20 protein-coding genes, 2 pseudogenes and 1 CRISPR repeat array are annotated in these 41,945 nt (G+C 49.2%); of the genes and pseudogenes, 1 reads left to right on the forward strand and 21 read right to left on the reverse strand.

All coding sequences use genetic code 11. The features are described 5' to 3' along the window. Positions 1 to 793 precede the first annotated feature (793 nt). From PPOP_RS18950 to PPOP_RS19025, 17 genes and pseudogenes are all read right to left on the reverse strand, one after another. Positions 794 to 973 carry a hypothetical protein gene (locus PPOP_RS18950; RefSeq protein ID WP_006288331.1) on the reverse strand — a complete coding sequence of 60 codons (180 nt, stop codon included), beginning with the start codon at positions 971 to 973 and terminating at the stop codon, positions 794 to 796. A 6-nt stretch (positions 974 to 979) separates the two neighbouring features. Further along, positions 980 to 1,267, reverse strand: a complete 288-nt coding sequence (locus PPOP_RS23635; protein ID WP_006288333.1) for a hypothetical protein — start codon at positions 1,265 to 1,267, stop codon at positions 980 to 982. Between the two features lie 276 nt (positions 1,268 to 1,543). After that, positions 1,544 to 1,660: pseudogene (locus tag PPOP_RS22410) on the reverse strand (RNA polymerase subunit sigma-70); the annotation flags it as partial. A 445-nt stretch (positions 1,661 to 2,105) separates the two neighbouring features. After that, positions 2,106 to 3,062: direct repeats of the CRISPR family, unit length 32 nt; unit sequence ATTTCAATCCACGCATCCACATAGGATGCGAC. Positions 3,063 to 3,505: 443 nt separating this feature from the next. Next, positions 3,506 to 4,132 carry a FusB/FusC family EF-G-binding protein gene (locus tag PPOP_RS18960; protein ID WP_042230288.1) on the reverse strand — a complete coding sequence of 209 codons (627 nt, stop codon included), beginning with the start codon at positions 4,130 to 4,132 and terminating at the stop codon, positions 3,506 to 3,508. Between the two features lie 147 nt (positions 4,133 to 4,279). Next, positions 4,280 to 5,392, reverse strand: a complete 1,113-nt coding sequence (blsG, locus tag PPOP_RS18965; RefSeq protein ID WP_052516664.1) for an arginine 2,3-aminomutase — start codon at positions 5,390 to 5,392, stop codon at positions 4,280 to 4,282. 22 nt (positions 5,393 to 5,414) lie between these two features. Then, positions 5,415 to 6,728, reverse strand: coding sequence for an MFS transporter (locus PPOP_RS18970; protein ID WP_234399910.1), 1,314 nt, complete (start codon positions 6,726 to 6,728; stop codon positions 5,415 to 5,417). Then, entirely contained in the window at positions 6,694 to 7,872 is a 1,179-nt protein-coding gene (locus PPOP_RS18975) for an ATP-grasp domain-containing protein (RefSeq protein WP_006288337.1), read from the reverse strand. Before PPOP_RS18975 ends, PPOP_RS18970 begins: the two co-directional genes overlap by 35 nt. Before the next feature lie 37 nt (positions 7,873 to 7,909). Next, entirely contained in the window at positions 7,910 to 8,944 is a 1,035-nt protein-coding gene (locus PPOP_RS18980; RefSeq protein WP_093471128.1) for a PLP-dependent cysteine synthase family protein, read from the reverse strand. 51 nt (positions 8,945 to 8,995) lie between these two features. Next, entirely contained in the window at positions 8,996 to 14,041 is a 5,046-nt protein-coding gene (locus tag PPOP_RS18985; RefSeq protein WP_006288339.1) for a non-ribosomal peptide synthetase, read from the reverse strand. Between the two features lie 21 nt (positions 14,042 to 14,062). Next, positions 14,063 to 15,112, reverse strand: a complete 1,050-nt coding sequence (gene ltaE / locus PPOP_RS18990; protein ID WP_006288340.1) for a low-specificity L-threonine aldolase — start codon at positions 15,110 to 15,112, stop codon at positions 14,063 to 14,065. 45 nt (positions 15,113 to 15,157) lie between these two features. Beyond that, complete coding sequence (locus tag PPOP_RS18995; protein ID WP_006288341.1) at positions 15,158 to 15,919, reverse strand: thioesterase II family protein; 762 nt, start codon at positions 15,917 to 15,919, stop codon at positions 15,158 to 15,160. Between the two features lie 7 nt (positions 15,920 to 15,926). Next, a complete protein-coding gene (locus PPOP_RS19000) occupies positions 15,927 to 17,168 on the reverse strand; it encodes a cytochrome P450 (RefSeq protein WP_006288342.1) in 1,242 nt (413 codons plus the stop codon). Between the two features lie 18 nt (positions 17,169 to 17,186). Continuing rightward, on the reverse strand, positions 17,187 to 19,253 hold the full coding sequence (locus PPOP_RS19005) for an amino acid adenylation domain-containing protein (RefSeq protein ID WP_006288343.1): 2,067 nt from the start codon (positions 19,251 to 19,253) through the stop codon (positions 17,187 to 17,189). Next, positions 19,253 to 26,398 (reverse strand): non-ribosomal peptide synthetase, encoded by a 7,146-nt coding sequence (locus PPOP_RS19010; protein ID WP_148278021.1) that lies wholly within the window; start codon positions 26,396 to 26,398, stop codon positions 19,253 to 19,255. The genes PPOP_RS19005 and PPOP_RS19010 overlap by 1 nt, the downstream gene beginning before the upstream one ends. A gap of 43 nt (positions 26,399 to 26,441) precedes the next feature. Further along, a complete protein-coding gene (locus PPOP_RS19015) occupies positions 26,442 to 32,945 on the reverse strand; it encodes a non-ribosomal peptide synthetase (protein WP_052516665.1) in 6,504 nt (2,167 codons plus the stop codon). Between the two features lie 41 nt (positions 32,946 to 32,986). Further along, positions 32,987 to 33,889, reverse strand: coding sequence for a GHMP family kinase ATP-binding protein (locus PPOP_RS19020; RefSeq protein WP_006288346.1), 903 nt, complete (start codon positions 33,887 to 33,889; stop codon positions 32,987 to 32,989). Positions 33,890 to 33,907: 18 nt separating this feature from the next. Next, a complete protein-coding gene (locus PPOP_RS19025) occupies positions 33,908 to 35,389 on the reverse strand; it encodes an argininosuccinate lyase (RefSeq protein ID WP_006288347.1) in 1,482 nt (493 codons plus the stop codon). A 1,514-nt stretch (positions 35,390 to 36,903) separates the two neighbouring features. Between PPOP_RS19025 and PPOP_RS24960 the strand changes: the two are divergent. Next, positions 36,904 to 37,044, forward strand: a pseudogene (locus PPOP_RS24960) (IS256 family transposase); the annotation flags it as partial. Between the two features lie 965 nt (positions 37,045 to 38,009). On the opposite strand, the gene PPOP_RS19030 reads toward PPOP_RS24960, so the two are convergent. The 4 genes from PPOP_RS19030 to PPOP_RS23145 form a co-directional block, all read right to left on the reverse strand. Beyond that, on the reverse strand, positions 38,010 to 39,386 hold the full coding sequence (locus PPOP_RS19030) for an MATE family efflux transporter (protein WP_006288348.1): 1,377 nt from the start codon (positions 39,384 to 39,386) through the stop codon (positions 38,010 to 38,012). Next, entirely contained in the window at positions 39,383 to 39,769 is a 387-nt protein-coding gene (locus PPOP_RS19035; RefSeq protein WP_006288349.1) for a nitroreductase family protein, read from the reverse strand. The genes PPOP_RS19030 and PPOP_RS19035 overlap by 4 nt, the downstream gene beginning before the upstream one ends. 391 nt (positions 39,770 to 40,160) lie before the next feature. Then, positions 40,161 to 41,615, reverse strand: a complete 1,455-nt coding sequence (locus tag PPOP_RS19700) for a S8 family serine peptidase (protein ID WP_052516666.1) — start codon at positions 41,613 to 41,615, stop codon at positions 40,161 to 40,163. 1 nt (position 41,616) lies between these two features. Next, on the reverse strand, positions 41,617 to 41,823 hold the full coding sequence (locus tag PPOP_RS23145) for a hypothetical protein (protein ID WP_042230294.1): 207 nt from the start codon (positions 41,821 to 41,823) through the stop codon (positions 41,617 to 41,619). Positions 41,824 to 41,945 lie beyond the last annotated feature (122 nt).

A 41,945-nucleotide genomic window follows, 5' to 3' on the forward strand; every position in this document is an offset into this window, starting at 1 on the left:
CCTATGTTCTTCTCAAATGGCTGTATGATGTTACGAGCACCGGCTTGCCTCGGCATGCCGTTCTTTCGTTTGCCCGGTTTGCCCGGTTTGCCCGGTTTGCCCGGTTTGCCCGATTACTTGTTTTCTGTTCGCTTCCCGTTGAGTGGCAGTTACGGATTCATTGTATTCTATTAGGAGAATCCCGATTATTTTGATATGGGGTAATTTGGTTAATCAACAGGCCTGAAACAGTAACGCTCTTTTATTCTTTATACACAAAAGAAAAGTCAACAAGTTCATTGATTTAACGAAGCATATTATCCTTAGAAATGATCATGTTATAAAGTTCGATATATGGACTCACGATCAGTGTCTGTTGTTGTATCATTGGATTCAGCCGCTCACATGTTATGCTTCTATTATACAGAAAAAGGTACAATCTCCTCGTTTTTCATGAGTGATTGTACCTTTCCCTAATGAACGGGACTTTTTCAGTGGCCTCGGATTGCTCCGGGGTTTGTCCGTCTGTAAATTTACAATATCATTGATTAGCATGAGTCGAATTACATTTCCTCCAGTCAAAGTTGTTTCGACCGAGAAGTCTCGCTCATGAACGATGCATTCTCGCGCAAGTTGAATCTCCTCTTTGCCGGCTGAAACTTTGCGACGATCCGGGGCGGTGGGATTAATATCTTACGAGCCAAAGAATCGGGATCAATATTGACGCTAATGCCAAGCTTGTCCACGATCAAATTACGGATGGTACTTTTGCCACTGCCATTATGCCTGAAACACAACCATCATGGCAGCAGCTCTATTCATGCTGAGCCTCTGAATTTTCGAGCGGTTCGATTACACCATTTACATATTCCTTGACTATCTGTCCCTTTCCCAGTTGATAAACAATATAGGTTCCATTCGCTTTGGCATCAAGCTTGGCCCGTTCACCTGTGAGCTTAATAAGCTTTTGCAAATCTTGAATACGATTCGTCATCGGTCGTCACCATCCATCTTCATCTCTTGGTTTTCCCTGCACAATTTTGAGTCTGGCATTAATCCCAGACAGGCCTACAATGGAAGTGGATTTTCTGCCTGCCATCATCTTTATTTTCTCACCTGGAAACAAGACAGCAACAATCAAAACGTCATTATCAAGCTGCTCGAAGTAGATCCTAATCCTCTTAATAACGATGCGGGACATGCCTGCATAAGGACCAGCTTTCTCCGTATAAGCTTTACTTAGGATCGGATTGGAGAGAAGGGACTCTGTTTCAAGAATGAAAATCAAATGTTTCCTCAAGGGAGTAGTGCTCGCTCCGAAACTGGGCAAGTTTGTTTCTTACCGCCGGACACCATTAAATGATACGATTCATTATCGAAAGCCTCGGAAGAAAAGGACTTCAGCATGTCCGAGGTGCTCATGGCTTGACCTAGCTTGTACCCTTTCCGGCTTTGTTCAATCAAAGCCTTCAGTTCCGGATTCGCCTCAACAAACCTTTTCCACAGATACCACTCCCATCAAAAGCGTTTCTCTAACCGGTACGAAACTAAATCCTATCCGCTACAAATGCTTCATCTCATCCTCTTCCGCCAACGGTTGCGGAAACGCATTGTTCTTCACGTAGGATACAAGGAGCGTCAATTGCTTGATAAAAACAGCGATTGCAACAAATAAACCCATTAAGCTAGCCACCACCAGGAGTCTAACAACGTTCTATTCCTACATCTTGCGCCTAGTGGTATCTCTCCGCGGCGAGCCGAATCCTGGCAGTGATACATTGTATGTAGGCGATGGCCCAGAAGTGCATGTACGGGGAAAGCTGTTATTGTATTTTTGGCTGGAGGGAGTTTCCGAAGGTGATCGTTGGATATGTGGATAGAGTGATAACCTGTTGTTGTTTCGTAGTTGAAAGGAAGGAAAGGCCATTTTACGGGTGTAGCATTGGGGAGCCGCTGACATTGTGAGTAACTTCTCCTGCAAGCATAGCCGTTTTTTACTTCGTGCTTCCCTTCCGTGCAGGGTGCGACAGCCATCCCTGCTGGGGCAATAAAGGCATCCCCATTTCAATACGCATCCATATAGGATGCGACTTCACTATCTAAAAAAACTGGGATGCGAAATCGTTATTTCAATACACGCATCCATATAGGATGCGACAATGTAAATTAGCACAGCAGCAACATTGCGGAGATTTCAATCCACGCATCCACATAGGATGCGACCCTATATGCGTTGGTAATTGCCTCGTCAATGGAATATTTCAATCCACGCATCCACATAGGATGCGACGACGTGGGGGGCAAATACGACCACGGTTACGGTGATTTCAATCCACGCATCCACATAGGATGCGACAGGAACCACGGTAGAGACTCAAATTCTTATCGTACATTTCAATCCACGCATCCACATAGGATGCGACGCAAGCGTGACCGCGAATTTATCGCGGATGCGGCATTTCAATCCACGCATCCACATAGGATGCGACTGTCTCCGGAGGCATCTGCGGAGCCGGGTCCCTGATTTCAATCCACGCATCCACATAGGATGCGACACATACCCCAAATTAACGCTAGATGGCGGCGCTATTTCAATCCACGCATCCACATAGGATGCGACATAAGAGAAATCAATTGTGGGTTTGGGTACAGGTATTTCAATCCACGCATCCACATAGGATGCGACCCTAATTGATGTTGGACTCCCAAAGACTAAGATCATTTCAATCCACGCATCCACATAGGATGCGACCCGCCATTGTCGAGGCAATTGACGGGGAGAAAATATTTCAATCCACGCATCCACATAGGATGCGACATCCATACGAGCCTTTAATTCGCGTTTGCGTTGTTATTTCAATCCACGCATCCACATAGGATGCGACACCGTAGCGACATTTTGCGATATTTTTCCCCATTATTTCAATCCACGCATCCACATAGGATGCGACCAGCATGGCGGAGCAGATGGCAGAGCTCGTGTAAATTTCAATCCACGCATCCACATAGGATGCGACGTTGGCGTCGATACCCATATAAGCTTCCTATTCGATTTCAATCCACGCATCCACATAGGATGCGACGGCGAAAAATGATTGTAATAATCCACATTTCGTTATTGATAGGATTCAATTCACCAAAATAGCTAGAAAATGAATCTCGAAAAGTACCACCACAGAATATATTTTACCATAAAATGTAAAAATCATGGTGCGAATCCCCCGGGGATTTTATGTGCACTATACATTCGCACTAGATTATACTCTTACACACCAATACGATCAACTTTGTTTTTAAAGCTATAATCCAGGCAAAAAAGGATAGATCTGTAGCACCGAGCAGGTTGCTGATATCGAACCTGTCTACCATCACATTTCGGATCGTACTTTTGCCACTGCTGTTGTTCCCAGCAAATATCTACATCACGTGAGAAACACGTAGTTGATCATATTGGTTTTTAGCATTTCCATGACGATGTTGAGCTCATATTCACAGTTTGCGTGTCGTTCATTTTGAAATTCGCTGACTATACAACCAAAAACTCTTTAAGTTTATGAATATCCGTTATATCATTATTGCATTGTTGACTATTAAGGCACATATAGTTTCCGGTTACCAACTCCTTTCTTCGCTTGGTGGTGACCAGCCCTATCTGGCTGCCTGTACGGCTTTGATTGCACAAGCAGCAAAAGCACGTTTTCCTTCCTGAGAGCGGTGTATATCGGCATTCAACAGTGTATAGCTTCCCATCCTCATGGTAAATAAGGTACAGCGAATTCGTTGAAATATCCTTCCACCCCAAATACGCCAAAGTTACATCTGCAAGCTTTTCAAAGTCCGGAATACAAAATGATTTAACCCGTGGAAAAAGCTGTCGCACCTGTTTGGTTGTCATGTTCGGGAATTTCTCGACATAGGGTGACAATGATTCAAGTAGATGAATGACTTCATCCTGGCCACGAAATCGCCTAATGTTTGTAAACAGATTTCTTATCTCGGGATCCAAATGACGAATGACCTCCCCGATCTTGTATTCAACCTCTTCCTCTGTGGCCCGTAACGTTCTGTAGTCTCCAACGAAATAAACCGTTTGAATTAAATAATTTAGCTGCTTACGGATAAAATTCAGTTCATGCGGTTTTATGAACAACACCAAACAACCCTCCCGGACAAAGTTGGTAATTTACATACAGCACATAAAACCTTTTTGAAGACAGGACCTAACAGCTTGGTTTTCTCCAAAACTCATCAATAAGCTGCCGCTCAAATCCTCACGGGTATTGAGCGGCTTGAACGCTGCTTACATTTTTGAATGGACGGCTTCCTGAAGCCGGAGATAGGGAATGAAGGTTGCCTTGCCTTCATAGCTCTGGAGGGTTAATCCTTGCTCCGAGTAATCTACAATCGTATCGATAGAGATCGGGATTTTTCCATTGATTGTTGTAAGCACATACGTTGGTATGGCAAATCCGGTCGTATGACCCACAAGGCCGCGCAAAATTTCAATTCCTTTTTCCAATGAGGTCATAAAATGAGAAACCCCCGTCACGTTGTCGCAATGATAGAGATAATACGGCCGTACCCGGATTTTCAACAGACCATGAAGCAGCTCCTTCATGGTCTCCAGATCATCATTGATGCCTTTAAGCAGAACGGATTGATTTTGCACCGGAACGCCATGCTTTAACAGGAGGTTGCATGCGCTTGCCGACTCCTCCGTAATTTCTTTAGGATGATTAAAATGCGTATTCAACCAGATTGGATGATACTTCTCCAGCATTTCGCAAAATGGTTTGGTAATGCGCTGAGGCAGAAGCACCGGATACCTTGTCCCGATTCTTATCATCTCGACGTGAGGAATGCTTCGTAGCCGCGCAATGATGTGCTCCAGACGCTCATCAGAGTAGGTCAGCGGATCGCCGCCAGTCAATAGAACATCGCGTATTTCGGGATGTTGTTCAATATATTTAAATTCTTCCTCAAAGGACTCCGCTTCTTGCCTTGCAAAATATGTTCCGTTTACATCGGTCGTGTGATATTTGCGTGTACAATGCCTGCAATATACAGAGCACTGCTCTGTAACCAGCATAACGATTCGATCCGGATATTTATGAATGATGCGGTTGGTGACCCGATATTTCATATCTCCTACCGGATCTACGTCAGAGTACCGATTGGGCATCAGTTCTTCGGTGGTAGGCAGCGCTTGCAAGCGGATGGGACAATTGGGGTCCGTTGGGTCCATCAACGAAGCATAATACGGAGTAACTGCCCAACGATAAAGTCCCTCACTATTTTTAATCGCCTTTTCCTCTTCAGGACTTACTTGGATAAATTCTTTTAAAGCCTCAACCGTCTGAATTCGATTGCGGAATTGTGCTTTCCAGTTATTCCAGTCCCAATTTCCACGCATACTCATTCCTCCTTTAGAATATTTATTTACCTTCTGCCGCTGTGGGCTGTGATATCGTCCGTACGGAAGAGAAAATAATAAAAATGGAAGAGCTCATCAAGCCGATGGCACCAACAATCAAAGTTGGCGTTGTGCCCATGATGTCTCCCAGCCATCCACCAAGTATCGCACCGATCGGGACAACCCCCATCCCGAACATGCGGATACAGGCATTCATTCTTCCCTGCAGATGTTGTGGGGTAATGGCTTGTCTCAAGCTGCGCTGATTAATGTTGTACACAATGACCATCGCCGCATCAATCATGTACATTGCCATAATTAGCATGACAGCCGGCAGGGTAGGCAATAGGGTAGCAACAGGAATAATCAAGGATACGAAGCCCGCCAAAAACAAAGAAAACACAAGTGTTTTACCGATCCCCAGTCTCCTCACCATAGGCCCTGCCATAATGGCTCCCAGCAACGCCCCTACGCCGGACATCGAAAAAATCAAGCCGATATATATGGGGGCCAGTGCCAAGGTTCGTGTAATATATAGAATAAAAATGGGTTCGATCACATAGGTAAACAGGTTGAAAATGACGGTTCCGAACAGAATGGGACGAAGAACATGATTCTGAAAAACGAATGTAGTTCCTTCGCGAATATCCGCCCACATATTTTGCTTCGTTCCCTCGGGAACCTCGATCGGCTCTTCCTGCTTCTTGATGAAGGCCAGGTACAATGCGGACAATAAATAGGTACCGACATTAAACAAAATGGATAAGGGAGCTGAAAACACCTGAATCAGCGCCCCACCGATACTCTGTCCCACGACCGTAGCGCTCGAGCTGCTGAATTCCAGTTTACTGTTGCCTTCAACCAGCTCATCATTTTTGACAACCGTAGGCAAATAAGAAACATGTGCAATTTCAAAAATAACCGTATTTATGCCTACCAATGCCGCGATGACGTAAAGGATAGGCATCGTTAATACATCCAGCAATAGGCCGATGGGGATGGCGATCAATACGACTGCGCGCATGATATCGGATCCGATCATCATCGGACGCTTCGGCTTGCGGTCGACCCATACCCCAACAAACAAGCTGATCAGCAAAAACGGCAAAAATTCAACCGCGGTCAAAATTCCCATTTCAAGCGCAGAAGCTTCCAATGTCAGGGCTGCAATTAACGGAATCGCTACGGTCGTAATCTGAACGCCAAATGATGAAACCGTGTGACCCAGCCAGAAATTCCTGAAATCGGGCTGTTTTAATAATCCAAGCGAAATTGTACGCACGAGGTCCTCCTGGCTTTCATTACTTTGCGATAATTTGAATTTGTTGAACAGCATGATCAAGAGATTGAACCGTTTCTTCGCATGTGCCTCCATGCGCAATCACATAGCCTAGACGCTGATACGCGTTTTGCGGAGGAGATACATGACACCCTGGAAGAACGTTAACCTTCACGTCCTTCACATTGTGCATTTGAACGGCCTGGTCCATGCCGGTAATGTGAGTGACCTGCCCAACGGTATCTGATATCAGAAATCGGATTCCCGCTGTACCCTTGTACGTTACATGTTGAACCGTAGGCCCGCGAAAAGCGCATAATAGTTGCTGCTCCAGCAGATCCACTCCTGTAGTCAGACGAATCAGCTCAGGAATCATCCCGCCCGCCAGACGACCGTTAATCTCAATGATCGAGCAGCCTTGTGCGGTCCATTTGACCTCCGTATGGGCAGCCCCATTGCGGAAGCCGACGGCCTCAAGGGCATGCAGGACGGCTTGGATAATGGCATGGGACTGCTCCTTGCTCAACAGCGCCGGAAACAGATGTCCGGCTTCCACGAAAAAAGGAAGGCCCGCAAGTGATTTTTGGGTAATGCCAATAACCTCTGCCTTGCCTTGCCAGCTTATCGTCTCGACGCTAAATTCCGGTGCCTGCACGTATTCCTCGACAAGAACGGCTCCCGACGTGGCTTGCCCGCGCACATTGACTTGATGTCGAAGGATATTCGTCATTTGCTGTGCCGCCATTTCCGGGCTTGAGCAGAGACGGACTTCATTCGAACCGCTATCATCGGTCGGCTTGACGACACAAGGAAGACCAACGCTTCGGATCGCCGCATCCAGCTCCGATTCATGGCGAACCACCCCAAATTGGGGCTGAAGAATGCCAGCTTGGGCGAGTACCCGGCGTGTCTCAGCTTTATTGCGTACCTTGCGGACCACCTCAATGGGATTGCCGGGGAGCTGGTACTGTGCTGTTAATGCGGCTACCTGCTCCAGGTAAAATTCGCTTGTTGTCGCAATGCCCTGGATGTCCTGCGCATCGATCGTGTCCCTGATGTGCTGCTGTAGGTGATACGGATCGTTCGTATCACAAACGTGAACCTGACACCCCGTGTCCGCTAAGCCGGAGTACCTGCCGGGATGATTCGTATAAAATATCGGGTTGAGTCCCCAAGCAGCCGCGCGGGCCAATGCGATCATGCCCGTACCTGTTGTATTCGCCTCAATAAAAAGCAGTCTAGACAGAATGCATCACTCCTGAAAGCCTAGCGTAGGACCACGAGGTTACGACCGTCTGATAGGGTACCCATTGCGGCTCCTCGGGCAAGCGAAGGCCGTCGATTTCCTTGTCCACTCGATAGTGCTTGTTATAGATGGTATTGACATAGCGATCCCCCCGATCAGGGAAAATGGCTAAAATCGTAGTTCCCTGAGGGACGCAGGACTTGACCCATTTGGCTACGGCATAGACCGAGCCTGAGGAATTGCCGGCGAAAATCTGCTGCTCTTTGGCCAATGCAAGCGTTGCGGCAAAGGCTTCCTCATCGTTGAGCCAGTGAACCTCATCCACAAGCGCATGGTCCACATTGGGGGCAATAAGAGAATTACCGAGTCCACCTTGCAATCGTTCAGGTCTGTCGGGCTGACCAAAAATAACACTTCCTATGCAATCTACCGCGATCACCTTCAGATTCGGATAATATCGTTTCAGAGCGCGGGCCGTGCCTGTCATTGATCCTCCGCTCCCGACAGAGGCTACAAGGAAGTCTACACGTCCAAGCTCATTCATGACCTCATGGGCAAGCGCATCGTAAGCAGCCGGATTATCCGGGTTGTCATATTGTCTGGGCCAATACACGCCCGGAAGTTCATCTATCAACTCGTAGAGGCGCTTCAGGCGCGCGCTTTGCCAACCATGGGCGCCCATTCGATCCACGATGTACATGTTGCAGCCTAACGCGGTCAGCTTAGCTAGTGTAATCGGGTCGATCCGAGGATCGGTAACAATATGAACTTCGTGCCCCAGACAGGTTCCAACTAGAGCCACGCCGCAAGCCATCGTTCCGGATGAGCTTTCAATAATGGAATCTCCATCCTTCAATTGGCCGGTACGTTTTGCTTCCACAATCATATGCTTGGCCACGCGATCCTTCATGCCAAACGGATTTTGCATTTCAAGCTTGGCATATACCTTTCCGCCTCCACCACGATTTAGGTTTAATTGCACCAATGGCGTATTCCCTATGGCCTCCATCATATTTTTGCAAATCAAGTGGCTGCCCCCTTCAAGCATCCGTATTCTGGTCATGCCATGGACGGCTGGTTACGATTTCAGCAAAGCCTCGACTTCCTCATCGCTCATCTGCTCCATTTTTTCATACAAAAGCTCCTCCACCTTGGAAGCCAACTGCTGAATGGTCGGATAAAGCAGCACGTCGCGCAAAGGAACCTCAAGCTCCAATTGGCGGCGAATCCGGGATACGATTTGCGTAGCAAGCAAGGAATGTCCCCCCAGATCAAAGAAATGATCCTGGATACCGATGTGCTCCATGTTCAGCAGCTCCCGCCATATCCCGGCAAGGTACTCCTCCATCTGCGTCTGAGGCTGGACGAAGCTGGCAGCGGTATCATGCTGGATTCGCTCCGGCTTGACAAGCTGGCTCCGGTCCACCTTTCCGTGCGCAGTCAAAGGCATCCGCTCAAGCAGCAGGATAAACGAAGGCACCATATACTCCGGCAGCATGTCCTTCGCCAGTTGGCGCAGCTCCTCGCTCAACTTGGTGCCGGATTTCAGTGGCACTACATAAGCGACAAGCCGTTTGACGCTTGGCGTATCCTCATCAACGATAACGACCGCTTCTTTTACATTTCCATGCTGGAGTAGAATCGCTTCAATCTCGCCCAATTCCACCCGCATTCCCCGGATTTTCACCTGATGATCAGCACGGCCCATAAACTGCAGCGAACCATCCGAACGATAGAAGCCAAGGTCGCCTGTGCGGTACATCCGTTCCTCTGGAATGAATGGGTCGGGAATAAACGCCTGGGCCGTCCTCTCCGGCAGATTCAGATAGCCTTGAGCAAGACCTACGCCGGCAACGTACAGGTTGCCCGTCACTCCGGGCGGAACCGGCTGGAGATATTCATCCAGCACATAGCATCGGTTATTGTCAATTGGCCGTCCAATACATACCGCTCCCTCGGCCTCCATGTCTTCCCAAGCAGCGACATGGAACGTCGAATCAATGGAAACCTCCGTTGCTCCCCACGTATTCGTTAGCGTCCCTGGCAGCTTGGCGAAGCCACGTGTAACGAGGTTGGCCGTCAGTGCTTCACCGGATGAGATCGTGCTGCGAAGCTTGTGAAGCTGCCGCAGATCCTCCGGCGTGATCTCGTCCAGCACCAGATTCAGCATGCTTGGCACAAACTGGACATGAACGGCTTCATACTGAATGCATGCCTGAATTATCGAGCGGGGATCGCGGTGCAAGCCTGGCTCCAGCAGCGCCACGCGGCCACCGCACATCAATGTCCAGAATAATTCCACTGCCGCGTCGTCGAAGGTTAACGTTGTTTTCTGCAGAACGGTCTCCCCTGGCTTCAGTTGGACATGCTTCTGCATCCAGCACATTCGGTTGACCCAGCCGCGGTGTAAATTGATGACCCCCTTCGGCTTGCCGGTAGATCCCGAGGTATAATAAATCGAGACAGGCGAAGCGGCTGTTGCGCTGCGTTCGGGCCTGCTTGACGGGTATCGTCCGATGCGATCCCCATCCGAATCGAGACATACCAAGGAAACTCCATCCGGCATCAGCTTCTGTCTTACATGCTTTTGAGCAAGACATACCTTCACATCGGCATCCTGCAGGATGTGATACATTCGGTTAGGCGGCAACTCCATGTCTATGGGCACGAAGGCAGCTCCTGCTTTCAAAATCGCCATAAGGCTGATCACAAGCTCCAGAGAGCGATCCACACATACACCGACAACGTTCTTTTCGCCTCGATTGTGCAGCAGAAGATGGTGAGCCAACTGATTTGAGCGCTGCTCCAGCTCTTCGTAAGTCATTTCCTGCCCCTGATAAACTGCCGCTATAAGCTTGGGCGTCTCCTGCACCTGACGTTCGAACAGTTCATGCAGGCATAGCTCGGAAGGAAAAGCCGCAAAGGTATCATTCCATGCAAACAAGATGCGCTGCTGCTCATCTAACGGTAGCAGCGGCAGCTTGGCTATGATCTGTTCAGGCTGGCTTAACATAGCGTCTAACAAGGCTGTAAAGCTTCCAAGCATCCGCTCAATCGTTGCCTTCCTGAATAAACGGGTATTGAACTCGAACGTACCCGACAAATGACCCGCGGCCGTTTCTTTACAAAATAGCGTAAGGTCATAGCGCGATGTCTTGCTGTTGACATCGATCGAATGCACAGCAAGATCACCAAGCTCCAGCAACTCCTCCAGCTTATTTTGGTAAGCAAACATGACTTGGACGATCGGAGCATAGGCATGATTTCTGTGTGGCTGCAGCTCCCTGACTACAAATTCGAACGGGAAGTCCTGGTGTTCATAAACGGTAAGGCAGCGCGCTTTGACCTGTTGCAGATAGGCCAAAAAACTGTCGTTCCCCTGAAATTGGCTGCGGATGGCCACCGTGTTTACGAAACAGCCCATGATCTTATCCAGTCCGTAATGGTTCCGGTTCGCGATGGGCGAGCCTACAATGATATCCTGCTGACCGGAATACCGATGGAGCAAAATGCGAAAGGCAGCCTGCAATATCATGTATACCGATGCTTCTGCAAACCGGCTCAGCCCCTGAATGCGCGACATCCACGCCGCAGACAACGTAAAATGGAGTTTATCTCCTTCATAGGTTTGAACCGACGGTCTTGGATAATCTGTCGGCAACGGCAACATCGGCAGCTCTCCTGACAATTCGTTTTTCCAGAAAGCAAGCTGCTCCTGCAGGCCATCCCTCTGAACCCAGTCCTTATGCCAAGAAGCATAGTCGGAGTACGGAAAGGGAAGCTCCAGCAGCGGGTTGGGTCTGTTCCTCGAATAGGCCGTATACAGAAGGTTCAGCTCTTCTAGGAAAATCACATTCGACCATGCGTCGGTAATGATATGATGCATATTGATAAAAAGAATCCAGTTTTCCTCGTTCAAGCTGAATAAAACCGTTCTGATTAATGGCCCCTGTTCCAGATCAAAAGGCTTGCGGGCCTCCTCGGTCAGCCTTCGCTGAACAAGCGCTTCCGGATCATCGCCCCTCTCTGTTGCCAGATGGATGACAGGCACATGAAGTGCAAGCCGATCGGCGATCCTGGGTGCAGGCTGGTCATTGATAATCGTAAACGTGGTCCTCAGCGCCTCATGCCGCTTAACCAGCTCGCTTAGAGCGGATCGTAGCGCCTGTATGTCCAGTCTGCCTTCAATCCGATAGGCTAAAGGCTCATTATAAACCGGATCATGCGGGTCCATTTGCTGAACAAACCATAATCGCTCCTGCGCAAAAGACATCTCCGCCGCTTGCACGTCCGGTTTGTTCGGCGCAAACAAAGGTCGTCTGTGCAAGCTCTCGCCGCGGTATCCCCTTGCCGCTAAATGCTGGGCCAAATCTTTCACATTTCTTTTGTCAAAGATCAAGGTCAAGGGCAGAGCAGCATCCATACAAGAGCGAAGCACGGAAATGACCCTCGATGCGGAAATGGAATCTCCACCCATTTCAAAAAAGTCATCCGTCCTTCCCACCTGCTCGAATTGAAGCACGTCCGCGAACGTTTCCGCCAAAAAGACCTCCAGCGGCGTGTGCGGTGCCCTATCGGCTTGGGTATCACGATGAACAGGCACGGGCACAGGCAAGGCAAGCCTGTCAAGCTTGCTGTTGCTGTTCAAAGGCAGCTCGTCCAGCAGCATAATATCATGCGGAATCATATAAGCAGGCAGCCTCTGCTGCAATTGTGCCTTTATTTGCCCCGGGGTCTTTGGCCGCTCGGGGTACAATACGACATAACCGGTCAGGCGCTGGATGCTCGGGATGTCTTCCCGAAGGACTACCGCTGCTTCTTTAATGTCGGCGTCGGCTGCCAACGCAGCCTCAATCTCGCCAAGCTCTACGCGAATTCCCCGAATTTTGACCTGATGATCCGACCGCCCTACAAACTGGATGCTCCCATCCTCGTGAAAATAGGCTTGATCTCCTGTTCGATACATGCGTTCGCCCGGCACAAACGGATCTTCAGTGAAACAGGTGCGTGTGCGCTCAGGATCATGGATATATCCTCTCGCTACGCCTTTGCCCGCAACATACAGGTCGCCTGTAACCCCGACGGCTACCTTCTGCAGGCTCTGATCCAGAATATATACCCGGCTGTTGATGAAAGGCTGCCCGATACTTATCTGGCCATCCACTGCGAAGTCTTTTTCCGTACAGCGATGCAGCGTCGAACCAATGGATACTTCCGTGGCACCCCACAGATTGTATAAGGCTCCCGGCAGCTTGTGCTGCCTATATCGGCGTCCCAACGGCGCAGGCAATGCCTCCCCGCCCCCGAAGCAGCCTCTCAAGTGCGTCATCCGCTGGGCTTGCTCTGGTGTGACGACATCCAATATGCGGCCAAGCATGCTTGAGACAAGCACCAGAAAAGCAACATCATAGCGAATGGCCGCATCAATCATCGCTTCAGGGTCCCGATGCAGCCCCGGATCAAGCAGGGCAACTCTGCCACCGGTAAGCAAAGGCCAAAAAATTTCCAGAGCCGCATCGTCAAAGGTTAATGTCGTCTTCTGCAGTATCGTCTCTCCGGGCTGTAGCTGCAGGGCATGCTGCATCGATTGGATGGCACTCGCCCAGCCTTGATGCATATTCGCCACACCCTTCGGTTTGCCGGTAGAGCCTGAAGTATAATATACGGAGACAAGATGACCGGGCTGAACCCCGCTGCGTGGGGTGCTGTCAGGCAAACGCATCAGCTCCGCGGACAATGTTGGATAAACAAGCACCTCGGCAGCTATGCATGGAGCATCGGGCCAAGCATCCCGCTCCGTTACACAGATGCGGGCGCCAACGTCCTTCAGTATCCGCTCGTTGCGAGAACATGGGGCTTCCGTATCCAGCGGCACATAAGCGCCTCCTGCCTTGAGTATCCCGAGCAGCACAACAATCAGCTCCAATGAGCGATTCATGCACACACCTACCGGCATATCCGGCGTTGTCCCTTTCTGGATTAAATAATGTCCAAACCGGTTGGACTGCCGCTGTAATTCCTCATAAGTAAGGCGTACATCCTTCATGATGACGGCAGTATGCTGCGGCGTCCGCTCCACCTGCTGATCGAAAAGCTCATGAAGGCAAGCATCCGGAAAATTCAAGCCATCCCCTCCCTTACGTGTTCATGCAAGCGTATCTTTGATTATTTGCAATGCCTGCTCGATCTGCCGGGTGCTGACTCCCGCATGAGTCACCGCGCGGATGCGGCCATGCCCGAGTTCATCGACATTCACGCCCTTTTGCTGTAATTTCTCTACTACGCTCTCCCACGTAAACCGCGAATCGATTACGCGAAAAAATACAATATTGGTTTCCACAGTATGGTGATCACAAGCGATGCCGGGAATATTCGATAGCCCTAGCGCCAGATGTTTTGCATTCGCATGATCTTCCCCCAGTCGCGTTATCATGTTGTTCAAGGAAACCAAGCCTGCCGCTGCAAGCACACCCGCCTGCCGCATCCCGCCGCCAAGCATTTTTCGAATCCGGTATACCTTTTGAATAAAAGCCTCGCGGCCAACAACTATCGAGCCGATCGGTGCGGACAGCCCTTTAGAAAGACAAAACTGCAGCGAATCGGCGTATTCCGCAATCCCTGCTGCCGGAACTCCCATAGCTACCGAAGCATTCCAAATGCGGGCGCCATCCATATGTACAGGAATTTGCTGCTCGCTGGCAAAAGCTCGGATTTCTTCCAAGTAGGAAAGCGGCAATACCCGGCCTCCCATCCGATTATACGGATTTTCCAGACAGAGGAGCCCAGGCCATGCGAATTGCGGGTCTGTTCGGTCACGAGGCACGGCTCTATGCAAATCCTCCAGATCAAGACGGCCATCCGCCTGGGTCCGAATCGGTTCATACATGATTCCCCCGCATACCGTCGCTCCCGCCGCCTCATAAATGTAAATATCCGACTCATCGCCAACCAATACCTTCGAGCCGCGGGGGCAATGGGCCATCATCGCAGCAAGGTTCGCCATTGTTCCACTGGGCATGAAAATAGCCGCTTCCTTCCCCAGCATCTCCGCTGCCTTGGCTTCCAGCTTCTTTACGGTAACGTCTTCCCCGTAGACATCATCCCCCAGCTCGGCATGGACCATGGCTTCCAGCATTTCAGGAGTAGGCAGAGTGAAGGTATCGCTGCGCAGTTCAATCTTCGTAAGATCAGACATACCATTTCCTCCAAAATAAAAACATGATAATCCAATTGATATATGCTACATATAGGGCCTCATCGCTTCAGCAATGGTGGATAAAAGCTCCAGCGGCGCCTGAAGGAAATGATGATGATCTCCATCCAGTACCTTGAAAGCAGCCTGCCCGTATTCGCTCCAGCCGCTTAACAATAACGGATCCACTTCTTTGTCCCCGTTCCACCCGATGGCTGTTATGGGGAATGGAAGGCAAGCGGGGCTCATCTGCTTATAGCGCCGGTTTGCTTCCAAATCCGAGCGCATGATCCCGGTATTCAGCGCAATCATGTCGGGCAGAGGCGTCCCCCCCATTTTCGTGATTAATAATTCAATTTCAGCCGCCAGCTCACGGTCGTCCAATGCCAGAAATCTGCCATAAGGTCCCTGATGCGGAGCCACCTGCGACGATATAAACAAGTGCGATGGCACCGGCCCTCCTTGCTGTATCAGCTGGATGGAGGCCTCATAGCTTGGCAAAGCAGACCCGCAGTGACCAAAAAAGGCAAAAGGACGATCCATATAGGGCAGCAGCGCTTCGTTCAGGCTTTCCGCCAAATGCTCATAAGAGGAATAGGTCGGTTCATGAAACCTGTTCTCGCGACCGGGCAGTTGGATCGGACATACCTCGATCTTGCCAATGAATTCAGGCCAATAGCGGTACATACTTGCCCCGCATCCAGAATAAGGAATGCAGAACAAGCGTGCCTTGGCGAATGGAGAAGGCGCTCTGAGAAGCCAGGGATTGGTTTGAATTTCCGTTGCCTCATCAACGTATTCCAAGTCCATCCACTCCTTACGATGTTCGCACATGCCCGCGAACGGGCAAATGCTTGATGCCGCTAATAAAATTGGAGCCCAAATAGTCAACAGGGCCTATGATTTCAAAGCCTTCGTAATGCGCAAACAGCTCCTCATACAGCATGGTCAGCGTTTGCTTCGCGGTTTTATATCCAATGCAAAAATGGGGTCCGCTTCCAAATGCAATATGGGGATTGGGTGTTCGCCGAAAATCGAATGTGTACGGATCAGGAAAAATGTCCGCATCCCGATTGGCGGAGCCGATCCACACGACGACCGCATCTCCTTTTTTAATGGGTATGCCTCTGATCTCGGTATCCCGCGTAGCGTATCTCATGAAATGGCTGGCTGGAGACGACCAGCGAAATGCCTCTTCCACCCCGCTGTCCATACATTCCGGATGTGCAGCAAACTCCCGGTATAAATCCGTCTTGATCAGCTCCAAAAAAGACAGGCTGGCGGCATGCGGTGTAGTCGCTGCTGCTCCCAACAAAATGCTGTAGCAGTTGGAAATAACCGCTCCCGTATCTAACTTGGCTCCATCCACCTCCACATTTATCAGAATACTGAGCAAGTCTTCGCCTAGAGAACGACGGCGCTGGCTCATGATGTCCAAAAAGTAGGCGAAAAGCTCCCGGTGCGCTCGTTGCAACGTCGCTGTGCTGCCCTCCGGCAATACGTATTCTTCATCATCGGGAGCAATCGCCATCGTAGTAAGCCGAGTCAGCAGCGGCCAATCCGCCTCTGGCAGCTCCAGAATGCAACCACTTACCGCAATCGACATCGCAAACATGGCCCGGGCAAAGTCAACCCCGTTCGGCTCCAGGCAAGGAGACAGCAGCCTGCGGATTGCCTTGCGGTTCTGTTCCTCGTGCTTCTCCACCAGGTTGTGATGGAAGCCGCGCTGCAGCGGGCGCCGGATGTGGGTATGGCGCGGCGGGTCCGTAACCGCCATTTGCTTTCCACCCGCAGGGTCCTTCGTCCCCAGCAAATTCAGCAAGCTGCCCTGTTCGGAGGTGAAGGTGTCGTAGTCCTTCAAGACCTGCACTGCATCCTTATATTTGGTAACCGACCAAAATCCCAGCTCTTCGTTGACCTGCTGCCAATGGACGGGCGCATGGCGCCGCATGGCGTCCCATATGACATAAGGCTCTCCATGGCTGTATAACTTCGGGTCCAATAAATTGACTTCCGCTATATTCACAAGCGATGAATCCATGGCATTGGTTGTTGGCATTTGTCCTCTCCTCCTTGGTTAGACTTTGGCAACCCTGTTGCTGTCCTCCATCATAGCGGCCAGCTTGGCAACCGTTGGCTTCAGGTAAAGGAAGCGGGCCGGTATGGCCGTTCCCAGCATACTCTCCATGTGGACGATAAGTTCAGACAGGAGAAGTGAATTGCCGCCAAGCGAGAAAAAATGGTCATGGATGCCGACAGGCTCCACCGACAAGTTCTCTCCCCACAGTCTGGCAAGATCGGATTCCATGGCATTCCGCGGCGCAACATAAGGAGTGCTCAATCTGCGAGGCGAGCGCACAGCTGCAGGCAATTGGTTGCGGTCTACCTTCCCGTTCGGTGTTAACGGCATTTCCGCAATGGGCATCATGGCCCAAGGGATCATATAGGGAGGCAGGTGCTGGCACAGGTAAGCGTGCAAGCCCATTACGATGTCCGCTTCGCTAGCCACGGAACCTGTGGTTACCACGTACGCAAGCAGGCGCTTGTTCCCGAAGCCGTCCTCCTGTGTCACGACTACGGCAGCCTGTATCTCTCCATATTGGGTGATCACCGTCTCGATATCATCCGGCTCCACTCGGTAGCCTTGAATCTTGACCTGCCTGTCCACCCGGCCCATAAACTCCACGCTGCCGTCTTCAAGCCAGCGAGCAAGGTCCCCTGTTCTCAGCATGCGAGCTCCCGGCACCTTGCTCCACGGATTCGGAATGAACTTGCTCGCCGTCTCTGCCGGGTTATTGAGATACCCGCTCGCTAACCCCGCTCCGGCAACATACAGTTCCCCTTCCTGCCCTACAGGCATCGGATTCAGATTCGAATCAGAGATCATAATCCATGTTCCATTGATGGGCGAGCCGATAGGGACGGTAGGGTGAGAGGTCATCGTGTTGGTGGTCCAGCAGGTGGAGAAGGTCGTGTTTTCGGTTGGACCGTAACCATTGGTAAACGTCAGATGCGGATGCGCGCTCAGAAGTAGTTCAAGGTGTGCAGGAGAAATCACATCCCCGCCTGCGATGACATGCTTCAGTCCCTGAAAGGCAGCAAGATAGGAGTTCACCATCACTTGAAAAAGTCCGGCCGTCAGCCATAAGGTCGTTACCCCTTCCGCTTGGATAGTTGCGGACAGCACATCCGGCCGAATCATCCCGCAATCGTAAATGACCAGCCGCCCGCCATTGGTGAGCGGGGCCCAAATTTCGAACGTCGAGGCGTCAAAGGCCACAGGAGAAATAAGCAGAAATACATCTTCTGGTGTAAAAGAGAAGTCTTTGGTGTTATCGACCAGACGAGCAACTGCCCGATGCGGTACACACACGCCTTTCGGTGTGCCCGTTGAGCCTGATGTATAGCTGATATAAGCCAAATGCTCCGGCGTCACTTCCACGTTGCCTCTGCAAGGAGCCAGGGCGAACGTTTCCTGTTCGCGATCCAGCAGCAGCACAGGAACGGATGGATCCACAAAACGCTCCCTGAAGCGGTGTTGGGTAAGGACGAGACAAGGCGCAGCATCCTTAAGGATAACATCCTGCCTGGCCTGCGGGATTGTCGTCTCCAACGACAGATAGCAGCCTCCTGCCTTCAAGATGCCTAATAGAGAAATGACCAGTTCTAAGGATCGCTCTGCCAGTACCATCACGATACGGTCAGGACCAACCTGGAATTGCGCCAATCGATTCGCCAGCGCCTCCGCCGCTTCATCCACTTCGCGGTACGTCATGTGCTTGGAAGCATAGCTCAAAGCAATGGCATCAGGCGTTGCATGCACATGATGTTGAAACAGGTGATGAATGCAGGCGGGAGGCATCAAGGGCTTAACGCTTCCGCACCAGGATTGCTCTGGCATCCTATGCCCCGAGTCGGCGTGAACCGCTACCGCATTCATCGGCCCACAGGGATTTGAAAGCCTCTGTTGCCGGCTTACTCGTCGCATATCCTTCCAGACGCTGCCGATCTCCTCCAGACATTCTTCGAGCGTTCCCTCATAGCCCGTACTATGCCAGCCGTAAGCATTGTCTTCTGCTGCAGGCCAAATGGAATATTGTCCCTCGCTATTTATAAGCGTTTTATACCGCAATTGGACTGACATCAGACCGACTCCTTCGCTTCATGGTTATCGGATTTCAGATAAGCTGCGATCCTCCCGACGTTCGGGGCACTCATGATGGAATAGTGGTCTCCGTCAAGCAGGATGCTATCGACTTGCTTGGCATAGTTGCTCCAGTCAAGATCCAGGGTCAAGGCCTCTTCCTCCTCCTTGGCCCTGAACCAGACTAGCGTTCCGTCAAACCATTGGGGAACATGCTCGTACATCGCCTTAAAATTGGCTTTAAAGATGTTGTAGAAGTGATGAAGACCATCCTCTCCGGGACTCCAGGCCTCTGCTCGCTTGTCGGACACCTCCCCCATCCTCTGCACGCCTGCAAAATCATGCAGGAAATGCTCCTTCCATTCGTTCTCCGAAAACTCAGGTTCGTCTTCGGTCTGGGGCCTGAGCCTTGCATCCAGCAGCACCAGCATGCCAACGGCTTGTCCTGCCTTCCGGAACTCGCAAGCCATTTCATGTGCAACAATGCCGCCGTACGACCAGCCTAACAAGGAATAAGGCCCCTTTGGCTGTACCGTCCTTATTCGTCGAATATATTGATGTGCCATCTCCTTGATCGAGGAAGGTGGACAGTCGCTCATCCCGCTTATCTGTTCAGCCTGGATGGCATAAACAGGCCGATCTCCCCCTAAAGCCTGTGGAAAAGCGTTGTAGCATACGACGCTCCCGCCTACAGGGTGAATGCAAAATAGAGGCGGATGTGAGCCTGAGGTGCTCAAAGCGACAAGGGCCGACGGCTTCTGCCCCTCTGCCTGGTCCTTGCTCAGCAACCCTGCCAGCCGTTCAATCGTATCGTACTCCAATAGGGAGGATACAGGTAATTTGCGGGTGAACTCCTGCTCCACCCTTGCCATGAGCTGAATGGCAAGCAGCGAATTTCCTCCCAAATGAAAGAACGAGTCCTTGATGCTGGGGGCAGATACCTGAAGGACCTGTTCCCAGATGTCCGACAATTTTTGCTGCCGCTGATCGGTTGGCGGCTGGAATAGGGATTTCTGCGCTGCACCATCGCTCCTATCAAGCTGTGGAAGAGCTTTCCGATCTAATTTCCCGCTCGCGGTTAGCGGCATCTCCTGGATAAACATCCAGCGGGCAGGGATCATGTATTCAGGCATGCGATTTTTCAGGAAGTCGTACAACTCCTTAACGGCCATGTGCCTATCTAGCTTTCTTTTGACGATACAGGCAACGATTTGCAACTGTTGCTGATGGTCCTCGGTTGCATATACCGCGCATGCTGCGATATCGGGATGCCCTGCCAGCCTTGCCTCGATGTCGCCCAACTCGACGCGGTGACCGCGTATTTTTACCTGCTGATCGAGACGGCCAATGTATTCGATAGCACCGTGTGGAAGATATCTGGCTTCATCTCCCGTTTTATACAGACGGGCATCCGGGTCATCACTGAACGGGTCCGCGATGAACCTCTCGGCGTTCAGATCCGGACGGTTATGATAGCCGCGGGCTAGGCAGACACCGCCAATATACAGCTCGCCAGGCACACCGACAGGCACCGGTTGCATCTGTTCATTCAGCAGCCGGATATAGGTGTTGGCAATCGGATAGCCGATCGGTACATGGGCATCTTCCCGTCCGCATTCCCAACTGGTCACATCAACAGCAGCCTCGGTAGGTCCGTACAGATTATGCAATTCACAAGACAATTTTTCGAAAAACAGCTGCTTCAGCGCTGGAGACAGCGCTTCTCCGCTACAGATGACCCTCTTCAGGGGCGTGCACTGCTCGACTTCGGTTTGTGCCAGAAAAGCATGAAGCATGGAAGGCACAAAATGAATGGTTGTAATGCGTTCTTCTCGAATGACCTTGATCAGATATTCCGGGTCCTTATGCCCTTCAGGCTCTGCAATGACGAGCCCGGCTCCCGCGATCAATGGCCAGAACAATTCCCATACCGAGACGTCGAATGTAAACGGCGTTTTTTGCAGGACCCGATCCATCCCGTTCAACCGATACTTGCGCTGCATCCAGAGCAGACGATTGGCAATGGCCTTATGCTCGATTAATACTCCCTTGGGCTTTCCGGTAGAGCCGGACGTATACATCATATAAGCAAGCTGTTCCGGGCGGCACGAACCATTGATGTTCGTAACAGGCTCAGCAGCCAAACCCTCACACATCCGTTCCATATACAGGACTACGCCCTCATAGCCCGCAAATAACGAAGCCCACTTTGCGCTCGTTACGACAAGGCCCAGCTCTGCATCGCGAAGCAGTTCATGAACGAAGGCTGCCGGATGATGCGGATGAATCGGAACATAGGCGCCACCCGCCTTTACGATGCCGATCAAGCCCGTGACCAGCTCGATGGACCTCTCCAGGCAAATTCCTGCTTTTACGTCCGGCCCCAGCCCATGCCTGCGCAAATAATGGGCCATCCGGTTCGCCTTTTCATTGCAGTCGCGGTAGGTTAACCGCTGCTCCTGATAGATCAGAGCCAGGTGGTCAGGCGTTCTCTCCACTTGCTGCTCGAACAACTTGTGCAGCAGATGAACTTCAGGAAAATGTGTTGACGTTTGATTCCATTGCGCCATGTCGTGCAGCTCTTGCGCAGAGAGCAAGAAAGTGTGGTCTGCAACTTCATTGGTATGGTAAGCGATAGCTTCCAGCGCCTTCTGATAATATCCGGCCGTCCGTTTTATTTGCGCTTCGCAATACAGAGCTTGATCCCAACGGATCGCCAATTTTAACGCACCGCTTTCTCCATCTAGCGAAAATTCGGCTCCGAATGGGAAACTGTTATCTGCCTGCCCCCGTTCCTCATCAATGCGCAATTTTGCATAAGAATTCAATTTCTGTTCAGACACATAGAAATGAGTGAAGTTAAAGAACGTCTCAAACAGTCTTCCGCTTCCGGTATCCTGTTGAATTTGCGCCATAGGATAGCGGCGATATTGCAGCATTTCCTGTTCTTTTTCCCACGCCCTTTCCGCGATGTGCATCCAGCTTCCTCCATCCAGCTGCATGCGGAAGGGCAATGTATTCAAGAACAAGCCCAGGGCACGATCCCCGTCCTTCTGTTCAAGGCGGCCATGAAACAATACCCCTGTCGTAATGTCCCGCTGATTGGTTACCATTTTTAAGATTTGCATATGGACAGCTAGCAGCCAGCTTTTAACCGGAATGAGCGTCCTCTGCGCTACATCCTGCACGGCTCGCGACAGGGACGGGGAAATCTCGACGTCCTTGAGTTGCATGTCCGGCGGCATGGGGGCACCCTGCTCCCATTGAGGCAGCCGAATACGGGAAAATCCCCGCAGTTGCCTCTGCCAGTATTGCTTGTGCTCTCGGGATTGCAACGCATTCCCTTCTTCTCTGACATATTGCTTGAATGTGGACTGCAATGGCGAAGTATTCTCCAATGCCTGATTTTGAAGCATGCGATCAACCGTTGCAAATAACTCCGCCGTAAAATGAGCTACACTCCAACCATCCAGAAGGGAATGATGCATCGACACAAACAGTTGCATCCAATCCTCCGCGCGCTGATGAATATGGACGCGGAACAGCGACTGACTCCAATCAAAAGGGGTGTTCATTTCCTGCCCCACCCATTCCTGCAGCCATGCTTGCTGCTGCTCAGGATCCATATCGCTTACCTGGAAATACTTGATAGGCAGCTTCCCTATGGCATGCACCAATTGTAGAGGAATGCTGTAATTGGAAAGGTCAAATGTGGTGCGTAATATGGGATGACGTCCAATCAACAGCTGAAAGGCTTGCTCCCACACCTCTTTATGGAAGGGGCCGCGGATGGAAAACGGAATCAGGTCATGGTACAGCCTGGATTCGGGATACCATTCGCTCTGGAACAGCATGCCTTGCTGCAGTTGAGTCAGCGGATAAGCATCCTCTGCATCTTCAGGCAGGTTGGCCCGGTCTGTAGTAGGGACCAGATCAAATCTTCCGTCAGGAGCCTGCGGCAGCTCCCGCTTTATGTGGACATGCGGCGCAAGCTCCCGAATAGTCTGGTAGGATAGCAAATCCCGAATGCCAAACTGCAGATTCGACTCCTTCGCGAGGGCAATCATTGACAGCATGCGAATGGAGTCTCCCCCGCACACAAAGTAGTTGTCCTTCACACTGATGTGTTGGATTTCCAGGACACGCTCCCAAATGCTTACCAGCATCTCCTCCATTCGGGTGGAAGGAGGCATATAGGATGACTGCTTTGCTTTGTGCTCCGTTTGCCGCTGGAGATGCCCGTACTCAATCTCCCCATTTGCCCGACGCGGGAGGCTATTCACCCAATGCATCGTGGGCGGAATCATATATTCCGGGAGCTTGTCCCGCAGAAAATGCTGAACCTTATAGACGGGTGCCGTCTGTCCAGTCTCGGCAACGAGATAAGCCATCACATATTCAACGCCATGCTCATCCCTGCATGCCTGCACAGCGACATCCCGAATCAGGCTGTGTTCAAGGCAAGCGCTTCGTATTTCTTCAAGTTCGACGCCAAACCCGCCAAGCTCCGCGCAGTTCCTCAAGCTGCGCAGATACTCGATCTCGCCAGTAGGCAAATAACGGCCGATATCGTCAGTCCGGTAAAGCCAGACCCCAGCCTCGTCCGTAATCGAATGATAGCTCCAGCGCCTAGCGCGCCGCTTGGCATGATACAAGCTTGCATGCTCCGTATCCGGCTCACTCACATGCATCGTCCCCGCTGCGCCCATGGGCACGACTTCACCGTTGGCATCCAAAATAAAAATCGTTCGTCCTTCCAAAGCAAAGCCAATCCGCCGATCAAGTCTTGTGCATTCGTTGCCGCCTGCCTGAATGATCCGGCAGCTAACGGCGCCTCCCAGCTCGGTAACGCCGTATATTTGAACAAGCTGCGGGCGTGAGCGGGCATTACGCGTAAACCATTGCTCCAGGGAGGGCACGGCTACTATTTTTCCTTTGATAAAAATGGTTCGAAGGGCAAGCTTGTCCTTCATTTCCACTTCATTCATCCCGATCCATGAAAAGAACGAAGCAGCGGTCAGCGTAAGCATAGTTACCTTTTCCTTCACCAGCAGCTCATGCAAATAGTTAGGATGATCCGCGATCCAGCTTGGCATGATCACCAGTTTTCCGCCGTAAAGGAGTGGACACAATATTTCCCATGCAGCTAACTCACTGTCCAACGAATGCAGCAAAGTCCACACATCGTTGTTATCGAAATGAAACGTTCCGGCTGCCGATTCGAATAACCGCATCAGCCTGTAATGGGGCACGACGACAGCTTCAGATGCACCGGACGCATCGGAAGTCACATATAGATATGCTCCATGATGCAGGGCTACCTGCGACTCCGGATTGCCATCTTGCGCCTCCAAAGGCCAGCTCTGCTCCATGCAAAGCACCGTATGGCCCCCTTGCGGAAGTTGTCGTTGCTGGGCCTCGTTGGTAACAATGCAGGATACCTCGGCAGTTTGCAGCAGGGAGCTGTTTCTCTCCGCAGGATCAGCGGGATTCAAGGCAACGCAGCAACCACCTGCCTTCCAAATGGCTAACATGCCGACAATCAAATCCAGGGAGCGGTCAAGCCATATTGCTACAGGCGTGTCGGGACCTATGCCCTGCTTCCGCAAATGCCACGCCATTCTATTGGCTCTTTGGTTGAGTTCAGAATAGGTAAGCGACTCGCCATCGCCATGATAGCGAATAGCCGTGGCATCCGGAATCGAAGCAGCCAAGCTTTCAAATCTGTGATGACAGCATGTCGCATTCTGATGGTGAAAAGCGGTGCCGGCTTGCGGATGCAGCTGCTGATGTTTGGACCGCTTCTCTTGCTCGCGGACAAAAGGAATCTGCCAGATCCGTTGATCCATATCCTCTAAAATGCGTTCCATCAAGCCGATAAAATGTGCGGATAGCTGCGCAATCAGATCGCGATCATACAAACGCTGTTGATATTCAAATATGCCATGCCAGCCGTTAGAGGTTTCCGCCATGTCCAGATAAAGCTCAAATTTGGCGGTCCCCACATTCAATTCCAGCGGTTGGATATCCAAATGAGGCAAGTTCAGTTCCAGCTTGGGATGGTTCTGGAATGAGAACATCGCCTGAAAGATCGGCGTCTGCCCCAAGGTTCTCTCGGGGGCAAGCCGTTCTACCAACAGGTCAAAAGGAACATCCTGGTGCTCGTAAGCTTCGAGCGCCGTCATTTTTAGCTGCTGCAGCATCTCCCGAAACGTGGGATTATGCTGCATGCAGGTGCGCAGCGCCATCGTATTTACGAACATCCCGATGACGTTCTCAAGCTCGATATGATGACGATTCGCAATCGGTGTCCCGATAATAATATCATCCTGTCCCGAATAACGGGCCAGCAGCAATTGGTACACGGCCAATAAACCGATAAAAAGGGTCGTCCCGCTATTGCTGCAGAGCTGTGCGAATCGTTCGGACAGCTCCAATGGGATGAAAAAGTCGAAGCAAGCGCCTGTGTTGTCGCTTAGAAGCGGCCGCGACGGGTCAACAGGCAAATCCAAACAAGGCAGCTCTCCTTCCAGATGCTGCTCCCAGAAAAGCAATTGCTTCTCTAACCATTCACCCTGCAAGCGCTCTCTTTGCCATTGGGAAAAGTCAGCCACCTGAATGGGCAGCTCCGGCAACTTCGCCTCCCTTCCCTCCAGCGCCGCAGCGTATAACATGCTCAGTTCCCGCAAGAAGACGGAACAGGACCAGCCATCCGTAATCATATGGTGCATATTGATCAGCAGGTAGTGTTCGTGCTTAGTAATGGAGTAAAGCACCATTCGGAAAAGTGGGGCCTGCTCCAATGAAAACGGTCTGCGGACATCCTCCATGATCCGGTCATTGATCTGCAGGGCAGCTTCGGCGGATAGCTCAATATGACAAACGGTAGCGTCCAGTTCCGGAACAATAACTTGTACCATGTCATCGTCTTCCACCGCAAAATACGTGCGCAATGATTCATGCCGCTCCACCAGCGTATGAACGGATTGCTGCAGCATGGTGATATCGACAGGCCCATCGAGTTTATACAGCAGCGGCACATGATAGACGGAAGGATCGGATATCGTCTCCTGTACAAACCATATTCTTCTCTGGGCAAAAGACGCCGGAAACAAATCATGGTTACTGCTAATCGGTGTACTCAATGGGTCAGTCCCCTTTTTCCTCAAATGATTGCTTATGATCGCTTCAAGATTTGATCCCTCTGGGTTTTCTGAAAACCTTTGGAATTGTCATATTACACTCCACTTCCATCTTGTTGATAAGTTGAGCCAGCTCGACAATCGTTGGTGCATCGAACATCGCTTTGATAGGTACATTTTTGGACAATTCCTTTCGCATCAATGAGATGACTTGGGTAGCCAGCAGGGAATGGCCGCCAATGTCAAAGAAGTTCTCCGTCGTGCCAACGGCTTCACGATGCAGGATTTGACACCATATACGGGATAACCGAGCCTCCGTTTCATTAACAGGCGTCGCTTGGGCGACACCTGCCGCCGGGTAAGCATCCGGTTGGGGAAGAAGCTCCCGGTTCACCTTCCCTCCCGCTGTAACAGGAAAAGACGCCAACGCGATATAGAAGGATGGATGCATATATACCGGCAGATGCTGCTTGACTTCACGGCGGATCATATCCAAGGAGTTCGCTCCATGTTTGCACGTTACATAAGCAACGAGTTGCTTTTCAGGAACAAGCAGGTCATCCCTGACGGTCACCAAAACTTGCTCCACCTCCGGAAGCTGTTCCAAACAGGCTTCAATTTCTCCAAGCTCCACACGATAACCTCTGATCTTGACTTGAGCATCCTTTCTTCCGATATATTCGACCTGACCGTCGGTGCGATAACGCCCATAATCTCCCGTCCGATATAAACGTTCGCCTTGACGGAACGGATGAGGAATAAAAGCCTTGGCCGTTAACTCCGGTTGATGTAGGTAGCCTTGGGCCAGTCTTGTTCCGCCGATAAACAATTCTCCCGCAACGCCCACCGGAACAGGCTGCTGCAAATGATCCAAAAGATACAGCTGCGTATGAGGCAAAGGCCTTCCGATCGGGAGTTCCGTGCACTCCTCCTGGAGCGGATCAAGATCATCATAATAGGTAGTTGCGGCTATCGTTGCTTCTGTCGGCCCATAGGCGTTGCTCCAACGAATGCGCCCCTGCGTGATTTGCCTCCATTTTTTATATATCGCTATCGAGGCTTTCTCTCCCCCGACAGACAGCAGCTTCAAGGATGCAGGGAAAGCATCCGTGTCTTCCCACTCGCGAACGAACAGGTGCCAATATGCCGTCGGCAAATAAAGCACGCTGATCTGTTTGGCGTGTAACCAGCGCAGGAACTGATGCGTATCCAGCACCGATTTGGGACGCAGCACGAGTGTAGCTCCCGCCAGCAGGGCCGGAAACATTTCATGGATGGAGAAGTCGAAGCTGATGGCCGAGAATTGCACGATCCGGTCATGTTCATTCAGCCTGTTGCCCGCAATAACGGACAGAACATGATCCGCGAGAGAACGCTGTGAAATCATAACCCCTTTAGGTTTGCCGGTTGACCCTGAGGTATAGATCACGTAAGCGGTTTGGTCCAGGGATACGACTGGTGTCTCGCTTGCCTCCCCCTGGACCGTCTGTCCTTGCGTAAGCTGGTCAACCAGTATGACATGGTCAGGATTAACCGGCAGCTGATCCATCAAAAGCGAGTGCGTCAGGACAACCGCCATCCGGCTGTTCTCCACCATCCACCTGATCCTCTCGGCGGGATACTCCGGATCGAGCGGCACAAAGCACGCCCCTATTTTCAATGTCCCGAGCATGGACGCAACCAGCTCCATCGAGCGCTCCACATAAATGCCAATGATCGTGCCAGCCCCCGCTTGTCTGGTCCGCAGCATAGACGAAATGGCCTCGGCTTGGGCATGAAGCTCTTCATAGGTCATCGCCCGCTCGCCATCTTCAATCGCCGCAGCCTGCGGACGCCGCCGCACGGATTGCTCAAAGCGCTGATACATATCTTGGTCCTCTACATGGGCTGCCTCCGTATGATTCCAATCGACAAGCAGTTGCCTCCGTTCCTCCTCAGTCAACAGAGAAGCACGGGAGATCGCTTCATCCGGCTGCTGCAGCATGCCCTCCAACAGCTGCAAATAATGCCTGGCAAACCGCTCTATCGTCGCTCGCTCAAACAAGTCCGCGGCGTATTCGATCGTCACATGGATGTCCTCATCTTCTTCCTCAACAAACATGCTGAGATCAAACAGCGAATGTTTGTTTTCCAGCTCAACCTGGCTGAATTGTAACAATGGCTTCGGGCAGGCATGCTGCGCATTGTGCAGGGAGAACATCACCTGAAATACGGGAGAAAAGCCTGAAGTTCTTTCCGGCTGCAGCTCCTGTACCAATTTTTCAAAAGGAATGTCCTGGTGGGAGAATGCCTCCATCGTTGCCTTTTTAACGCTCGTCAGCAGCTCTCTCCAGGTAAACTCCGGAGACACGCTCGTCCTGATCACCAGCGTATTCACGAAAAATCCGATCAACCTCTCCCATTCCGTCCGGTTGCGATTGGTCATGGGAGAGCCGACCAGCAGGTCTTGCTCCCCGGTATACCGATAGAGCAGGGCCTGAAATATCGTAAGCAGCGTCATATACAAAGATACGTTTTCCTGCTTGCCGAATCGCCTTGCTTTTCTGGCAAGCCGGCCCTCCATCGTAAAGCTGATGCTTGAGCCGCGATACGATGGCTGGAGTGGACGCGGGCGATCGGTTGGCAATCGCAGGATGGGAAGCTTGCCCTGCAGCTGGTTCTTCCAGTAGCTCAATTGTTTTTCCCATACAACGCCTTGAAGCATATTACGCTGCCACACCGCATAATCAACGTATTGCAGGGACAGGGCTTCCGGTTGATAAGCAGGATCATGCTTGCAGCGCGCATAATTTTCCCACCATTCCTGTTCCAGCAAAGACATGGACCAGCCATCGAAAATGATATGATGCACTACCAACAGCAGAACCCACGCTTCATCATGCACACGGTATAAGCTGGCCCTGATTAACGGGTCTCGGGCAAGATCAAACGGCTGCTGTTCCTCCTGCGCGATCAGGGCATGGAGTCTGGATTGTTGATGCTCTCCCTCCACGTTCCTCAAGTCAACCTGCCGTAAGGGATAGGACCAGGAAGGATGAATGATCTGCAGCGGCAATCCGTCCCTATCGACAACATTGGTGCGCAGGCTTTCGTGCCGGTCAATCAACTGCCGATAGCTCTTTTCCAGGACAGAGGCATCCAGTTCCCCTTTTATCCTTACCGCCTTGGAGATGTTATACATCGATGTTCCCGGTTGGAGCTGTTCAAAAAACCATATTCTCTCTTGCGCAAATGAAAGCGGCATATCAGGCTCACGCTGTACAGGAGCGATGCTTTCGATTGAAAGATGTTTGTGCTGCCCGAGGCAATGCTCCAAATGTGCGCTGAAGTCACGCAACTGCGGAAACTCAAAAATCGTATACAAGGGCAAATCGGTCTGAAAAGCACTTTTCACCCGCGAAATCACCTTTATTGCCAATAAAGAGTGCCCGCCCAGCTCAAAAAATTGGTCTTCCAGCCCGACGTTTTCGCATCCCAGGATGTCTGCCCAGATCATGGCGACGCCCTTTTCCGTCGCTGTAACCGGAGCCGTTTTCTCTTTCCCGGTTAGGTTTCGCTTGGGCTGCGGCAGAGCAGATCGGCTTACCTTTCCGCTCGGTGATAATGGCAGCTCCTCCAGCTTCATGAAAATCGTAGGAAGCATGTAGTCCGGCAGCTTCTTTTTCAAATGCTCCCTTACCTCATGTTCAACGATATCCCGATCAGCAACGAGATATGCCACCAGCTCCTGCGTCGATTGATGTTCCTTCCAACCCACGACCACCGTCTCCCGGATTCCAGGAAAGGTGCTGATGACCGCTTCAACTTCACCCGGTTCCACGCGAAAACCACGAATTTTGACCTGCTCATCTATTCTGCCTAAAAATTCAACCTCACCGCTTGGCAGGAAACGGGCCAAATCGCCCGATCTGTACATGCGCTGATCCGGTTCCTGCGCGAACGGATTCGGAACGAAGCTATCCGCCGTAAGCTCCTCCCGGTTCAAATACCCTCTCGCCAAACAAATACCGCCAATGTACAGCTCCCCGGATACGCCAACGGGCACAGGCTGAAGCTGGCTGTCGAGGATATATATCTCGCAGTTGTCAATCGGTTTTCCGATCGGCGGAAGCGACTCGACTGTGTCTATATCCTCAATCCTATATGCGGTCACGACATGAGTTTCCGTTGGCCCGTAGTGATTTTGAACCGTGCAATGCCCCAGTTTTTTCAACCAGTTTCTGATCTGCGGCGTAATGCGCAGCTGCTCTCCCGAGACGGTAATATCTGTGATCGCATATTCAATGCCTTCGATCGGTTCGGCAGCCTCGGCCAATTGCTGCAAGCTGATGTAGGGCAAATGCAGGCGCTTAATCTTATGGTCAGCCATTAGCTCAAGCAGGCGCTCCGGGTTTTTGCGGGTCTTCTCATCAACGACAATGACCGTTCCCCCGTTACCGAAGGCCGAAAACATCTCGTGACACGACATATCAAAATTCAGGGTAGAGAATTGAAGCACCGTCGCCTGATGCGGCGAGTTCAAATTTTTATTCTGCCAGGCGATCAGATTCACGATCGGACGATGGTTCATCACGATGCCTTTCGGCTTGCCCGTTGAGCCGGAAGTATACAGAATATATAGCATATGATCGGGACCTACGCCGGAAGCCGGAGCCTCGGCAGCCGCCGCAAGCTCTTGCATATGATCCAGAAGGAACAGGCTTGAGTTAACCCCACCGAGCAATGAGACAAGGGAGGACTGGGTAATCACAACCGGAACTTGGGTATCCTCCAACATGTAGATCAGACGGTCCTGAGGATATTGCGGGTCAAGCGGTACATAAGCCCCGCCTGCCTTCAGTACGCCGAGTACCGCAACGACCATTGCCAACGATCGGTTCATGCAGATGCCAACGCACACATCCGGGCCAACCCCATAGGCTTGCAGATTGAAAGCCAGCCCGTTGGACAGGTGATCCAATTCCTGATACGTTAGGCACGTATCCTTGAATGTGACGGCCGTTTTGTCAGGAGTTCGCTTGGCCTGCCGTACCAAAAAATCGTGCAGGCAGATGTCATCCGGGTAGGGAACGGCTGTCTGATTCCATTGGTACAGGAGTTGCTGGCGTTCCTCGCTGGACATGAGCGGAAGCTGTGAAATCGGCAGGTCCGGATTCTCGACGACTCCCCGCAATAAAAGCAGGTAGTGTTCGATAAGGTGAGCGATGGTGTCTCCTGCGAACCGATCCGTACGATACTCGACTCCCCCCGACATGCCTTCCGCGTTCTCAATCAGGGTCAGCTCCAGATCAAACTTTGACGTTTGGTTGTCCACCTCAAGAGACCGCACCTGAAGCCCGTCCAGATTCAGCCCAACATCGTCGTTCAGATTGAACAGCACTTGAAACAACGGCGTTCCACTTTCATTTCTGTCTGGCTGTACCGCCACGACAATCGTATCGAACGGCACATCCTGATTCGCATACGCAGCCAGCGTTTCTTGTTTGACCTGATGCAGGAGGTCCACAAAGGACATTTCCCCGAGCAAAGAGGTACGAATCGCCAGCGTGTTTACGAAAAAACCGATCAGATTCTCGACTTCTTCCAGCTTGCGGTTGGCAATCGGCGTGCCAACGATCAGATCCGCTTGTCCTGTGTATCGGAAAAGAAGAATGATATAGACGGTTAAAAATGCCATAAATGGAGTTGCCCCGTGACTCCGGCTAAGCTGCTTTACCGAGGCAGTCAAGCCAGAGGGAAGCGCCAACGAGGCAAATGCACCTGTAAACGTTTGCCGGGAAGGACTCGGAAAATCATACGGAAGCTGCAATACCGGCAAATTTCCGCTCAGCTTTTCCTTCCAATAAGACAACTGCCGCTCGATTTCGCTTCCCTTCAAGTATTCATTCTGCCAGTGTGCATAATCCGCGTATTGGATCGCCAATGGCGGGAGAGGAGAAGCTTCATCATGTACGTTGGCGCGATACAGAACCTCCAGTTCATGGCACAAGATGCCCGTTGACCAGCCGTCAAACACGATGTGATGGATGTTGAGCATAAAAAAATGATCGTCCGGCTGCATGCAAATCAGCCTGGAGCGCATCAGCGGACCACTCGATAAATCAAACGGCGTCTGTGCTTCCTGCTGGAGCAGTTCCATAGCCGCAAGCTCCCTGTCCGCTTCGGGAAGCTGCGTTACATCTGTCACATTCCATTTGTATTTAGGCAGATCAAGGATCATTTGAACGGGCTCTCCGTCCTGGACGAGAAATATGGTCCGAAGCGACTCGTGCCTGCTGACGATTTGCTGGAGACTTTGCTGTAATGCACCCGTGTCTAGCTTTCCTTGGAGACGGAACAGGAACGGAATATTGTAACATGCGTTTTGCGGATATAGTCGATCCAGAAACCAAAGCCTTTTTTGAGCAGAGGACACCGGAGAAGGACCTGTCCGCAGTACAGGTTGAACGGTTGTCTGTACAGCCGTGCTTTCCCCTCTATGTTGCAGCAGTTTATTGATCAATTCCTGTTTGGCCGCATGAATTGCTGGCTTGCGAGTGCCCGTCTCCATTTCAAATTCTCCTCCCGTAGGATCTGATTAATAGCTGTCTGTTATAAGCAGCGTAGCGTATTGGTGTGGAAAATCGTAACCTCGCCATGCAATGTGCTCATCAAATGGTAAGCTTTATGTAGTTGCCGGCCGTACTCGACATCGGTCTGGTCCAGCAATATCCCGATGCAAGTACCGCTATGCGTAATCACAATGCCTAGCCCGTTGACCGCATTGCAGATGTCGAGCACCTGATCCATTTGCCTTTTTTCCAGCAGTCGCTGATTCAGAATTGCACTTCGCGTGGAAATCTCACCCATAGCCTTTAGGTTGTGTCCTTTAATGGCGGAGGAAATGCTTGCGAGCAGGTCGTCGTATTCGGATTTCTCCGCTGCACCATAGGACCTGGAGATTTTGTTGAACTCGGCCGTATCGACTTCACCGCCCTCATCAATGCTTACAATTGACAGGTGGGGTACTAGGCCCAGACACTCACGGAGCCTTACAGCGTGATGGTAATAAGAAACAATCCCGTCATACATCACTCCGTCAGTCGACTCAATCTCCTGAATGAACCATTCCATCCGCTCTCTTGACAAATGTAAAGCAAAGCAATGATCAATGGCGCGGGCTGTTGCCACAATATCTGCCGAGGAACTGGCTAAGCCTTTGCCGACTGGAATATTGCTATTGATTTCAATCACGCCACCGATAGGAAGGTCGTAAAGTTGAAGAATCCGAAGCGCGATTTGCCTCGATTTCAATCGATAGCTGGGGGATACAATCAGATCAGGGAAGTCTGGCCGCGACTCAAACGTGACTTGTGAATAACGGTTGATTGGCAGCGTGATCAGAAAGTTCTGCTCATCTGTTCCAACACCCTGAAGCAATTCGCCGAAGGTTCCAAATGACTTGCCTACGCCGATAGGCTTGGCTACATTTTTTTCTTCCAAATACGGACTCATCTGACAATCCCCCTAGATTCAACAAAGTAAATAAGTTCGGCTTTGCTCTTGCTTCTTATGCAAATCCTTCCATCGTAAGGTTCGCTCCCGTTCTTGGATCGATAGCAGTGCGGCCACTTGATCCGGATGGGTAGAACCGAGAGATTTCTTTATGGTCAATCCGGACTCGGCAGAAAAGCACCGGATTAATACATCCGCTTGGATCTCGGCTGGATAGCCCAGCTCGCGGCACAACTCCTGCAGCAAATGCGGGTCAACGTCCGCGGGCAGCCTGCCTTGATCCATCATGGCTGTAATATACTTTCCTGCCACGATCTGTGCTTTTCGGTACGGAATATCAAATCGCAACGTCAATTGATTCGCTAAAGAGAAGCCACCGAAAAATTCCTTGGTGCACAGTCGTTCCATTTGTTCCCGATCAAACCTCATATGCGAAATCACATAAGTCAACAACTGGACTGCGGTTTGCATCGTCGCGAGCATCGTTAACAAGTTGCTTCCTCCCTCTTTTGCTGTCTCGACCATATTGGTGTAAGGTGTCCTTTGCTGCCCCATAACAAGGTCTATGTAATACGCCGGGATATGAGCCAATTTTCCTCTAATTCGTTCTAAAACGGTAAAATTTTTCTTCTGCGGCATCGCTGAAGAAATTCCGCATAAATGATCGGGCAAATCCATGAATCTATATTCGCTGCTGCCCCAGTTCATGAAATCCGTCACAAATCGGGTTAAGGCGACGCTGGCAGTAGACAACTCGGCACCGATAAGCAGCATAAATTCCTTGGAGGCAACGCCCATTAAGGCATGCCGGCAGTACCTTGTAAAACCGAGCATCTGTGCCATACGCATTCGATCCCACGGTAATTCGAGGCCCGACATCGCGCCCGAGCCTAACGGGCATGTATCCATGCTCATCCATTGGCTGTGCAAACGGTCGATGGTGTGGCCTATCTGTTCGTTCATGGCCGTAAAATAGAAACCGACGCTAATGATCTGTGCCGATTGATAATGCGTATAACCTGGCATTCGCACATGCACATGCTCCTGTGCCAATGGATGCATCGCATCGGAAAGTAAAAGAAACGCTTCGATGATCTCGAGCAGCTTGTCCCTTGCCAGCATCACCTGTGCGGTTGCCTGCACATCATTGCGGCTTCTGTCGAGATGCCATGCTGTCATCGAATGGCTTGTATTCTGCTCCACATAACGCTCAATGGCAAATAATATATCTGTCATATTTGCCTGTGGGTTACCAACTAATGTCTCGATATCTATCTGATCCAACTGAAGGATAATCGCTTGCAAAGCTTCCATATCGAGCAATCCCATCCGGGCATACTCCATCGAAATCACTTTCTCAATCCGTAGATAATAGGGCAGTAGATGCTCAACCTCGTATGTAAATTGCGGATGTAGAATCTCGTCATGGATGAAGGTACTTGGTTGTTCGAGCAGCCGGCCAGTGATAGCACTTTGACCTAACTCATTGAACAGGTTCATTATCTCCCTCCCGTTTTAAAAAATGATATTGGAAAAGAAGAGAAACATAATGATAGGAAACTTGTTGTGAAGAGTGAAAAGATTCTGGGTAGAAAAGCCAACCTTGATCAATGCAGACTGGTTTTATGAGGAAGGGGTGTTACATTCACTACTGTAGAAAAAATGAGTTGTGTATATGGATGGGCTAAGTTTATATTTTTTGCAAAAATCGAAATAATATCTTATTTAATATATGTTTAACACACTTCTCATGTCGAAGTAACTAGAATGATGTTGTCGAAACTTCTTTTTTTTATGGATGATTCACGTTTGGATCTCCGTTTTCGGAAAGCTGGCGGAGATGGCCTGAGAGAAGCCGATGAGGTTGTCGACACAGGTGTCTTGATGCGGAGGAGATCATTGTAGCAATCTATTTTTTCGCTATGGAGAACGGAAGAACAAACGGCACTGAAACGACTCAACGGGTAGCAGTAGGATGCGACAGCGAAAAATGATTATAAAATATTTTACCATAATTATGTAAGAATTGTGGGGCGAATCCTCCGGGGATTTTATGTGCACTATACATTCACACTAGATAATACTCTTACATACCAATATGATCATCGGCAAACTTTCTCTATTTTCGAACAATTGTTACGAATGGGATGAAAAAAAGTGCGTGACAGAACTATACGAATTAGAGAAAATCAGAGGGATGTTCATGAAATGTAATTCCTTGGTTTTGTTGCCTTCCTACCGGAATTGACAGGATGTTCCGTTAAAGAGGAGGGGCAGTTTTTCAGAGTGCGGATTCGCGGGAATGGTAAGCATGAGGAAAGCCCATGAACCAGGAAAAATGCCAAGATTCATGGGCTTCGGTGTGGAGGTTTAGTTACACACCAAAGGCTTTCAGCACAAAATGCAACACTGGAGCAGCCAGCACGCTGATTGCAACTGCGATTAGCGTCTCAATGATCATTTCAAACACTCCCTGATAAAAGATTCAAGAAACGATAATGTTCCTTGTACGATCTATATCGGAAAACTTTCTCTATTTTTGAACATTTATTACGGATGGGATGAAAAAAGGTGCATAGCGGATATATACGAGTGCAGTATCACGGAGTGTTAATAGAATGTAATTCCTTGGTTTTGTACCCTTCCTAGCGGTAATTGCATAGTCTTTTTTTTTTGATTTCATAGACACGCGCATGATTTACTTTGGACTCAAAGATCCGGCGTACTACCCTATTACGTTGCAATTTCTCGGATACGGAGATATCGATAGACTTCATGAACTGCATCATCAGGTTCTGGAGACTACCGCTTCGATCGGCTTCGTGCCCGAAGCGAGGCCGTACCGGCCCATATTACATTGGCACGCAAGTACAAGGGAACGGCGCCATGGGTATCCGATCCACTATTTTCTAGCTAGGAAATTGAACTTTGTTTTGTGAAGCAATAAAAAAGAATTGGAAGCAGTATGGAGCGTAAAGCGAGGCTGAAAATGGAAAAACATCTGCAAATCCTGTATTGTTGTAAGTCCTGCCAAACAACAAGAAGAGGAAAAGAATAACCTGGTTACCGCTCAGGATGCACAGAATGCCTTGAAAAACCTGTTCGCCGAGACGATTCAGGAAATGCTGGAGGCCGAGATGGATACGCATCTGGGACGGCGCTATTGTCAATAAAGCTGCGTACTTGGAAACAACATACAAAATCACCCGCATATCGAACCATATGGGTCTGGCCTTTGTATTGCTTCTTCATAATCAAAGAATCCTGTTATATCCGCATCCACCACCCCGTTCGTTTTCTTCGTCATGATGATTGTATGTAGTGTTCGCAGTGCATCATGACATCCACATCCAGGCCGAAATCCAAAAGAGGATTCCAACAAATCCCTTTCAGCTAATTCTCTGTTTGTAACGTGCCAAGCTCTCAGACCCCGGAGTGCCGATTCAAACTCACCAAAACGCTCGAACCGATATTGCCTTCTGTGTGTGTAACCACATCGGCCTGTCTCCACTTATATTTTCGAGGCTCCATCACTTCAGCTTTCGCTTTCGGCCCGCTATTTTGCCGTTCTACGCTTAAAGTTTTTCGTTACCGAATAACCTCCAAGAACTAGCTACAGGACTGCTGGTTAGGCTTTTTCCTGATGGGACTCCCACCCACTAGAATTAACGACCTTGCCCGGCCGCACTACACAAAACTCTTGACAGACCCCACAATCTCTTTATATGCATCCATAACAGGAGATTTACGTGATGGTTTCACGAGTTTCAAATTCCAGTCTGAACGATCTGCATATTTTTTTGCGGTTCTCCAGTGAATACCAACCTTTTCTGCAATTTCACCGATTGAAATCCCTTCTACTTCTCTAAGAAATTTGATACATTGTTGCTAAGGCATTTTCAACATCCTTTGTCTATCCCCTTCTCGCTTCTACTCAAACAAAACGATAGGGGAAGTATTGGGGTGCTGACAAGTGCCTCTTTCTTTTTCTAGTAAAAATGCAATTTAACTAGGCATTTTTATGCTGCAATTCTTAGCACTTTTAGTTTGCCATAAACAGTAATACTTCCTCCATTGATTATTAAATTGGCTAATCATCTCCTCTATTTTTGAAAATTGTTTATTGTAGTCGCACATTTGCTTGAATCCTTTCAATCTCTAAATCCTTTTTCAGTATACAAAGGGTTCTTTTAACAAATAAAGCAGACATAATACATCTTCCAACCCAATACAAGAGAAATCCAAGGTAAATACCAGTAAGCCCCCAATCCGTATATAAACCTGAAAGAATTGATACCGGTATTTGAAAAATCCATATCGGCAATACATTGGCATACATATCATAATTTGTTTTCCCTAAGGCTCTCAACACGCTAGCTAGGACACATGCACCACCGATAATTGGTGCCGATATACCAATAAGTAGGATTGAGTTTTTCGTTACCTCTACCACTTCATTAAAAGTTGTAAATGTGAATAATATGTACTCCGGAATTAATATAAAAGGTAAGGAGATGACCATGGTTCCCAGTAACACTATAATTAAAGTACTTTTAAAATACTTATAAACTTCATTTATATCCTTCTTACCCCAAAATCTACCAATTAGTATTTTTCCACCAATCCCCAAGCCCATAGCTATAATAAAAATGATCATATCAAGCTGGAAAGCTATTCTTCCCCCTGCTAAATATACAGATCCTAGTGTTCCCATGATGCCAAACACAACAAGGTTTGCAACATAATCAAAAATAGCTGATCCCATTGGTGGGTAGCTTAGCTTTTGAGATCGTAGGAAAGCTCGTATAGAAAAGTGCACTTGTATAAGAGAACTAATTTGAAGAATTTTTTCTTTCTTAAACGCTATCATAAGAAGAATTAGTCCAGATAAAGTAGCCAAACTACTACTAATACCAGCTCCCACTGCTTCAAAACGGGGAATTGGACCTATACCAAAAATAAAAAAGTACCCGAAAAAAATATTAGTAAGGTTCACTGTAAAGCTAGAATACATTGCCCACTTCGTTCGTTTATTTGCGTTTAAAGTATTTTTTAATAATGTAAAGGGTACCAAAAAAAATAATTCTGGGGAGCGAGCAAGTAAATAGGATAGGGTAATATTTGTAATATCAGGGTTTCCTACAATTAACCTAAAAATAGGTTTAGCAAAAATAGCCATAAGTAAAATGGACGATAGAGATATTATTAATCCAAAAATTAGGGTATAAAGCAAGGTTTCTTTGACTTTTTTTACATTATTCTCGCCAAAATACTTAGCTGCAAGCACCTCGTTACTCGTTAGAGAGGCCACAATAATGGAAGAAAAGAGAGAAAATATAGCAGCCCCGCCAGATACGCCTGCAAGTTGTTGTACATTCGTTCGGCCAATCATTAAAGTATCAGTAACCCCTAAGAAAATACTAGTTGTAGAACTAATAAATATGGGGAGCGATAGGATAAGGATTTGATAGTAAGAGGTTTCTTTAAAGCTCTTCACCGCCTTTCACCACCCGTTTGATAACCCACATTTATCGTATATAGAACTTGTTCTTGTAAATGATCCAGACTCAATAATTGAATTATCTTCCTATCACGATTAGCCGGAGTTACATTGCAAAACAAATTATTTTTTGTAGCTGCCAGCAGAAATTTTTGACAGATTTGAGCAGATGTTATATAAGTATTCCGCAGTTCTCTCTCATGACGATATCTCCACTGCTTTCGAGTATAGTTTACAGAAATAATTATCATGCATGTAGGGTAACTCGTTTTCATCGTCTTTTTGCTCAATAAGTTGTGAATATACCATGAGTTATCTTCAAAAGTTATCTTTACTGATGCATGTGTAATCAATTTTGTTGCTTTCTCAATAGTTTTCATCTCATTAAACCACCTAATTTGATAATTTAAATAATAACCCAAGAGAAACTCCTGGGTTATTATTTAAGTAAATTCTAGTTAGGAGCATTATCCATTTGGCGAAGGGCCATTGGCATAATTTTTCATTTCATCCATTTTTATCACCTCCCTCAGAAATAAATGTAACATTATTCCAAGGAAAATTAAATACTAATTTTAAATATTTCTTAAAATAATATTTTTACGGTAATATAGGGTTAGTACGCTCAAAATACAAAGTATTTTACAGACTCGAACTTGATGTTTATAACGGTAAGACAAGCTTGAACAGCCAAAAGAGCTAAGCTCCGGTTTCGGAACGCAGCTCTTTAACGATGATGCAGAACTCATGTAATTTGACCTTCGGTTTGCATCATTCTGATTTATTCATCTCATTCTCAACATACTGAAGCGCCTGATACGCATTCACCATTCGAGCCCACCTGGCTGTGGAATCATTCGCGTGTAGCGGTACTGCTGTATCCTTTACAATATCAGTAATTTCTGCGGGCGTCTTCTTTAGCTTATATTCATTGAGTTTTTGCATAACCAAAGCATAGGTAGCAGAAACAGCGGAAGTCGCTAAACTTGCGCCGATATCCAAATCATATCCCTTCGGCAAACCGATCGTTTGCGCAATAGCCGATTGCTCTAAATAGGTTGGAAATGTTGTTAAAAGGGGAAAACGAAAATCAAATTCATCTTGGTGAGCCATTGGCCCATAGCTTCCACCAGGGGCATAGAAATCAATCTTTTTGCCATAATTTGAATAAGGAGCCGGCATTCGCTCTAATGTTGAGGCCCCTACAGTTACTACCTTAGGAATAATGGAGGGCAAGCGAATAACCTTTGTGCCATCTTCTCCTGTCGGAATCAATTGATTAATATTGCGTCCTTCATTGCCAGCTGAGTTTACAATGATGCTACCTTTACGATTTGCATAATCGATCGCACGTCGGAATGCCTCAACAACCGTGCCCCCAACTTTATCTGTGTAAGTTTGATAAATCCCTGAGCTAATGTTAAGTATCTGATGGCCATCATCCGTGGCTGTCACCATGGCTTTGATCATCCAAAATGCTCTTCCCCCCTCACGACTAAACACCTTATAGGGTACAATTCCAACTTGAGGAGCAACACCTGATATGTTTCCATTGGCAGCAATAATGCCTGCCACCTTCGTTCCATGTCCGTTAACATCCATTGTAGTCGCCTCTCCTGGCACAAATGAGCGTCCAGGAGCGATAATATTGTCTACCAGATCCGGATGGTTTAGATCAATTCCGCTATCCAAAATAGCTATCGTAACATCATGGTTACCTTTAGCTATAGCATAACTTTTTTTCCCCTCCGTCACATCATGAACACCCCACTGCCCGTAAAAATGCGCTTTGGGATCATGTTGAAAATATAAGCTTGATTGTTTGGAAGGAGCAGAAGCATCCGTTGAATAGTGGGCGGTTAGCGCGGTATCCAATTCAAGCGGGTTCACAACTTCTGCTTCTTGGACGATGTATTTTCCATATCTTGCATGAATATACTTGCTTGCGTTATCTATAACCTCCTTTTCGTGATGTTCAATTTGGATGACGCCTATCTCGTTTATACGATCCAATTTCAATGTAGGAAATTTTTCAGTTAACTCTATTATCATGGGTTGCACATGATGCTTAGCTTTCAGAACGATCATTTGAGCATAGGCTGCGGCTACCCGTTGAGTCGTTTCAGTGCCGTTTGCTGATAAGTCATTATGGTTCGTGCACGTAAATAATAACACCATCGTTGCGATAAGAAGCGATTTAATTATCGTTAACGTTATCGCTTTCATTTTAGTTCCCCTTCGGATTGTATAAGTAATTTGGCGGCGATACATTTTTGATAAAGTAGACCGCATCTAACTGTTTATCCGGTACGATCAACCGTTCAAAGCTTCCGAATTCCAGTATGATCGTTTTTCGGCTAAGCCACTTAGTTTCAGACTTTACTTGCATCCGGCTGAAATCGAGAAAGCCGACTTCCGCTTGCTGATGGTTCATATAATCTTCCAGGCTCTTTTTGCGTGGCTTAGTAACTGTACATGCCAATAAACACTTCAAGAAAATGTAAACCAAAAAAACTGACAGTATCCCTATGCAGCTCTAAGCTGTGTTTGAATTTG

It is taken from the genome of Paenibacillus popilliae ATCC 14706, assembly GCF_000315235.1.
In the GTDB taxonomy this organism is placed as follows: domain Bacteria; phylum Bacillota; class Bacilli; order Paenibacillales; family Paenibacillaceae; genus Paenibacillus_B; species Paenibacillus_B popilliae.

What these genes read in the sequence shown, in the direction of transcription:
- PPOP_RS23145 (WP_042230294.1), bottom strand. Translation starts at nt 41,823, where the DNA reads ATGAACCATCAGCAAGCGGAAGTCGGCTTTCTCGATTTCAGCCGGATG.
- PPOP_RS19020 (WP_006288346.1), bottom strand. Translation starts at nt 33,889, where the DNA reads ATGAGTCCGTATTTGGAAGAAAAAAATGTAGCCAAGCCTATCGGCGTA.
- PPOP_RS18975 (WP_006288337.1), bottom strand. Translation starts at nt 7,872, where the DNA reads ATGATCGCATTGGCCCGCGCGGCTGCTTGGGGACTCAACCCGATATTT.
- PPOP_RS18950 (WP_006288331.1), bottom strand. Translation starts at nt 973, where the DNA reads ATGACGAATCGTATTCAAGATTTGCAAAAGCTTATTAAGCTCACAGGT.
- PPOP_RS19005 (WP_006288343.1), bottom strand. Translation starts at nt 19,253, where the DNA reads ATGTCAGTCCAATTGCGGTATAAAACGCTTATAAATAGCGAGGGACAA.
- PPOP_RS19025 (WP_006288347.1), bottom strand. Translation starts at nt 35,389, where the DNA reads ATGAACCTGTTCAATGAGTTAGGTCAAAGTGCTATCACTGGCCGGCTG.
- PPOP_RS19000 (WP_006288342.1), bottom strand. Translation starts at nt 17,168, where the DNA reads ATGCCAACAACCAATGCCATGGATTCATCGCTTGTGAATATAGCGGAA.
- PPOP_RS19035 (WP_006288349.1), bottom strand. Translation starts at nt 39,769, where the DNA reads ATGAAAACTATTGAGAAAGCAACAAAATTGATTACACATGCATCAGTA.
- PPOP_RS19015 (WP_052516665.1), bottom strand. Translation starts at nt 32,945, where the DNA reads ATGGAGACGGGCACTCGCAAGCCAGCAATTCATGCGGCCAAACAGGAA.
- PPOP_RS18995 (WP_006288341.1), bottom strand. Translation starts at nt 15,919, where the DNA reads ATGGACTTGGAATACGTTGATGAGGCAACGGAAATTCAAACCAATCCC.
- blsG (WP_052516664.1), bottom strand. Translation starts at nt 5,392, where the DNA reads ATGCGTGGAAATTGGGACTGGAATAACTGGAAAGCACAATTCCGCAAT.
- PPOP_RS19700 (WP_052516666.1), bottom strand. Translation starts at nt 41,615, where the DNA reads ATGAAAGCGATAACGTTAACGATAATTAAATCGCTTCTTATCGCAACG.
- ltaE (WP_006288340.1), bottom strand. Translation starts at nt 15,112, where the DNA reads ATGTCTGATCTTACGAAGATTGAACTGCGCAGCGATACCTTCACTCTG.
- PPOP_RS18970 (WP_234399910.1), bottom strand. Translation starts at nt 6,728, where the DNA reads ATGCTGTTCAACAAATTCAAATTATCGCAAAGTAATGAAAGCCAGGAG.